The organism is Acidilobus saccharovorans 345-15 (assembly GCF_000144915.1).
Classification (GTDB): Archaea; Thermoproteota; Thermoprotei_A; order Sulfolobales; family Acidilobaceae; genus Acidilobus; species Acidilobus saccharovorans.
In genome coordinates this window covers 1029684-1086075 of record NC_014374.1, presented here as the reverse complement: position 1 = coordinate 1086075, position 56392 = coordinate 1029684, and the positions used below count along the sequence as shown (strand labels likewise).

The window sequence follows — 56392 nt, the reverse complement described above, 5'->3', positions numbered from 1 at the left end:
CACCGAGCTGCCCAAGCTGGGCGACGACCAGCTGAGGGAGCTCGTGGTGACCCTGAGAAAGATGACCAAGCCTATGGTAATAGTTGCTAATAAGGTTGACATACCGGGTTCCGAGAAGAATGTGGAGAGACTTAAACAAACATTCCCTGACGTGCCAGTAGTGCCCACAAGCGCACTGGCTGAACTTCTGCTAAGGAAGTTATCAAAGCAGGGCCTTGTAGAGTACCTACCTGGCGACTCGAACTTCAAAGTCAAGGGGGTTCTGGACCAGAGAACCCAGAGGGCCGTCGATATGATAAGAGAGCTGTTTAGCAGATACGGAGGCACCGGCGTCATACAAGCTATAAACACGGCGCTGTTTGATGTGCTGAAGCTTATAGCAACGTATCCTGTTGAAGATTTTAACAAGTACACTGATAAGAGCGGCAGGGTGCTTCCTGACGTGCTGTTAGTGCCCAAAGGTACTACTGCTAGGGAGCTAGCCTACAGGATACACACAGACTTAGGAGAGACTTTTCTTTACGCAATAAACGCCAAGACAAAGCAAAGGGTGGGCGCCGACTATAGACTCAACGATGATGATGTAATTAAGATAGTAGCGGCCGGAGCTAAAGGCTAATATATGATGGGATATAATTATTAGTTCTCTGTCCTCACATCTCTTAGGCCTCTCAGGACCGAAGCTTCTTCAAGGCCCTCCTTATGGTGCCGCTTGTAGCTAGAGGATATAAAAACACCCTATAGTTATTTATGCTTCTTACAAAGCCCAGGGTAGCCATTAGTTGATCAAAATAGTTAGACCTAACTCTTATGATGCCTCTCCTAAGTTTTGGATCATACATAATAAGCCTAAGCCCTGACAGCGTTAGGCCCTCTAGCCCGAAAATATCCTTAAACTTGTTCTCTATGGCAGCCCTTAGGTCGCTCTCCTGTATCTCGGCCACGGTGGCCACCTCAAACACCACGTATCTTCTCCTTACGCGACCTCCGGACTTCTTGTTTCTCTGAGCAAAGACTACGAGGGTACGCTTAGAGGCTCTAGCAACTACCAGCGAGACGAGCAAGGAAGTTACAGCCGAAAACAGTATGGAAGCTACTATGTCTAAGTTTATTAGTTTTCACCTCTTCTTCGTGAGCTTCCTGGCCTCCCTTTCAGTCTCCCTCAATATTATTATATCCCCCACCCTCACAGAGCCCATGACGTTCCTTGTTATAATCCTACCCTTGTCTTTACCCTCAAGTATTCTAACTCTTACCTGAGTTACCTCGCCAGCAACACCCGTTCTCCCTATTATCTGTATAACCTCGGCTGGGAACCCTATCTCCTCTGTTGTTGCAGAGGCCTGCTGAGCGCCGCCTGCTGAGCTCATAGGTGCTCCCACACAGTAGATTATTCAGGTGATTTTAAGCTCTCATCACTCAGGCTAGCACAGGCTTGGAATCTTTTAAATAAAACTATTATGTTATGCTGAAACATAACCAAGTAGCGTAGGTCATTTCTACTCTATCAAAAGCCCGCAACAATATATTTTTAAAGACTATCGTGAGAAACGAAAGCGTTTTGCTGCGCACCAAGGGTTATAATATAAACCTGGGGTTCCCTAACCCTTGCTTCCAACAAGCGCAGAGGCGCTAGGTTCCGTTATTATGCCTGCCTTGAAGAGCGAGTTAATTATATCAACGAAAATGTCGTCGGCCAAGTCAACATATTTTAGAAGTTGAGGCACGTCAGTTGCTCTCAACACAAGAGGCTCTAGCCCGCTTACTCTACGGTACAAGAGCAGGTAATTGTCTCCCAGGGAATCCCTGGGTACCGTTATCAATAGTGACTTCAGAGCGCTCACGTACGAGAGAAGGTTGGACTGTAACTGCTTAAAGTCATAGGCGCTGACGACGTTAGTTGAAAGGGAGCCCCGTATCTTGGCTGCAGCCGATAGCCTCTCTTCTATCACACCCTGCACATAGGTAGCCCTCAAGATGCTCATCCTCGACCCAGGGAAGATTACCTGCTTAGGACTTATTGAGGTTCAGGCTCCGTGATACTCAGAGGATTTTGATGTTAAGATCAGCTGGGAGGCAATTGCTTAAATAATGATATAACGAGTAACTGCAGCTTATCTCCTGGGAGGCTCGGAGGCGTTACTTAAAGAGCTGCAAGCATCGCGTGCGAGCTCAGAGGCTACCTCGAGTATACTGTTGATATTTATTACCCTCTCTCTGACCTCCTTTATTCTAGCCTGGAGCGCTTTCTGAACCTCGTCGGCAAGCATCCGCTCAGCCATAAGCCTCACCAGTGTGAGCCTTCTCGCCACAACTTTTTCATTTACCATACCGTTACTCCTCAGGTAACTCATGTGGTCCTCTATCGCGCTGGCTATGTCCGCTATCCCTGACCCCATCACTGCGCTCGCCCTCAGGAGTCGTGGCTTCCACCCAGGGTTCTGCTGGCCTAACTCCCCCTTGTCTATAGCGAACGAAAGATATTCGAAAGCCTCCTGGGCGCCCGGCATATCGCTTTTGTTGAGCACATATATGTCGCCTATCTCCATAACTCCGGCCTTTAGCGCCTGTATATCATCTCCAACGCCAGGCATCGTAACTACTACAACGGTATGAACGGTGTTCATGACATCAGTTTCTGACTGGCCGACCCCTACAGTCTCTATAATTATCTTATCATATCCTAAGGCGTCCAAGGCCTCTATCATTGAGAGGGCTGCCAGGCTAAGGCCTCCCTTCAGCCCCCTCGTGGAGACGCTCCTTATGAAGATGCCTGGATCTTCAGCCCTCTCCTGCATCCTAAGTCTATCGCCCAACAGGGCGCCGCCTGTAAGCGGAGAGCTGGGGTCTATTGCTATGACTGCAACCTTGTAGCCCCGTCTCCTGAACTCTATGATAAGCTTCGATATTAGGGTGCTCTTACCGGCCCCTGGTATGCCAGTGATCCCAATGACGTGGGCCTTGCCGGCCATACGGGCTATGGAGTCGAAGATCTCTGACGGCAGCTTGTAGGGGTTCTCCATGAGTGTCAGGAACCTACCTATGCTCCTCAGGTTGCCCTTAGAAGCGCTCTCGAGAAGCTGTTCCAGCGCCTCCCTTTCCACCGCGGCCAAGATTTTGTCACCCCATTAAAGCCTCCAACTGACGCTTCTTAGCTGCGAGCTCCCTTATTATTTCAGCCATCTTGCTTAGGCTCTCGCCCGGCAGGAACACCTCCTTGACGCCTAGCCTCTTAAGCTCGTCTACATCAACTATAGGTATAGTGCCTCCGACCACGACGGGTATATCTTCACCTCCTAGCTCTTTTAGCTTCTCTATGAGCAGCCTGACGTGGTGCACATGAGCCCCGCTGAGTATGCTAACGCCTATTACATCAGCGTCCTCCTCTATGGCTGCCCTTGCGACTTGCTCAGGGGTCTGTCTTATCCCCGTGTAAACCACCTCAAAGCCAGCGTCCTTGAGGGCTCTTGCTATAACCTTGGCCCCTCTGTCGTGGCCGTCGAGGCCAAGCTTAGCCACTATTACTTTGTAAGGCCTCTCCTCAGTATATTGGAGGCTCGACATAGACTCCATACACCTCCTTGAGGGTGTTCATTATCTCGCCTAAGGTTGCATAAGCCTTCACCGCGTTAAGTATATAGGGCATTATGTTCTCACCTTTTTCGGCGGCCTTTCTAAGCTCGTCTAGGGCTCTCGACCACCTTTGCTGGTCCCTCATGGATCTCACCTGCGCTATCCTCTGCTTCTGCTTCTTCTCTATCTCCTGCTGGTCAAACTCCAGGAGCGGCACCTTCCTGACGTCTTCTACCTCGTTCTCTGTAAATATATTAACGCCTACTATGAACCTCCTTCCCTCCTCCACGTCCTTCTGGAACTTATATGCGGCATCAGCTATTTCCCTCTGCGGGAAGCCCTTCTTGACGGCCTCCAGCATGCCTCCCATGCTCTCTATCTTGTCAATATACTTCCAGGCCCTCTCCTCTATTTCATCCGTTAGCCACTCCACATAGTAGCTTCCCGCAAGTGGATCTATAGTATCCGCCACCCCCGTCTCATAGGCTATTATCTGCTGGGTCCTAAGGGCAATCTTCGCCGCGAACTCGCTTGGAACCCTGAACGGCTCGTCGAAACTGTTGGTGTGTAGGCTCTGAGTGCCTCCTAGCACGGCGGCGAGCGCCTCTATGGCCGTCCTTACTATGTTATTCCACGGCTGCTGGGCCGTCAGCGAGACGCCTGCGGTCTGTGTGTGGAACCTGAGCCACCAGCTCCTGGGGTTCTTGGCGCCAAACCAGTCCCTCATAATCTTGGCCCACATTCTCCTTGCCGCGCGGAACTTGGCGATCTCTTCAAAGAAGTTTATGTGCGCGTCAAAGAAGAAGCTGAGCCTAGGCGCAAAGAAGTCAACGTCGAGGCCTCTGTTCTTGAGCTGCCTCACGTACTCTATGCCGTCGGCCAGCGTGAAGGCCAGCTCCTGAACCGCGGTGGCTCCAGCCTCCCTTATATGATAGCCGCTTATGCTTATCGGGTTCCACTTAGGGAGATTCTTGACGCTCCACTCTATTAGGTCCATGGCCACTTTGACCGCGGGCTCTGGAGGGAAGACGTAGCTCTTCTGCGCCATGAATTCCTTCAGGGGGTCATTCTGCGTCGTGCCCCCTATCTGAGAGTAAGGCACGCCCTGCTTCTCTGCAACTGCCACATAAAATGAGAGGAGCACCGGCGCCGGCGGGTTTATAGTCATGTTAGTTGTAACCTTGCCCATGTCTATGCCATCAAAGACCACCTCCATGTCAACTATGGTTGGAACGCTGACACCAACGATGCCCACCTCACCCTCTGCCATAGGATCATCGGGATCTATGCCTACAAGGGTTGGATAATCAAAGGCTAAGCTTAGGCCTGTCTCACCATGCTCTATAAGGAACTTAAGTCTCTTGTTAGTGTCCTCAGGGCTGCCATAGCCGCTGAACATCCTCATCGTCCAAAGGCGCGCCCTGTACATAGTCGCATGTATTCCCCTGGTGAAGGGGTACTCGCCCGGCAGGCCAAGCTTTTCCATATAATCGAAGTTAGGTATGTCGGCTGGAGTGTAGACCTCTTTAATCGGTATGTCGCTCAGTGTAGTAAATTCCTGCTGCCTCTCAGGAAGCCTCTGAAGCCACTGCTGTAAGGTGGTTCTCCGCCACTCTGAGGCCTTATCGCTTATCTTCTTAATTTCGTCATTATTGAACGTTGCACCCAATGCAGAGCACCCAAAGGTATAACCTATTACAAAGTTTTTATAGGTAATCTAAAGGGCTTAACTAAACCTACACGAACATAACTACTGCATTTAAGTTAACCCTATAAACATCTGGGGGCTCAAGAAAAGGGGGGCCATATGGTAAAGTTATTCTCTGAAATCCTGGGAAAAGAGGTTGAGGTGCCAGAGAGGCCATCGAGGATCGTCAGCCTCTCTCCCGCTATAACGGAGACCCTCTACCTACTAGGAGCTGAGGACAGAGTTGTTGGCGTAAGCTTCTTCTGTGATAAGCCGCCAGAGGTCTCCAAGAAGCCCAGGGTCGGTGCCTACCTGAACATAAATTATCAGCTGCTCCAGAAGCTAAGCCCTGACCTAGTGCTCGTGACCACGGGTGCCCAGAGGGATAAGATCTCTGAACTGGAGTCCAAAGGCTACGTAGTGTACCCTATTCCACTTCCAGTCAGCATGTATGGGATACTTGATAATATTATTGTAACAGGCATAGTGGTTGGAGAACTTCCACGGGCCAGGGACCTCGCATCAAGCCTGGTCAGTAAGTTCATAAGCCTTAAAGGCGCTCTAAAGGGCGTAAAGCTCTACTATGAGATAGACCTGGGAGGGCCCGTGAGCGTAGGGGCCCACAGCTATATAGGTGACGCCTTTGACTTCCTCGGGGCTGAACACCCATTTTCAATGAGCAGGATCCCCTACATAGTTAACCCAGACGCCGATGCTATTAAAAGCTTTGACCCTGATGTAGTAGTCTACGAACAGAAGTTGGGAGAGAACGCGACGCCAGAAAAAGTGGCCAGAAGGCTGGCCTCCAGGGGCCTTGACAGTCTTAGGGCTGTTAAGGAGAATCACATAGTTATACTTGACTACGACAGTTTGGCGCACTACGGTCCTAGCTTCTTCTCCGCGCTAAATGATATGGTTGAAAAGGTCCTAAGGGTAATCAAGAGGGGCTAGCCTTTTCCTCCTTACTTATCGTCTGTGAAGTCTTTGCTTGCTCTTCCTTAAAGTAGAACTCGTTAAGGGTCCTGTTTATGTCAACGAACTTATATGACGTCTTTAGTGCGGAGAGGGCCATTGACTTGTACTTCTCGCTCCCATATATGTTTATAGCCTCGTTGAGATACTTGGAGAACTCCTCGTAATCCTTTTCATCAATTTCCTGCGCCTTTGGATCCGTGTAGATGTTTATAAGGTCTCTAAGGTCCTCCCCAAAGAGCCATCCGTTGACTCCATGTTGAACAACCTCCACTACAGCGCCATCCTTGGAAGCTACCACCGGTATGGCATTTGCAAGGGACTTCATGAAGCTGGTGCCGCTCGCCTCCCATCCTGAGAAGGGGGTGAAGGTCTGTATGTCAGCCCCTGCCTGAAGAACCTTAGCTTTAACTACGTCGTAGTCGTATATGTGTACCACGTTTGGGAACTGCTTTGAGAGCCTGTGGAATTCCTTCATGTACATAAGGCCATCCGTGTCCCTTGGATGCGCCTTACCGCCAACCACGAAGAGCACGTCGCTTAAACCGTTCTCTTCTATGAATCTGGCTATGAAGTAGGGCCTCTTGTAGCGCGTGTTCCTTCTAAGCCACACTATAACAGGCTTGTCCAGGTACTTATCGCCTATGTCCTTGTAAGCCTTTATCATGTTAATGAAGTCCTTCTTAGCCTGAGCGTGGGCCTGCCACACGTCATCCTCTGCTAAGTTATCAAGGCCCTTAGATGCTATCAGCTGCTTCAGTGCGGGGTGCTGCCACCTCTCAACGTCGACACCGTTGGTTATATGGGATATCTTCTCGGAGTACTCCTTGAACGTTTTCTTCGTTATCTCCTCATGCTTTGCTGAGACGGCGTAAGTTACCACTGCGCGCTCCATGCCTACCTTGGTTAATATGACGTATGGATCTGGACTGCCAAAGCCGAACTCCTCGCCTAGGACCGCTGTAGGGTACACGGGGTGCCCCCAGGGTCCTGGCGTGTGAGTTATGAAGCGGTACTGCTTAAACTCGGGCAAAGCCAACATGACCAGCACCGTATATGCCTCCTGCAGGTCTATGTTCCTTACATTGTCGAGACCTATGTAGTCCCTGATGTAGGTGGCGGCAGCCTTGGCTAAGAATATGTATTTGTAGATGTTCTCCTCAAAACAGTTTTCTATGTAAGCCTGCTCGCTGTACCTCCTCGCCCATTCAGGGCACACCGCCTCCATGAACACTACTTTAGCTTTACCCCTATCATAGATCCAAGGCCTTGCTATTACGTTGTTTCCCTTCACCTTCACTACAAACTCCTTCTCTGGCCTTAGCAGGGTCTCAAGCTCGATGGGCTGCTCCTGCTCCCTGGGCACAGGAGTGTTGTCCTCCTCAAAGGTATAGTCAATGTACCCATGCCTATAGAGAAGCGTTATTACGTAATATTTAGCGCCTCTCCTTGCCATAGCGTAAAACTTGTCCCCCTCAAGAACTCCTAGACCTCCAGCGTAGCTATACAGCTCGTCCAGCGCTATTTCCGGCGTGACGGAGACTATCACGTCCTTTGCCATATTTTCACCTGCAGGAGCAGGGCTCCTGGCAAATAATATTTATATCGTTAGAGCCGCAATTAGAGAATCTTAATTGGGCGACACTTCACTTAGCTCTGCACAGAACGAATCCGTCCAGATAATTGTTCCTTAAGCCGCCCTCCAGCAGTATTTCCCCACACTCTACTAGCGAGGACAGCTCTACGGCACGGCGAGTTACGTAACCCATTATTGTTTCCCCTCCGTAGGTCCTTTCTACATAAATAGCGTCGGAACCTAAGGGGCTCGCCTTAAAGTAGCCATACCTCAAGGCCTTAGATGCTTTCCGAAGGGCTATGAGCTTCCTAACTAAGTCGAGAAGGTCCTTGTCCCACAGGCTCTCATCCCATGGCATTGGAAGCCTGTTGTCAGGATCCTTGCCTCCCCTGAGCCCAACCTCATCGCCATAGTAGGCGCTGAAGGAACCGTACATGAGGGCCGTTAGAACTAAAGCTCTGGCGACGAGATCCTTAGAGCCTAATATGTCCATTACGCGAGGCGTGTCGTGGCTGCCCAGCAGGTTATAGAGCGCGTTGGCAACATGTAGGGGCAACCTAAGGTACTGCCTATTGAGCTTTTCCGAGAGCTCGAAGGCCGTCATCTCGCCCCTGAAGAAGCTCAGTATAGGGCCCCTGGCCTCGTAGTTCATAGCGGAGTTCGAAATTATTCCCATGGGGAATGCAGAGAGCTCACCCATTATTTCCATTATAACCGGCGACTCAGACCTCCTGTTCACTATGCACTCGTACAGGTATTTCATAGCGTCGTCGGGAAGCCCGTGCGCTACATCTATGCGAAAGCCATCTATGCCTCTTGCCACCCAGTCGCTTACTACCCTGCAGAGCTCGTCCAGGACGGCTCTGTTTTGATGGTTTAGCTTTGGCATTCCCCACAGCTTTGCAAAGGTCTCATAGAACGGGTCCTTAGAGCGAAGTTCCTCAGGGAAGCTCCTACAGCCAGAATCAACGTACCTCTCGAGCAGCTCTGCATCGTGGGCCACCTCATCCTTTGAGTCCACAAGGAATCTGTACCAGTTCCAGTAAACCGAGCTCTTCCACCCCTTCAAAGCGTCAGAAAACTCCTTAGAGCAGGGAGACGTGTGATGTACCACTAGGTCCAAAACCACCTTAATTCCAAGCCTATGGGACTCCTTCACTAAGTCCTCTAAGGCTTCCTCGCCGCCCAGCGATGGATCTACGCGATGTTGGTCTATAACGTCATAGCGATGATAGCTGTTAGAGACATATATGGGAGTTAAGTATATGGCTTCGAACCCGACGGATTTTATGTAACTGAGCTTCTCTGCAAGCCCTTTAAGGTTGCCTCCTATGCGCTCCCTGGGCCTTGTTTTTAGCTTAACAAAATCCTCCCTATAGCCCGCGAAGCTGTCCGGAAACACAAGATAATATGAAGTGCCCAGGTACCATGGTATAGTATCACTGTAGTAGCCGCTTTCTGCCATCCATGGCTCCCTTGATCCCAGACCATCAAACCCGAAAGGCAATTTCTTGCCGTCGACTGAAAGCAAGAAGTAGTATGCCTCGACTCTTCCGGGGACTCTCGCCTCGTAGTAGTCCCTGTAGGAGTCCCTTAAGGCCAGTTCCGCTTCAAAGGGCTTCCATGATCCTTCCACGAGAGCCAGCAGTGTTACGGAGTCCACCTCTTCCCGCACAGTAAAAACCCTCACAGCAGTGATTCCTCCATAGCCCGAGAGGTAACCTGGCCACCTTTCGTCGTGCAGTATAAGGTTACCGTGAAGCCCGCCCTCAGAAATGGCATCCCTGATTTCCTTAAGTCCTGCCTCGGCCACGCTGGCCATCACTCTTCCCATGTTTAGGCCTAGATCCACCTCAGCGGCTCTTGGGTTCTCATAGTCCGTGTAGACTCTGTAAAGGCTGTCGACAAACGCATAATGATAAAGTCCTTCCCTGACGGGTACCCGCGCAACTCCCCTATTGCCTTTCCTCTTCAGCTCAACTCTGCCCGGGAAGTATGACGTGAACTCTGACACCAAGTATATGTGCTTTCCCGCGGCCACCTCAGGCCACGGATAGCTGAAGATAAGGTCTGGCTCACCATACCTGTCCTTGCCTAGCCGTGGCCTGACGCTCATATACATGGCTTCAACACCGGCCTGCGCCTTTAGGCGTTCCATATTTACGTTACGGTCTAGCTTGCTCCATGTAAATAAGGGTAGCTGTGGGCTCTGAGTTAGCATAAAGTTAATTGCTGTCTACTCTTGAGTGTCCGCTGACAGCAGCGCTGACCCTCCTCCCGCCCAAAAGGCAAGGCTTGCCTTTCATTTCGCCAACGACTTTCCGAAACGCTAGAAGGGGTCTCTTCAGAGCTTATTAATTAATCCTGAGACTGGGAGGCGTGGGTGGGCCTGTGAAGCTGTTTGAGTATGAGGCTAAGGAGATCATAAGGAAGTACGGCATCGAAACGCCGAAGGGCGTCGTAGTGCGCGAGGGTGACGATATAAGGAAGGCCATAGAAAGCTCGGGCCTAACCCCTCCACTGGCCGTTAAGGCGCAGGTCCTGGTTGCCGGAAGGGGCAAGGCCGGCGGAATAAAGCTTGTAAATAACGTTGACGAGGCCGTCTCGGTGTCCCAGCAGCTCTTCAAGACTCCAATCAAGGGAATAAAGCCCTCTATCCTGCTTATAGAGCAGGCCATAAAGCATGATGCGGAGCTCTACGCTGGAATAGTGCTTGATAGGGCCGAGAGGAAGCCCCTCGTGCTGGTAAGCAAGTACGGTGGCATGGATCTTGAGGAGGTTGCCAGGGAGCACCCCGAGGCCATAATAAAGTACTACGTGGACCCATACAAGGGACTAAGAAATTATGAGGCCAGAATACTGGGCAAGCAGCTTGGCCTCACAGGCAAAGCACTTTCAAGCTTTGAGAACTTCCTGCAGGCGCTGTACAGGGCATTTATGGACTATGACGCTGAGCTCGCCGAGAGCAACCCGTTGGCGCTTCTGCCAGACAAGGTTCTGCCCCTCGACCTCAGGATAATAATCGACGACAATAGCCTCTTCAGGCACACGGAGTACGCCGCCACCGAGAAGGAGAGGCTCGGAGAGCTCAGCGAGAGGGAGATAGCGGCCAGAGAGAAGGACCTTGCCTACGTGGAACTTGACGGTGATGTCGGGGTTATCGGAAACGGGGCAGGGCTCACTATGACCACCATGGACCTCGTCTACGAGTTTGGAATGAAGCCTGCCGACTTCCTTGACGTAGGAGGGGGAGCTGAGGCTGAGCACATAAGGGATGCCGTTGAGTTCGTTATGAGTGACCCCAAGGTCAAGAAGGTGTTCATAAACATATTCGGAGGCATAACTAGGGCCGACGAAGTTGCCAGGGGCATAGTAATGGCGCTCAAGGACCTGGGCAACAAGGCCAAGCCCCTAGTTGTGAGGTTAACTGGGACCAACGAGGAGCAGGGAAGGGAGATTCTTAAGGAAGTGGGCATAACGCCATACAGTGACCCGCTGGAGGCGCTTCAGGCGCTTAAGAACCTGTGAGGTGATGGGGATGGGCATAATAGTTGACGAGAACACTAAAGTAATCGTACAGGGCATAACTGGCAGGGAGGGTTCATTCCACACAAGGCTAATGCTTCAGTATGGCACCAAGGTAGTCGCCGGCGTGACCCCAGGCAAGGGAGGCACTACTGTTGAAGGCGTGCCGGTTTATGATACCATGGATGAGGCGGTGAAGGCGCACCCTGACGCCAACACGTCAATAATATTCGTGCCAGCTAAGTTTGCCGCTGACGCCGTCTTTGAGGCCATAGATGCCGGCATTAAGACCATAGTAGTCATAACTGAGCACATACCCATACACGACGCCATGGCATTCGTCAATTACGCCAAGGAGAAGGGCTCCATAATAATAGGGCCCAACTGCCCAGGCATAATAAATCCAGGCAAGACCAAGGTTGGCATAATGCCAGCCAACGTCTTCACGCCAGGGCCCGTTGGAGTGATGTCTAGAAGCGGTACCCTCACCTATGAGGTGAGCTACTTCCTCTCCAAGGCCGGCCTAGGGCAGTCAACGGTGATAGGAGTTGGCGGTGACCCCATAACTGGGCTCACGTTCCCAGAGGTAGCCGAGATGTTCGAGAGAGACCCGCAGACTAAGGCTATAGTTATGGTGGGCGAGATAGGCGGCGACGCTGAGGAAAGGGTGGCCAAGATGGTCAAGGAAGGCAAGATAAGGAAGCCCATAGTAGCGTTCATAGCCGGCCGCACAGCGCCCGAGGGCAAGAGAATGGGCCACGCAGGCGCCATAATAATGCTTGGCACTGGGGCCTACAAAGACAAAGTTGCCGCGCTGGAGGACGCTGGGGTAAGGGTGGCCATAACGCCCTATGAGATTCCTAAGCTTGTGAGCGAGGCCCTCAAGAGAGCCTAAATCATTAGTCCCCAACTGCTTCCCTCCTTTTCTTTGATTGCACAACCTCGCTGGTGCCGCTTGCCACAACCTCGTATAGCACTGCAGTCTTGCCAGGCATAGGCCTTAACAGCCTGCCAAGCCTCTGTATGAACTGCCTCCTAGAGCCAGTTCCAGAGACGAGTATCCCAACGTTGGCGTCAGGTATGTCAAGGCCCTCATCGCCTACAGTGGTAACTACGAGCACGCCGCTCTTAAGTTTCTTAAACTCGTCAAGGGCCCTGTCCCTGGCCTCCCTCTCAAGGCCTCCATGTATGAGGAGCGCACCGAGCCTCTGAGCAAGCTCCTCGGCCTGCCTCTTATACTGCGTGAATATTATTATCTTGGAGCCCTTATTCAGCTCCTGCTTTGCAATATCAACTACCTTGTCCAGCTTGCTTCTGCTCTCCTGCACTATAGACTGCATCTGGGCCCTGATCCTCAGGGCCTGTATGGCGTTCTGCTCGCCCTTCTTTGCAGCCTCAAGGACCTCTTGGAAAGTCCTTCCCATAGCGAATGAGGCGTACCGCTTCCTCAGTTCATCGTATAGCTTCTGCTCCTCCGGCGCGAGCTTGACCGTGACTCTCCTTATCACGTAGGGCGCCAGGAAACCCTCCTGCATTAACTCGGACGCGCTCTTCTGATAAACTATGCCTCCTACCAGCGGGAACACCTCCTCCTGTTTGTTATCCTCCCTGACTGCTGTGGCGGAAAGCCCCATGCGATATGGGGCCAACATGTACTCCGCTATTGCCTTAAACTTGTCCGCCGGTAGGTGATGAGCCTCGTCAAAAATTACCAGGGCAAACCTCGGGGACAGCTGCCTCACGTACCTATATGCTGTCTGGTAGGTGGTCACTGTTATGTCGCCTATGGACTTCTCGTCTCCATAGAACGCCCCCAGCAGGCCACCGGCATCTGTGAACCTCCTTATGGCGTCGCTCCATTGCTTCACGTGCTCTTTAGTGTAGGCCACTATGAGGGTCTTCACATTGGCTGCTGCTATGGCAGCTATGGCCACCACCGTTTTGCCCGCGCCTGTCGGCAGGACTATTACCCCCCTGTTGTTGTTCTTTGACCAGGCGTCAAGAGCCTCCTGCTGATAAGGCCTTAGCTGGCCCACGAACTTTACCTGCCTGGGCAGCTTAGCCCTCTCCAGTAGCCCTATCTTATCATCAACTATTATCCCCTTACTGTTCAAGTGCCTGACAAGGTCATAGTATAGGTAAGGCTTGGCTATGTAGCTTCTTAGCTCTTTGCTGTACTTAAGCTGCGCAAGATACTCCTGCAGGTATGGTTTCAGCATGAGCTCGCTGGATATTACGACCTCGCTGCTAGAGTTGAGACCTATCTTAACCGTGCCCTTTCTCCTCAAGTACTCCCTCAATGTTTCCAGGTCCTGTTGGGGAATGGAGTCCTTGAGCTCCTCCAGCTCCCTTAATATGTCAACAGGGCCTAGGCCTGACTCCTTGGCCTTCTCATCGCTCAACTCAAATATGGAGAACCCTCTGTCGCGGCCCACGTATTTAGAGAACTCGAGGATCCTCTGAAAGTCCTCGTCGCTGAGCCAGCCGCGCACCTTAAACCTCGGTGGGATCTCCAACTTGATCATCCTTTAGTAACCTATAGCCCTGCACCTCGCTGGGCTCTCCTACACCTAGCTTTCTCAGGAGGTTCCTTATCTTTATAGGGGGGTCAGGCCTTGATATAAGCTCGACGCAGTCACCCTCCAAGCTGGCTGCGTCCACCTCAGGCAAATTGATGGCGTCTAGGCGAGCTTCATTTTCACAGAGCCTCACCACTACCTTTAGGACCTCGAGGCATGTAAGGGACACGAAGCACCTGGCGTAAATTTCTCTGTTGTCATCAGAGTGAACTAGCACGTCAACGTAGTTTACCTCGCTTGAGACCAGCTGTGAGAACAGCTCGTAGACATCATCTCTGCTAAGGCTCGTAAACAGTTCCTCCAGGCAGAGGGAGCTGGCTCCTGGCGTGGGTTCTAGGTCATCCCCTTCAAAGGGGTCCCCTCTTAAAACCCTCTTCATAGCCAGCCCCCTGAGCTAACGGTGCCTGGAAGTCAAAAGTAGCTAACAGACCTTTGAGCCGGGCTGGACAGGCTCGGCCACGGTAAGTATAACCGGCTTCTCAGAGTCCCCGCACGGAGCCGCCAACAGCATGCCCTGGCTCGTCAGCCCTGCCATCTGCTTAGGCTTAAGGTTAGCTACAACTATTACATACTTACCCACCAGGTCTTCAGGCTTATACCACTTAAGCAGCCCGGCGAGTATCTGCCTCTGCTCTGACCCAAGGTCAACAGTGAGCCTTATCAGCTTCCTGCTATTAGCTACTGGCTCTGCAGACAAAACCTTGCCAACCCTCAGGTCTACCTTTGCGAACTCGGAGTAATCAATAATGTTGTCACCTGCTTGGCCCTGCGGCTGGCCCTCCTGGCTCAAGAGGCTTCACCCCCCTCGCCTCCTCCCGCAACTTGCTGTTTCTCTGTGTACCACTCCTCCTTACCAAGGTAGGGCTGCCTCATGGTTAGGCCTATTCTAACCGCTGCCATTCTCCTAGAGGCCTTGCTGACCTGAGTTATCCTCACCCTGACTATGTCATTAACTCCAACTACCCTGCCGCTCTCGCGGCCCTTGAAGCTCCTGGTCTCCTGTATGAAGTCAGCGTCCTCGTCCATTAGCTGGGTCCTGTGTACAAAGCCGTCGGTAGGCCCGAGGCTCACAAAGGCGCCGAACTCCCTTGCGTCGCTTACTATGCCTTTGTCGACCTCCTGGAGCAGGGGCTCAAAGCTCAGAACCCTGTACCTGACGGGGAAGTAAATCTGGGGGTCGTTAGGCAGAAGCACCCCATCACCCTCTACGTCAGCGTCTATCACAGATATTATAATACCCATTGTCTCATCCACTTGGCCCTCAAGCTCCTCTCGAAGCGACTGAAGCACTGCCTGCTTTATCTCACCGCTGTAGGCTAACTCAGGCCTCACCCCAACCCACTCGTAAAGCGTATACTCGGCGTACAACTGCGCCCACCTGTTCTTAGCTCCTCTCCACTCAGAAATCGGGAGGCCTTTAAGCTCTCACAAGGCTAACAGGTACTGGGGTCTAGATCTGAGCGACTTTAACTTTAACGAGCTCAGGTACATGTCTGTCAAGCTCCTTAGGGCAGCCAGGGCCTTCTTTCAGCTCACTGACCTGTCTAAGATAACGGGCTTATCGTCTCCCATGCTGTCACGTTACATCAATGGCAGTACGCTGCCCTCCGAGGGCAACGCTAAGAAAATCGTGGACTCCCTCCTCTCGAGGGAAGTCATCACAAGCATTGTGGCCAAGGCCATAAAGGTGTATAACGGCTTTTACAACATAACCGGCGTAACGCTCGACCCCATGGCCTTAACACTGGTCTCTGAATACGTTGTAAAGAGGTTTGACAAGACCTTCACGTGCGTGCTGACGCCTGAGGCCGGGGGCATAAGCCTGGCCACCGCCATAGGCCTAGCAGCTAACGTGCCCATAGTGGTCGCCAGAAAGCAGAGGCCGCCCTCGGAGGAACCCATACTTGAGGCCATGTACCTCTCCGGGCCAGCCTCCTACACGGTATTCTACGTGACTAAGAGGGAGCTTCCCAAGGACTCCAGGGTCCTAATAGTTGACGACTTTAGCATACATGGCCACACGCTCAGGGCCCTGGCAGAGCTTGTCAGGAGGGCTGGGGCTAAGCTCGTTGGAACAGTCGTAGTGGTGGCCGTGGGAACTGACTGGAAAGTTGCCGAGAACTCGGAGGCTCTGCTAGAAATAAGGGGTTAAGCTAAGGCTTTGGATAGCTCTTTAGCGACTAGCGGCGCCACGTCAACTTGTTTGACGATGCTGCTCTGAGCCGGCGTGGTGTTAGCAGCATAAACCTGGGTTATGCCTGCAGACCTAAGCCTCTCTTCGGCTCCCTGAGCTAAGACGGCGTGCGCAACCATAACAATGATGCTCCTGGCGCCCTGCTCCTTAAGCATTTCTGCAGCCTTGGCCACCGTGCCCCCTGTGCTAATGATGTCGTCCACTATTATCACGTCCTTGCCAGCTACGTCCAACTGCTTTGGTCTCATGGTGATCTCGCCTGTGACTCTATCCCTTTGCTTTTCAATGTAATCATAAGATGTTCCCAGGTGCTCTGCGAGCGATTTTGCCCTTTCAAGGGCTCCAAGGTCAGGCGACAGGACCACGTAGTTAGGGCCGCTTATCCCAAGTATGTCAGCCATGTAAGAATAGGGCCTCACGTTAAGTGCGACGCCAGGGAACTGCCTTAGGCTTTCGGCTTTATGGACCTCCACTGTAGCTATGTGGGTAAACCCGGCTGACCAGAGGGCTCTCAGCACAGACCTTACGCTGACCGGCTCCCCCTGAAGAAACTGCCTGTCTTGCCTGGCATATGCAAGATAGGGAGCTACCAGTATGACCCTGTTAGCCCCAGAAGCCTTAAGCGAGTCAGCCGCCAGCAGGCTGGCCACCACTGACGAGTCCTGCCTGGGTATCATGGTCTTGACATATATCGCGTCCACGCCCTTAACATCGCATGTAACTCTAATATACTGCTCTCCATCAGGGAACTCCTTGTATTGGGGCTCACACAGGGACCCATTTATCGAGTTAGCCAGCGACTTAGCGAAAGCCCTAGACACCTCATCTGGGCCTGACACTACTGCATACAAGGCCCGCGCCCTTGAGCTTCTTTGAGTCTTAGGAATTTAGCTCTATAAGTTAAAGCGAACCCTCAAGGACGTGTATTACATGTCAGCCTAACGAGAAAGTTAAGCGGGACTTTTTATAAGCTAGCACTTTCCCTAACGTAAAACCATTATGCCTAATGAGCCACTAAAGGTTATATTCGGCAGAGCCTTAGATAATATAAAGTGGTTTGGGGACTGTATATGGGCGCACAGGCCATCGTTATGATAAACACGGACGTCGGCAAGGAGAATGACATATTTAATGAGCTTCTTAAGATAGATGAGGTCAAGAAAGTCTACATGGTGTACGGCATTCACGATCTTGTGGCCTTTGTGGAAGCGGAGAACATGGATAAGCTCAGGTCGCTGATAACTGACAAGATAAGGAAGCTTAACGGAGTAAAGAGCACGCTTACCAGCATAATAGTCGTTGGAAAGGAGAGAAGCTAAAAGGAATGAGTCCTGTTCACCCCATGCCTTCATATAATATTTTGTTAAGCGCTAGTTGTTGGCAGCGACTATACTTAAATCCTGTTGCCTGGGTTTACATCCTTAAAAAGAGTATTTGTCTGCGGAATTAAGGGTCGGCAGTACAAGATCTTGTAAAGAGCGTGACCTCCCTTGAGAAAGCTTACAGGCGACGTAGTGATCGCCGGTTTAGGACTCGCCGGCTCCCTGCTCTCACTAAGGCTTGCCGAAAGAGGCTTTAAGGTGACGGCCTTTGAACCCGTAGAGTCTTCTTACGTTAAGCCATGCGGCGAGCAGCTGACACTCGAGGAGCTGCCATTAAGGCTAGCCAAGGCCTATGATGTCATAAAGACCATAGTAAACTTTGTCCACGTTTTTGTTGAGGGTAAATACATAACCACGACCAACATGAGCGGAAACTCCAGGTGGGCCATAATAGACAAGCCCCGACTTATAATGTCGCTCAGGAGGTCAGCCCTGGATAACGGTGTTGATATAATAAGGAGGCCGTGGAATGGCGAGCGAGGGGCCCTGACCATAGATTCAAGGGGGCCCTACAACCTGCCTCTTTCATCGGAAGTCCTTGCACTAAGGGTTATAGCTAAGGTACCCGCGTGGAGCTCTGAGGAGGCAATCCTTGACTTTAGGCCCTCTTTAGGAGGCCTTTATTGGGTATTCCCTTATGATGACAGCGGCCACTTAATAAACGTAGGCGCTGGCTTTGTCGGGCTTTATGACGCCGTCCACCTAGAGGGCTTGGTCCGAGGTTACATTAAAGAAAAGATAAGCCAGAACTTTGATGTTTTGGAAGTTAAGGGCGCACCCATAAACGTGTTCACTAACCCCTCGCTCAGCACCGGCGACATTATTAACGTAGGCGAGGCCGCAGGCCTTGTAATGGCATGGAGCGGCGAGGGCAACAGGCCCTCCATAGTTTCTGCGGAAGCGTTAGCCGGTGCAATATCAAGTTATGGCATTGAAGACCGTACCTCCATCCTTAAGAAATATTCTGAGGGCATATCCAGTCTTTTAAGTTCAGCTGTGCTATCACGGCTTCTAACTAGGGCCAGTTACAGATCCCCCTTGGCTGAGGGCCTCCTGAGGAATATGCCTAAATGGGCCTGGGACCTTTACGTCAGGCAAGAGTTTGGCCTAGACGACTTTCTGAGGGCTGCCCCTCAAGCCATAGCTTCCATGCTCGCGAGGCGAGAGGATAAAAGATAAGCTTTAAAGTTAGCGCAGGAAGGCTCTACCGTGAGGGCCCGTAGCTCAGCCAGGTAGAGCGCCCGGCTCATAACCGGGTGGTCCGGGGTTCAAACCCCCGCGGGCCCATAGCCCCCTGAGGTTTTAGTAAAGCCCACGGAGCTCTTCTACGTTCAGCCACAGCCTAACCCTTGGCCAACAGATGATCATTATCTCAACGGTAAAGGTTACGTAAGAGTAAAAGAGTGCAAGCCACAGCTCAATAAGTGGCAGCGATGAGGACGGTGGAGCGACTCTGAATAATGATGTGCGACTATCCCCTGAGCTGCCCTTTTAAGTAACTGCGCATATTTAGCTCTTTTCCTACTAGAAAAACTTATAGATAAGTAAAATATATTCAGCTAATGGGTGAATTGAAGACCTTAAAATAGGCTTTTAAGCAGCTGTATACAGCTCTCTCCTTTTGACGGCGGTGCCTATGAAGCTTCCAGAGAAGGTTGACGTGGTATTCATAGGCGGTGGTGGCGCCTCTTATCCTGGGGCATTCGAGCTGGCGGAAGCAGGGCTCTCAGTGCTCATGGTTGACGAGAAGGGCAACCTGGGGGGCGACTGCCTCTACGCAGGCTGCATACCATCAAAGACTGTAAGAACAAAGATCCTGGAGTACACCTCGACCACGAATAGGATAGACCCCGAGCAGATATGGCAGGAGGTCGTGAAGGCCAAGGAGGAGGTCCAGAGGATCAGGTACGAACACCACATGGAGGAAATAAAAGAGCATGAGCCTAACCTATCCTTTGCTAAGGGCTGGGCCACAATACTTGGACCTAACAAGGTTAAGGTGGACACTGAGGAGGGAACCTTTGAGGTCGAAACCAAGAGGCTCGTCATAGGTGCTGGGGCGGAGCACGTGATAATACCAATTCCTGGTAAGGAGCTCGCCATCACTAGCGACGCGCTCTTCGCCTACCAGAAGACGATGGGTCACCTGCCAAAGTCCCTGGCAATAGTAGGTGGCGGCTACATAGGGGTTGAGGTAGCTGACATGCTGAGCAGGCTTGGTACTCACGTATCAATTGTGGAGATGATGGACAGGCTCCTGCCCAACATGCCTCCGGAGCTCTCAGAGGCCGCAATGCAGCGCATGAAGGAGGCAGGCGTTGATGTGTACCTCAGGAGCCCAGCCCAGAGCATCGAGAAGAGGGGAGAATATAAGGTGCTTAAGGCTAAGAGCGCCGACGGCAAGGAGGTTGAAGTTGAAGCGGAAGAGGTACTAATGGCGGTGGGGAGGAGGCCCAGGACCAGGGGCTATGGGCTGGAAGCGCTCGAGAGCCAGGGGCTTAAAGTCGACAAGACCGGCGTGCAGGTGACGCCTGGCCTCAGGACTACCTTGCCTAACGTGTATGCCGCTGGCGACGTCACCGGCAAGGCCATGCTCTTCCACGCCGCAGTTAAGGAGAGCGTCATTGTGGCAAAGAACATACTTACCGGTAAGGAGGTCTACAGGTTTAACTACCACTCGGTGCCATATACTATATTCACATACCCTGAGATTGCCATGGTTGGCTACACGGAGGACGAGCTGAAGGCTCTGGGGATACAGTACGAGGTGGTCAACTACTCGCTTAAGCACGACGCCCAGTCAGAGATCGTGGGCCGCAGGGAGGGCTGGATGAAGATACTGCTCGAAAGGGAGTCCCTCAGGATACTGGGCTTTGAGGCCTACGCCCACGATGCCGCTGAGCTGAGCGCTGTGTTTGCGGCAGCTATAGAGAACAACCTGACCGCCAAGAACCTAGCATGGATGGCAGGGCCTCACCCGCTGACGTTCGAGTCCATAAACTATGCCCTGAGGCCCTACTTCTGACCCTCTTTGATCCCTAAGAACTCTTTTGAGAACCTGTGAGGCAACAGCTCCGAGAGCCTCCAAACCTTTAACTTATTTCCCTCCTTTGAGAACGAGTATATTATTGTGTCGTCATCGCCAAACTCAGCTATCACCTGCAGGCACGCCCCGCAGGGAGGGGCTGGCTCCCCCCTCTCTACCATGACTAGGACTTCCTTCACTTTTCTCTCCCCGCTGCTTACAGCCTTGAATATAGCAACCCTCTCGGCGCACATGCTTAGTCCATAGCTCGCGTTCTCTATGTTAACGCCACTATAAATGGCCCCAGAGCCTGCCCTTACGGCCGAGGCCACCCGATAGCCGGAGTAGGGCGCATAAGCCCTGTCTATCGTCTCTCTGGCCTCCTTTAACAGGTCCTCGGGCGCGCTCATGGACTAAACACCCTTTATAAGTTCCGACCGTTCGCCTAAAGAGCTTCTCAACATCGCTCCCCATAGTTCCTATAGTCTCAATTATTACAACATAGCATATATATTATCTATAGAATTCTATAGAACTCTGCATATAGTATAGAATTGCTTAAATAGGATAAGTAGCACGGGGCTATTCGGTGAGCTGGTGTCCGACGGAAAACAATTAGGCAATAGCGCGAAGGGCTCCCCATTCAGTCTTCTTGACAAAGGAAGGTTTACCATGGGCCTCCTCAAAGTCGTCTTGATCTCCGGAATGGGTTTCTTCACGGATGCCTACGACCTCTTCAATATCAACATAATGCTGCTCTTCCTGACGCCCCTGTGGCACCTCACTAGCGTGCAGGAGTCGCTGCTAGCCTCCTCAGCCATATTCTCAGCAATCGTAGGTCAGCTGCTCTTTGGGAGGCTTCTGGACCTTCTTGGAAGGAAGAAGATATATGGAATAGAGGCAGGCATACTTGCCGCTGGAGCTGTACTCAGCGCTTTCTCAACCAACTTCACAATGTTGTTGGCCACCAGGACCATCATGGGCCTAGGCATAGGCGGCGATTACCCGGCCTCAGCCACCATAGCAAGTGAGTACGCGCCCACTTCTAGCAGGGGCAAGAGCGTTGCACTCGTCTTCTCAATGCAGGGATTTGGCATAGCCACAGCGGTGATCACGGGCCTCCTGGCGGCCGCATACCTGCCTGCAGACATGGCCTGGAGGGTGGTGGCCTTTGTAGGGGCGATACCCCCCGCCTTCGTTGTCTACTTCAGAAGGCACGTGCCCGAGACGCCCAGGTACTCCCTGCTTGTAAAAGGTGACGCCAGCGAAGCCAGGAGGGGCCTCAGGCTAGTCCTAGGCTCTGACGGCGAGGTCGCCAAGGCAAAGGCGCGGCGCACGCCCATCTCTGAGTTCTTCAGGGAGTACTGGCCCCTGCTTATAGGCACCACACTGCCATGGACGTTTATGGACATGGCGCTCTACGGCACCGGCGTGTTCTCGTCCTACGTGACTTCATCGCTGCTGCCTACAAAGAGCTTGACCGCCTCTGTCCTGAGGGCCGGCGTACCCCTGCTAATAGGGATACCTGGCTACTTCGCTGCAGCAGCGCTTGTCGACAGGCTTGGCAGGAAGCCCCTTCAGCTAATTGGGTTCGCCATAGTAACAGCCATCTACATCCCCATGGCGCTCTACTACATGAAGTTCATAAGCGTAAACAGCTACCTACTCTATGCCTTCTTCGGGCTCTCGTTCACCGCACTTAACCTGGGGCCAAACACCACTACATTCATACTGCCAGCGGAGGTCTACCCGGTCAGATATAGATCTACAGGCCATGGGATCTCGGCCGCCGCAGGTAAGGCGGGTGCAGCAATAACGACGTTTGCGTTCCCACTGATAAAGGCCTCCCTGGGCAGCAGCCTAGGGCTAGCGTTCATCTTTGGCCTACTGGCCGTTGTCAGTGTCATAGCTATGATAATAACTGCCGCCTTCATACCCGAGACCAAGATGGTGCCCCTTGAGGAGGCCAGCAAGGAAAAGCTAGTTGTTGAGTCCCCAGTACCCGTGCCGCACCATTCTGGTTAACTTCAGGCCGCCTTAAGCTTACGCCACCTTAATATCTCGTCAACTTCCAGCTTCCCCTTCTCTGCTAATGTAAGGCTGTTGAGAACTTTCAGCGCGCCGTGCCTCGAGAGGTACCTATTATTGTTACCACAGTACGGCGAGTAGACGCAGCGGGGGCACCCATCCTCACAGGTGCACGATGAAACTATGCTCTTTGCTATCTCCTGTATCTTAAGCAGTCTCTCGTAGACTAGCCTGGAGGCGCCGTTACCTCCTACGTGGGAGTCATAGATAACTATGTGGCCTGTGGGGTAACTGACGCCGCTTAAGTCTGTATCACTGGCCCCCACGACAGGCCTTGAGGCTGCTATGAGCACGTGCTCCAACGCGTGATAGGCACTGAGCGACGACTCTAGCGTGTCAAAATCCAGCAGCGGGTACCTCAGGGCCACCCCCTTGGTCCAGTAGTCCCAAGTTATGGGGCTTTCATACTCTACCTCGTTGAGCGTAGCGCCGCTGAGCTCATCCTTAATCACATACCCCGTCACTGAAACTTGAACGTGGACGTCCCCATAGGCGGCAGCCACGGGCCCGTAGTTGGTGGAGCTCTCAGCCCTGACTTCAAGTATATCTATGCTGTACAGGGGTTTCGTGTAAAAGTTGACGTTCTCTGAAAGCTTTACCGTGTAGGCCTTCATAGAGCTGAGGTCGAGCCTTGACGAGAGCAGCGGCTGCCCTGCGTGGTAGTACAGCGCTCCCGGATGTAAGTCGTAAAGCGCCATGGGCATTTCCCTCTCGCCCACTACCTTGTTGTTGAGGACTATCTTTACCATGGGACCCGTGGATCTCAAGCCATGTGATGCCAGAAACTCGCGGGCGGACCTCCACTGGGGCATTATTATGTCTCCCTTTAGGCTTAGAAGTCCCTTGTCGGCAGCCCACGTTATGGGGACCTGGAGTTCCCCGGGCAGGGAGCTCCTTCTCAGGACGCCTTTCTGCATTGCCAGTGCCACGAGGTGTAGCTTCGTCACCTCAGTGTTGCCCGGCTCTATGTAGCCAGGGTCGGGCTCCCTTGAGAAGAACTCCTGAGGCCTCGAGGCGTAGTAGGCCTCTATAGGGTCGTCCCCCATAAGCGTCGCCACGAGCCCTGGCCTTCCCCTCCTGCCCGCCCTGCCGGCGCGCTGAACGTAGCTCGAGTAGCTCTTCGGAAGGGACGCCATGACCACGGCGTCCAGGTCGCCTATGTCTATGCCGAGCTCCAGGGTTGACGTCGCCACGACAGCATTAAGGGAGCCCTCCGCAAACTCACGCTCAACTTTCCTCCTGTGCTCGGCCGGGAGCCCCGCCCTGTGGACCTCCGCGCTGACGTTATAGTTCCTCTTAATGATCCTTGCCACCAGCTCGGCCATCTGTTGCGAGTCAGTAAAGCCCAAAACCTTGAGGCCCTCCGAGGCCAGGGAGGCTATTAAGTAGGCCGCGAAGGACCACCTGCTGAGCCTGCCATAGTCGACGAACGCGTGAACCGCCTCCCCCCTACGCCTCCTGGGGCCTTCGACTACCTCCACGTCCTGCCTAGAGAAGAGCTTAGTCCCCAGGTCACCCGGGTTGCCTATAGTGGCCCCCGCCCCCACCAGCTGCAGCGCGCCAGCTGCCTGAGAAAGCCTGTATATGACCCACTTGACGTGAGAGCCCAGCACGCCCTGGTACACGTGCATCTCATCAAACACGGCCGCGCTTATCCCAGACACAAGTTCCCTGAAGTCTTTGGACTCGGCCAAACCTATGTGTATCATGTCAGGGTTCGTGATTATGAACGATGGGGGGTCCTCGTATATTGCTCTGCGCTCCGCTGAGGGCGTGTCGCCGTCGAGCACAGCATACCTTAAGCCGACGCCCGATAGCAGTGAGGAAAGCCTTCTGGCCTGGTCCCTGGCAAGGGCCTTGGTGGGGTAAACTAACAGGAACCTCTCCCCTCTGCTCTTGAGCGCCCTCTCTATGAGGGGTATCATAAAGGCCTCGGTCTTGCCTGTCCCCGTGCCAGCCACTATTATAGTGTCCTTGCCCTGCCTTATCCTTGATATGGCATCCCACTGGAACCTGTAGAGCCTGGCTATGCCTCGGACTTCCAGGGACCTAACTAGCTCTTCAGGAAGCCCAAGGTCTGCAACTGAGGGGCCCGGTTCAGGTTCGCCCTCAGTCTCATGATATAGGTAAATGACCTTTCCGTTGTTACCTCTAACAGCCTTACTGAGAAGTTCTTCTAGCCTCTCCACGCTTTCCATAGTTCCTGCGCCTCACAAACTTGTCCAGACCTAGAGCCCCCACAGCGGCGTCGACGACCCAGGAGAGCTCCGGGGATCCCCTGGACAGCCTCAGCTTGAACCTCTCATATTTGACTCTAAGCCTCTCGGCGCCGCTCTCGTCATACACTGTGAATGATCCCTTAACTCTCTTTCTGGGCCCCATGATAAGCGAGGCCACCACCGCATACTCACCGTGGCTGAGCTTGACTTCAACGTAACCTGCCTTGCCCCTGCTGTAAGTTCCCTTGCCAGGCCTCTGGGGTTCTGCTATAACACGTTGGTTCTGCCTACTAATCACAACAACTACGGTTCTCTTTACGTGTAAACCCCTGCGGCTCTTAGTGAGCTCAACTGGAAGCTCCAAGCCTCAGCTCCTGGTCGGACAGCTGTGACAAAGGGCTATTAGGGTAGCCTCTCCGACCGCCTTTTAGGGGCCATAATAAGAGGGTGTTTTTGCTTAATGGACGTTCCTGTCCTTTGAAGGATCGGAGGAAGGATCAGAGGCGCTTCCCGTTATAGGGGCTAGGTGGCTTAGGTCGAGACCAACTAGGCTCCTGTTAGCAGTTTCGAAACCGAAGAGCCTCCATATGATGGCGCCGCCGATGCCGAGGAATGCCATGGCTGTCATTATTGAGGCGCCTAGAACGAAGCTGCTACTAACGTACGGCAGTGCGAGGACCCCAGTTATTACGCCCGTGAGTATCCACACGAGGGCCCTGACGGCTGACACGTAGAGGCCCCTCTTGTTGGTTGGGAACAGCTCGGGCTCCAGCAGGGCCCTGGCGGCCCAGGTCAACTCCACCGGTATGAACGTGGCAGCAAACGCGATTAAGAGCGGCAGAGTGAAGGCTAGATGATAGACATAAGCCATAGCAGCCAGCACAATCCACATGGCTAGCTGAAGGCCAAATGAAAGCGTGGCAAAGGTCCTCCTTTCGGCCTTAGGCGTTATCGCAAACGCCGCTATGATGCCAACAATGGTCATTATGAAGCCTCCCAGAAGCGGTACCAGCGTTGTTACGCTCATGCCGGCAAACTGTGAAGATGAGAAGTAAGCATAGGTTATCCCATAGGTTATGTACACGAAGGCCACGTCCTGCGATATGCCTAGGGCCAGGAGAGTTGCAAACCTGAGCCCTATGCCGGTCGTAGGGACTACCGGCGCAGCGGAGCCCCCATCAACGGCCTTCCACGCGCTCTTAAGGTCCAAGGCTCCCTCCTTCGCGGCCTTCCACGGAAGGCTCTCTGAAAGGCCTATCCACGCAATAATGAAAGCCACCACAGGCGCTATGTACATTAGCATGAGGGCCAGCCTCTCGTTCATGGTTGAAGCGGCGTTGCCGTGGAACAGAAGCAGCGGCACGAAGGCCAGCGCCACGCCCAGATTACCGAAGTTGGGGGCTAGTACCAGCAGCTTGCTTCTCCTGGCCGGGTCGTAGCTCTCAGCTATGGCCGTGAGCACAGGACTTTCAAGGCCTATGGCAGCCATGCCCACCAGGGCCATCGAGGCTATCAGCAGCGCCAGGTTGTCCACGTTAAAGAAGTAGACGGGAACGTAAAGCAGCAGCCCAACTATTAATACGGCTGATGTCAGCAGAAACGCTCTTCTCCTTCCTAACCTGTCAAGCGTGATCCCAGCAAATATGGCCCCCAGCCCACCAAATATGTATGGCAAGCTATAGCCAAGCCAGCTGTAGGAGCTGGGCACTACGTTACTTGCCACGCTGACAGGGCCGTAGCTCTCCGCTAGTCCATAAACTATCATGCCTATGGACAGGGCCGCGAAGGCCAGCCACTGTTGCGAGCCCTTTGTGCTCAAGCCGGACACCAAGACTGGCCTGTGAAAGAGTCCTTATAAGCTGCGTGGTTTCTGGCTACTTGAAAATTAACTTAGTTAAGTAAAAATAGTCGACCTAGGGTGTTAAAAGGACCCGTAACTGTTCTGTTGTTATTGCTGCCCTAACATGGCTCAGTTACCTCTGCAGCCTCACTAAGGCGGCCAGCCACTTCTAAGCTAACCTTAATAGGCTTGTTTTGATTTATGTGCCGCCAGCCGTTTCTGGACCTTCGATAGTTGTTATAGCTGTTGAAGTCATATAGACGCGTAACTACGTAGGCTGACGCTTTAACGGGCCTGATTTAAAGGCTCCTTCTTAACCTTTGCTGATCCCATTTAGGAAGGGCTGCGAAGTTGGAGCATCAGCTGCTCAGCGTTGCCATAGACGACACCGATAGCCAGTATGGGGGCTGCACAACGCACCTGACTGGACTGATACTTAAGGAGCTTGGCAACAGGGCGCTCTTGGCCGACTACCCGCTCCTAGTTAGGCTTAACCCAAACATACCGTGGAGGACCAGGGGCAACGCCGCCACGGTGCTCAGGCTTCTTTATGACGGTGACCCTAAGGAGCTCATGGAAACTCTGTGGTCCATAATAGAGGAGTACACGGAGCCCCGCCCTCCCCTTCCTGGTAAGTCGCCAGGCCTAGTGGTGGCCCCCGGGAGTCCCTGGGAGTCGGAGCGACTTAGATGGCTTTACCGCAAGGCCCTCTCTGACGTCGTTACACTTGACGTAGCCACCGAGAGCCTCAGCAAGTATGGAGCGTTATGGCGTGGCGGCAGGGGGGTGATAGGAGCTGCCTCCTCTTTAGCGGCCCTCTCCCCCGGCGAGCCTTACACCTTTGAGCTGACCTTTTACAGAAGGCCGGAGAACTGGGGGAGCAGGAGGTGCGTTTACTCCGACAAAGTGGCTTACCTAGAAGGCCAGAGCAGCGGCACGCTGAACAACTTAGAGCTTGACGAGGGCACTACAAGCGCGGCCCCGGGCGGCCCTGACCCCGTGCTGGCCGGCTTCAGGGGCACGGACCCTGGGGAGCTCTGGAGGTTTGACGAGGCCCTGTGCGAGAGGCCCCACTTCGCAGTACTTTACAGGTCGAACCAGCACACGGGGGTTCACCTGCAGGCCCAGGAGCCTAGGATATATCGCTCCGTGAACATTACAGTAACCGTTAGGTCCCCTCCGCTTAAGCTTCCTGGGGGGCATGTTATAGTTGAAGTCAGCGACGGGGTGAACACATATGACGCTGCCTTCTATGAGGACTCGGGTCCCTTGGCCAGGGCTGCAGAGCTGCTCTATCCAGGGGACGTCATTATCATAGCCGGAGGCGTTAGGCCATACTCGCCCCGGGGAAAACTGACCATCTCTGTCGAGGCTATGAAGGTCGTCGGCGTGGCCCAACGCCGCGTGCAGGTCCCCCCTCGCTGTCCTAGGTGTGGAGCACGAATGGAGAGCCTGGGGAGAGGCAAGGGATATCGGTGCCCCAGGTGTGGCCTGAGATCAAGCGGTCACAAGCAATCACTCGTCGTCGAGAGGGAGCTGCTGCCCGGCAGCTATTATTATAAGATCGGCAGGGCCAGGCACCTATCCCCAGTCGGAGCTAGGTTGCCAACGATGGACAGGCTTCCAGTTACTATTAACGTCAGCGATGTTCTGAGGGTCTACTGATGTGTTAACTCCCCAGTATACACCCCTCTGTTTCCTCTGGAGGCGCCTATGGCACAGTCGCCCCTCAACTTCTATTGCAGCGCGTAGGGGTCGCAGGGCGGAGGTCCTCTGAGTTCTTTGTTGATGAAAAGTATTCGGTTTGTATAATATGTTTTTATAACAATATTTATTAATATTATTTTTATGTTTTTAAATTACATCTAATGCCTCGAGAAGACAAATAGTGAGGGAACGATCCACGAAAGAGGCCGTGTCTCATCTTCACAGGAAACAGAGGGGTGGCCCAGCTAGTCCAAGAGCCCAGGCCTTAAATACACCCCTCCGTTTCCTCTGGAGCCCCCTCCCGCTGGCCGGCTTAGCAACAACGCTAAAAAAGATCAGGAGCCTTTAGTAGCTGGGCGAAAGAATGTATACAGAGCTTAGATTTCATGGCAGGGGAGGGCAGGGCGCAGTAACCGCAGCTACCATACTTGCAAGAGCAGCGCTCTTTGAGGGCAAGTGGGCCCAGGCAATACCCGAGTTCGGGGCCGAGAGGAGGGGCGCCCCTGTCCGCGTCTATGCGAGGATCTCTGATAAGCCTATTCAGGTGCACAGCACCGTCGTAGAACCTGACATAGTGGTAGTCCTTGATTATGAGCTTCTGAAGCTGGTAGACGTTACGGAGGGCCTGAAGCCTGAAGGCATCGTAGTGTTAAACTCCCCGGTTAACACAAGCCCCTTCCCTAAGTTCAGGACCTTCTGTGTCAACGCAACTAGGATTGCTAAGGACCTGAACCTTGTGGTCAGCGGGTGGCCAACGGTTAACACTGCAATGGTGGGCGCTCTGGCCAAGGCCAGCGGCGTTGTTAGCATAGATTCCGTGGTAAAGGCCATAAGCGAGTACTTCAGCTCTCCATCGCTAGCTAAAGCTAACAGCGACGCAGCAGTAAAGGCTTTCGAAGAGATAACGCAATGCTAATTTTAAAAGTGGGCTTAACAAAATAATCTTACCCAGTACATATAAAGCTTATTTACAGTAGAGTTTGGTATTCAGTAATGGGTACATTAGGAAGGGGTGTCTGCGACGGAGGCGCTAGTAGAGAAACCCCGCACGTATTGGGCGGTGCCAATATCATATCCGGCCGAGGGGTCCTCAGGCAAGACAGGCCTCTGGAGGACTGAGCGGCCGGTGGTGCATTTGGATAAGTGCATTAAGTGCCTCTTCTGCTGGCTCTACTGCCCCGAGGACACAATACTAAGGAGGGAGGACGACTATGTTTATGTGGACTATGACTATTGCAAGGGGTGCGGCATCTGCGCTCAGGCATGCCCAACGCACGCGATAGAGATGGTACCTGAACCATCGCTAGGGAGTGAGAGGGCATGACAATGAAAGCTCTGACAGGCAACCATGCGGTCTCTGAAGCTGTGAAGCTGGCTAGGGTCGAGGTAATAGCGGCTTACCCGATAACTCCTCAGACAACCATGGTTGAGAAGCTCGCCGAGATGGTGGACAAAGGCGAGCTTGAGGCTAAGATGATAAGGGTGGAGAGCGAGCACAGCGCCCTAGCAGCCACCCTAGGAGCGGCGGCAGCAGGGGCCAGGGCTTTCACGGCAACTTCAAGTCATGGGCTCCTGTATATGCATGAGGTGCTCTGGTGGACCGCAGGGGCCAGGATACCGGTCGTTATGGCTGTGGCGGCCAGGGCCATAGGGCCGCCGTGGAACATCCACGTTGAGCACAGCGACGTCATGGATCAGAGGGACACCGGGTGGATAATATCTGTGGCCCAGGAGAACCAGGAGGCGTTTGACCTGACGCTGCAGGCCTTCAGGATAAGCGAGGACCCCAGGGTATACCTTCCCATGATCGTCACACTTGACGGCTTCATATTATCCCACACAGTGGCCCCCGTAGACATACCTTCACAGGAGGAGGTCGACAACTGGTTGCCGCCGAGGAGGCAGCCCTACGTGATCACGCCTGAGAGCAACGTGGTAATGGGCAACATAGCGTCGGACGAGGACTACTTCATGATGAGGTACTCCATACAGGCGGCCATGAAGGCGGCCAAGCAGGTTATAAGTGAGGTTGACCTTGAGTATGGAAAGGCCTTTGGAAGGTCTTACGGCGGACTGGTGGAGTGCTACCGCTGCGACGACGCGGATTACGTGATAGTAATAACGGGCAGCTGGGCCGGCGACGCTAAGAAGGCCGCTGATATGTTGAGGGACAAGGGAGTTAGGGCGGGCGTCGCGAGGATCAGGTTTGTCAGGCCATGGCCTGAGGAGGACCTCAGGGATAAGCTATCCAACAAGAAGGGGGTAATAGTGTTTGACAGGAGCGTCTCATTTGGAAGCTATGGGCAGCTCTTCAGCGACACGGCGGCAACGCTGTACGGAACCAAGGTGTCCATGAGAGGCGTCATAGCGGGACTTGGAGGCGTCGACGTGAGGCCTGATGACATAATGTCTGAGGTTATGGATTTCGTAGGCAGGGTTGAGGAGGTGGGCCTCGTGTATGAACCGCAGAGGTGGATGCTGCCTAAGAAGTATGCCCAGGTAGGTAAGGAGGTGGGCCTCTGATGCCCATAAGGCTGGCCGACCTTCCCAGGAGAAGGTACGGGATGCCAGGGAACGCCGCGTGCCCTGGCTGCCCCGAGACCATGGGGCTAAGATATGTTAAGATGGCGCTTGGGGACAACGTGGTGCTAGTGATACCCGCTGGCTGTAGCAGCGTCATCCAGGGAATAGTGCCTAAGAGCGGCATAAACTTCCCAGTGCTCAACATAGTCTTCGCCTCAGCGGCGAGCTCTGCAGCTGGCATGGAAGCTGCTTTCGAGATGATGGGCAAGAACTATAACGTAGTTGTCTGGGCCGGCGACGGTGGAACCGCCGACATAGGATTCCAATCCATGAGCGGGGCCGCCGAGCGCAATGACAACATAATTTACATATGCGTAGACAACGAGGCTTATATGAACACCGGCATTCAGAGGAGCGGTCTAACGCCATATGGTGCATGGACTACCACAACCTACGCAGGAAAGACTGAGAAGAAGAAGCCCCTGCCCTTCATAATGATAGCCCACAACGTGCCTTACGTGGCCACCGCCAGCGTCGGCTACCCGCAGGACTTTATAGAGAAGCTTAGGAAGGCAGCCTCGATAAAGGGCTTCAAGTACATACACCTACACGCGCCATGCCCGATAGGGTGGAGGTTCGACCCAGGGCTTACCGCTAAGATAGCCCAGCTGGCGGTTCAGACAGGGGTCTTCCCCCTGTTCGAGTATGAGAACGGCAAGTTCAGGCTGAGCTCCTACAGCGGCATGTATAGGAACCCACAGAAGAGGGCGCCCCTTGCAGAGTACCTAAAGCTTCAGGGCAGGTTCCAGCCCGTGCTTAAGGACCCGGAGAAGCTCAAGGGCCTGCAGGAAGAGATTGACGCCATGTGGCGCTGGATAGAGATGCTGGAGAAGTACGGCCCTCAGGCGCTGAAGTGAGGCCTCCACCTTTGTTTTAACCCCTTTATGCCACTCCACGTTTTTATTAACGGTCAGCGCCTAGTTAGAAAATTTTGGTATTCAGAAGCCTGCTAGGAGTGCAGGTTTTTCACCTCCAATTACTATCTAGGTAGCTGAGCATAGGTGTTACGTGGGTGTCAACCCAACGGCAGCCTGAGGAGTTAATGAAGCTGGCCTCGCAGTTTCTTACCGAGCTTGAGGCACCATTCGTGGGCAGGCACGAGGAGTCGCTAGTAATAACGCTGGCCCTCATGACGGGCGAGCACGTGGTGCTCATAGGGGAGCCAGGCACGGCTAAGAGCGCCATAGCAAGGAGGTCCGCTGACCTTCTTAATGCCAGGTTCTTCAAGTACCTCCTGACAAAGTTTACAGAGCCCAGTGAGCTCTTCGGACCACTTGACATAAAGTCGCTCAGGCAGGGAGTTTATAGGAGGATAACGGCTGGAAAGCTGCCGGAGGCTGAGATAGCGTTCCTGGACGAGATATTTAATGCCAACAGCGCCGTGCTCAACAGCATACTCAGCATAATGCAGGAAAGAGTCCTATATGACGGCTATACCGAGATAAAGGTACCGCTTTGGACCCTCGTAGGAGCGTCCAACAGGGTTCCCGAGGAGCCCGAACTCGAGGCCCTGTACGACAGGTTCCTCTTCAGGCAGAGCGTCAGGCCGCTGGATGAGGAGTCATGGGACAGCCTCCTTGATGCCGCGTGGAAGCTCGAAATGGGGATCTCGCAGTCAGCCCCTAAAGTTATGACAATGGATGACCTCAGGGCCATCAACAACCTCATGTTTAAGGTTGACCTAAGTCCCGTAAAGAGCAAGCTGATAAGGCTCTTCATGATTATGAATGAGAAGGAGCTTCACATAAGCGACAGGAGAAAGGGCAAGATATTGAAGGCCATAGCGGCCCACGCGATGCTCGAGGGCAGAATGCAGGCCACAGAGTCGGACCTCATAGTGCTCAGGTATACCGTGCCCAAGGACATAGACGATTTTGACAAGGTGAACACCATATTGGTGGAGGAGCTCAAGACCAAGGAGAGGATACTGCGCGAGCTTGACGAGATAGCTAACAACGTTAAGAACGCCGAGAAGTCAATAAAGGAGCTTGAGGCATTCGACCCAAGGCTCCTGGACATATACAAGAACTTAAAGGTAGCAAAAGGCAAGATACAAAGCCTCGTACAGGACGTCGAAGATGAGGAGGTCAGGAAGAAGGCTGAGGAGGTTGACGAGATGATAGAGAATCTGACGCAGGAAATCATGATAAAGTTAAACATGTGAAGAGTGAGGATGATGAGCGAGGACAAGGAGAGGAAAGATCGTGAGAAACGGCCCCCAATGAGCGTCCACCCAGAGGTAGGCTTAATAGATGAGATAAAACTTTACCGTGGGGAGAAGGTCCTCTCTGTAGCTAAGAAAATAGCAGAGAAGGACCTCGATCAGAGGATATCAGCGGCTCTGGCCGTCGACGTCTTTTACACGTACTACTTGCCTGTGCCTCTGATACCAGAGCAGAGCGAGACCGATGATAAGGACATGAGCTTCAGGAGATCTATAGTCTCATCTATGGTGAAGAGTGAGAGCCTTTGGAAGTCCAAGATCTACACTACGGCGGACACCCTAACTAGCATAGTAGCCTCTGCGTCATTCATAGAGAGGCTGAACAGGCTCCTTCCGCCTCCTGAGGGCTCAGGCGGAGGCAACAAGTCGCAGGAGCAGCAGGAACAGCAGGAGCAGGAGGGGCCTGAGTCAGGACCCCCTAACATCCAGGAGGCGGTTCAGAAGGCTGCCGAGGCCGCGATGAAGGACTCCGAGATGGCAAAGAAAATAAAGATGACGGCCGAGAGGCTAGGCGCGGGCAAGGGGAGCGTCTTCTCCCTTGAGAGCTCCGCCGAGCTGGTGTTAAGGCTTGCAAGGGAGACGGACGTCGCTAGGATACTTGAGAAAATTGAGGGCTTCAAGCTGCCCTCAGTAAAGGGCAGGAACACCACCAAGTTCTCTAAGGGCTGGGTCTCAGGGCTTGAGTACGGGGGCGACGTAGAGAGAATTCACTACAGCCAGCTCGCGCTCCCCGCTGACCTCTTTTATGCGGACCTGGCCAACGGCAAGCTGCTACTTTACGAGAAGGAGCTGCCAGCCTCCAGGGGGCCCATCTACGTGCTCCTTGATAAGAGCGGCAGCATGGTAGGCTCTAAGATAGACTGGGCCAGGGCAGTTGCCGTGGCCCTCTTCAAGAAATCCATGGACGAGGGTAGGACGTTTATAGTTAGGTTCTTCGATTCCATACCCTATAGCTCGATGGTAGTGAGAAGTAACTCAAAGCCCAACGACGTGTTAAGGCTGCTCTCTTATCTTGCAAGGGTGAAGGCCGGCGGAGGAACCGACATAACTAGGGCCGTCTCATCAGCGGTTGATGACATTGACAAGATGAAGTTGGGGGGCAAGGACAGGCCAAGCGACATAATATTGATTACTGACGGCGAGGACCGGCTTAGCCCTGAGGTCCTCCAGCGCATGTTAAAGAAGGTCAATGCACACCTCCACTCAGTCATGATACAGGGGCACAACACTTTCCTACAGCAGGTCTCGTACAGGTATCTGACGGTGCGCAAACTCGAGCGTAAGGAAGCCCTAGAAGTTATAGACTTCAGCTAAGGTGGGGAAACGCCATAGCTTTTTACAATATTGTCTATGTTGACCTTATATAGGAACTCCTCCGTGGCCAGGGAGTCCCTTAGCAACCCTACTTCAACCTCTGCAAGCGACCATGGAGTGACAGCACCGTTTAACATAACTCCCGGAAAGTCGCTTTCTACCATAAAGCCCCAGGCTTTCAAGGCGACGGCAGCCCTCAGTACCTCCTTCCTTCCGAAAACGGTGGCAGAGTACCCAAGGGAGGAGGCCGCGGGAATCATATCGGGACGGGCATGATGGAATATTATCTTGCTCGACGGTTTCACGTTGAGCCTCTTTATCACCTCATGTGTCAGGAGTACGGTGTCAGGGCCTATATCCTCCAAGTGAAGGTGAATTACGCAGTCCTCCTCAGAGCCAGCCTTAATGGCCTCCTCCATTAACAGCTCTGACACCAAAAGGCTGAGGGGCATCGCTTTATAATGCTGTCTCCCCACCTCTCCTATTCCATCAAGGAGACCATTCCTACATAGCGTCAACTCGTACTGCAGGACTTCTCTGCCAAGATTCAGGACTTCAGACGGCTTTAGCCCCATGGATAGAAGCTTATCAACGTCGCCAGGGTAGAAGCCGTCTATGCAGGCTACGGAAACTCCCTTAGAGCGCATTTCTGAGCAAGTTTTGACGTGTATATCCACGGACTTTAGATAGGCGTCCCTCAGGCTGGGGGGCATAGCGCCATAGTCCCAAGGCGATACTCCAACAAGGGCCACGAACCATCCATTAGCTTTACGGAAAGCCTCTGCAAACTCATTTGCGCTGAGGCCCCTGACAGCATTGATGTGTGAGTGAGCGTCAGCTATGGGTACCTTGGAGCTCTCGTTGGCACTCATATTCAAGGTACCTAAACTAGGTGCTGCTCCTGAAGTATTATGTTTAATAGCCTGCCCGGTGTAAACTTTTAGCGTGGCTTTAACCTTACATTAACAGCTAGCTCTGAAAATCTTTGGGTGAACTTAAGTGAGCTGCGACCCAAAGGAAGCCGCGGCGGCCGGTGCCGTCGAGGTTGCTAAAGAGTTCATTGCGCGTGCTTCCTTAGTAGGCATTGGCACAGGAACCACTGTTAAGGAGTTTCTCGTGAGAGCCTCCGGCCTGCTTAGGGGCAAGAGGGTGGTGAGCTCCAGCTTATCAACGGCCCTCTCCCTCAGCGGCGAAGGCGTGGACGTCATATATTACCCAGCCGGCGACGCCTTAATAGACGTTTACATAGACGGAGCCGACGAGGTCACGTTAAGCGGCGATATGATAAAGGGCCGGGGAGGGGCGCTGTTGGGAGAGAAAATGCTGGCATTCTTCAGCAGGATCAGCATATTTGTTGTGGGCGAGGACAAGCTTGTTGAAAAGCTGGGCTCCAGGGGACCCCTGCCGTTAGAGGTGGTCCCAGAGGCTTACCCTATGGTTGCCAGCGAGCTCAGGTCAATGGGATTTAAGGTGGTCCCCAGGGAGGGCAGCGGTAAGGTGGGTCCACTAATAAGTGACTGGAGGGGCATGATAGTTGACTTATACACAGGGCCCATAGAGGACCCAGGAGACTTTGACATGAAGCTGCATAATATACCTGGCATAGTCGACACAGGGCTCTTCCTTGGAATGGCAGACTATGTGGTGGTGGGCAGGAGGGACTGCAGGTATGAAGTTCTCAGGGTTACAAGGAAGACCAAGGCCTCCGCTCTACGACGCTGAGCAAGCCATAGAGTCTATGGCGCTGCTTAGGAGTTATCCTAAGTCATGGGAGTCCAGCATAACCGAGGAGGAGACTTCACAAAGGTACGTTAAAATTAGATCCGGAAGACTTGAGCTGTGGGTTTACATGGGTGCTCACGGTGACCACCTCATAGTTCCGGCAGCCCCCAGGGAGCGCACGTCCAGAAGCGCTGATGTGAAGCCGATATACTGCAGCTGTGAGGGATTTCAGAGGAGGTTGCTCAGCGAGGATGAGTTTGGGTGTACACATGTAATAGCGTTCAGTAAGGCTTTGAGGAGGGGCGGTAAGCCTCATAGCTTAGAAGGCCTGCCTATAGATGATATGCTTAAAATAGTGAATGAGGTGCTGACCTTAGGGCAGAGCGTCACCTTAAGGAGGATTTTATATAGCAATGTTCAAAAAAGCACTTCCTGAGGTTAGTGAACTACCATCCTGGCTATGATGACGGCTGCCGCTATTACGGCAGATATGATAACGAGTGAGGTAGGCGAGATCTCAATCTTAGACTTATAGTTCTCGTAGAAGGCCACGAGGCCAGCCGCGGCCAGTGGTCCTGATTCCTTCCTCTTCTTGCTGCTTGAGGCGCTCTTTTTCTTATCAGGCATAGGGCCTCGCGCCCTTAATGTTAGCCAGCGTTATTTAACCTAACTTGGGGCGAGCCCTTGGAGCTTAGGTGTGTTCAGAGGGCCATGAAGGACGAGTATTTCAACAGGGACAGCGAGAGGGGCCTCTTTCCAACTTTTGCGTGGTTTGTAGAAGAGGTTGGGGAGCTTGGCGAGGCCCTGTTGAAGAGGGATAAGTCAGGCATCTCGGAGGAGCTTGCAGATGTCATAGCGTGGGCCATAAGCATAGCTAATCTACTTGACATAGATGTCGAGGAGGCGCTGCGGGGCAAATATGGGCAAGAGCTTGCTAAGGCCGGCTGTTGCGAAGGCGTAAAGAGTTAACCATGTCATACAGCGAGCGCGGATCCTTCTCAACAAGGGTACCATTAACTATGCCATCAGCTCCAGCCTCGGCTATAGCTGCAGCGACCTCGGGCGAGTTAATGCCGCCGCCAACTATCAGGAGACCATCAAAGCCAGCCGAGTTAAGCACGGACTTAACAACCCTAACAGAGCTGGGCGGTATAGGCCGCGGGGCGCCGCTGCCAGCCTCGAGGTAGATTAGCGAGGCCCCCATCATAGCACTAGCCAGAGCGTAGGCGGCCAGTATGTCGCTCCTCTCGTAGGGTATAGGTCTAGCCCTGCCTATGTAGCCTGCGGCGCCGCCATAGCCAACTATTATGTAAGCGGTTGGGATGGGCTCTATGCCCATCCTTAACACTATGGGGGCCGCCTGGGCCTGAACCCCCGTAACATAATATGGGTCATCGCTGTTCATGAGAGTCATGAACAGTACGGCGTCAGCGTGTGGCGTTAAACCGTTGATGTTTCCAGGGAACAGTATTACAGGAAGCCCTGACTTCTTGACAGCCCTGACCACCTCCGAGAGTAGAGGCTCAAAGATACCTAAGGAGCCCCCTATTAGAATCGCCGTGGAGCCCGCGTCCGCCGCTGTCATCGCTATTCTTTCGGCCTCCTCGGGCGAGGTCTTCTCAGGGTCTATGAGGGTCAGGTGTATCTTACCCTTCTCATCCCTCTCTGAGAGCAGCATCCTTAGGACCTTTCCTATCTTCAAAGCTCCCTTCCTCTGAGTCGGCTTGAGAGATTAAGTAGTTCCTAAATTTTAAATGTTATTCCTCCTCTCCCTCCTCGCTACCCTCCTCCTCGCCTTCGCTATCCTCCTCAGATGTTGGACGCGAGCATTCGTCTAGGCGGTTTTCATAGGCTAGGTCAGATATTTTGTTATACACGTCAACCTTGTCAAGAGTTATCGGGACCCTGAGCTCGCAGTACAGGTGGCATGTACCACATCTAGCTATCGCTAGCTTCTCATTAGCTGAGTCCAACTTTTTGAAGTCCACAGTCAGCGTCATAGCGCCGCAGCGAGGGCACTGGAAGTACCTTGAAGGCTTCCTCACTCTTTTGACTTGTTTAATTCTTCTCTTCCTCCTCCTCGCCACCCTAGCCACCCGCCTAGCCTTGCTCTTTGACAAAGTTAAATAGCTCGCTGAAGCTAAACCTCTTCACATGTAAGATAGTTGAACCCCATAAGGTAGTGGATCCCTTCTGGGCTTCAACGACCTGGCGTAAACGGGGTGGTTCTCCTGGCTAAAACAAATGGTGCGGCGGCCGGGACTCGAACCCGGGACCTCCGGCGTGGCAGGCCGGCGTCCTAGTCCAAGCTAGACTACCGCCGCACCAGTTGAGTAACCTATAGCTCCCCTTTTTTAAGCTAGCTTCTATCTTAGTGCGCGGTGAGAGTATTGCCCCTAAAGCCTTTCGAATGGACTTACAGCTGCACAAAGGTGCACTTCGGACCCAGCTCCGAGGAGTCGCTGAGAAGCTACGTTAAAGGCGTCAGGAAGGTCATTATAGTAACAGGTAGGATTGCGGCCAAGGCCAGCGGAGCGCTCGATGACGTCATTGCCATATTGAGGGATAACGGAGTAGAATATTCTATATTTGACAGGGTTGTGGCCAACCCACCTTCATCACTTGCAGATGAGCTGGCGAAGTACGTTAAGGACTTCGGGGCTGAGGCCCTAATAGCGATAGGCGGAGGAAGTACAATAGACACCGCTAAGGTAGCCTCGGCCATAGTTGCTAATGGCGGCACGGCCTTGGATTACCTTTACGGCAAGCGGCGCGCCCAGACATGTTTACCAGTTTACGCGGTGAACCTAACTCACGGAACTGGGTCCGAGGTAAACCGCTACGCCAATATGACTGACGTCACCAGGGGCGACAAGCTTGGCAACGAGGTCTGCTACCCTAAGGCGGCCTTTGACGATCCAAGGTACACCATCTCTATGCCCATGGAGCAGGTGCTTTGTACTACTTTCGACGCGCTCTACCACGCTTATGAGGCTGCCACAACAGTCGGAAGCTCGCCGCTGGTCTGGGCTTTGGCCGAGGAGTCTATAAGGAGGATTGTTGAGAACTTGCCCCTGGCAGTGGCTAACCCTAAGGATGAGTCGCCCAGGTACTGGCTCATGTACTCATCAATGATATCGGGCGTCGCTATAGACCTCAGCCCGACAAACATAGTACACCAGATAGAGAACATATTGAGTGGCCTAGTGCCATCGCTGCCCCACGGGTGCGGCCTGGCGATAATAGGGCCCGCCTTGGCGCCGATAATACATTCCGCCTCCCCTGATATATCTACAAGGCTTCTGAGAATACTGGAGCCCTCTGGGAACATAACGGCGGAAACCGCCGGCAATATACTTGAAAAGTTCGCGGAGTCCGTCGGGTTTAACAGGAGGCTAGGCTACTATGGCATAGGTAGGGACATAGTGAGGGAGGCCGTAAGGAGGGCCTTCAGTAATCCAATAGTAGCTGAGAGGCTTAGGACTAGGCTTGGAAGGGTAAACCTTGACGAGCAAAAGTTGACGGAGCTCCTAACGTCTATGATTTAGCCTTTAACGTAGTCCTTTCCTATGAGCTCCCTCGCCACTATGTACCTCATTATGTTCTGCGTCCCCTCAGCTCCCACGAAGTACGACAGCACGCCCAGGAGGTTCCTGAACACGTTAGCCTCCTCAGTGTAGGCCAGCGCGCCGTAGGTCTTCATTAGGACCTCAGCAGCATTTAGGGCAGTCTCAACGGCCTCTATCTTGGCGGCGGAGGCCCAGTAGTCAAGGTCATGAGGTCTTAGGCCCGCCTCCTTCTTTATGTAAATTCTGTCAGCCACCTGTGCGGCCTTGTAGACGAGTAGCCTGGCAGCCTCCAGCTTTGAGGCCACCTCAGCTATTGGGAAGCTGACGCCCTGGTAGGAGGCTATGGGCTTGTCACCAAAGAGTTTACGCTCCCTGGCATAGCTGATTGCGGTCTCCAAGGCCCACTGGGCAGCACCTATGTTAGCCGCGCTGACGAGAACCCTGGCCAGCGAGAAGCCCTCCATGGCTATGTAGAACCCCCTTCCCTCCTGGCCGATCACGTATCTGCTCTCCACAGGGGTTCCGTTGAACTTGAGAGTACCCGTTGATATGGCGTGCCTTCCTATGGTATTGAGTATCGAGTACTCAAAGCCTTCTGGCCTCTTACCTCTGTAGTTGCCTATGAAGGCAAATCCTGTGAGGGCCCTGTGGCCAGGCTCGGGCGAGGTGCGGGCTATCAGGTACCAGGAGCCCAGGTCTAGCTGTTCTATGGCTTCCCTGACGCCGCTTATGTAAACTTTCTCCCCTGAAACCCTGTAGATGCCATTGGCGTCCTTAACAGCTGACGTTCGCTCCCCTGCAACGTCGCTGCCGCCGGTCGGTTCCGTGGAGGCTATGCCAAAGAACGCCCTGCCTCTGCCCACTAGGGGCAGTATCTCCTGTTTCACCTCCTCGTTACCGTAAAGGTAAAGTATGTATGGCCACGCATTGTTAAGCAGTGTAAAGACAGCCGTGGCCACGGCAGGGTCATTGTAAGCCACCTCCTCAACAGCCAACGCTGCCAGCAGGAAGCTGCCTCCCTGCCCCCCGTACTGCTCCGGCACCGGGATTGCAAAGAGGCCCTGCTCACCCATTCTATGGATAAGGTCCGTAGGTATCATTTTCTTGGCGTCCATGTCGCTCCATATAGGTGCCAGTTCCTTGGAGAGGAACTCGTGGACCGACTGCTTAAACAGCTTCTCATCCTGAGATAGCTCGAAGTCCAACGCATTCACCGGGGTAGCCTAGGAGAGGAAAATATTAAGTGTTGCCAAGTTGGCTGCCTGTAACACATCTACGTAACTGCCCGTTATTTTAACTACCTCTAATCCCCTTAATGCAATCAAGTAGGCCGGTGCCGTGTGCCGTCGTCAGCGGCTTCTGATAAACCGTGAATTTTACGTGCTCTGCTGTTGCCTCTAATGATGTAGAAGGGGGCGCCGCCGTGAAGTCTACGAGCAGTCGCGAGGTGGAGGAAGGCGCCCAGTGAAGCCCCCATGTCCTCGAGGGGAGTGGCAGGTGAGCCGCTCCCGTAGACTGCGCGGGGAGCAGGACAGGAGTGACGAGGCCGAGCGACTAACAGTCATTAAAGGTGACCGTTAGTCACGACGAAGGCCGAACCCTAGTCACCTTCACCGCAGTTAGAAAGTATCGAGGTTATCATGTCGTTGCATTCCTTTACCAGCGCTGCGGCAGTCTCCGATCCATGATTGGAGGCTTCAAGGAGACCCCTAACGGTCTTGCAGAGAAGGTCCTCATATTTAAGGCCAAACTTTTTCAGCGTGATCTCGCTCACTGCCAAGGATGTAGTCCTTATGAAAGGAAGGTAATCATCGCTGACTATCGCCCTAACATAGATGCCTGTAGAGTTAATGATGACTTCACGTCCCTTACCTATATCAATTGATACCTCGTGATCCCCTGGGGGAGGCGCTAGACATAGTATGAGCTCAAGGCCCTCTTTACCGTGGCAGCGGCAGCTCATCATTTATCCAAGTCAGAGCTTCCCTGGTAGACTTTAAAAGTGAGTCAGCACTACCCAGTGCAAGGTGTAAATATTGAGCTCCCCGCTCAGCAAACTTGAAGAGATATCAAGGACGTCCAGGAAAGGGGCCGCGTCACTGCAAGTGTCTTCCATGATATCTGAAATCATGGAGCTTAACAGCGCTGTGGACCAGGTAGCAAGATATGTGGAGTGCCTGGCATCGGCCAAAGGAGGCTGCACTCAGCTCAACGAGGCCTCTCTCTGCTCCGCCAGCTGTGGCGAGACCTTCTACATGAACGACGCTGGCCTGCTTAAGATATGGAAGGTGGGCAGCAACGCTCTATCAATAGTTAGGGGATCCGACACCTTCCTTGTGAGCACAAAGAACTTCAGCGTCCAAATAGATCAGACTTCCTACAGGGCCAGGCTCTGGAGCTCTACAATAAGCGGTCAGCTCACCCAGGAGCAGCTCGCTAAGGACTCCCAGTTAATCCTCCAGGCCATAAGGAAGCTTCTGCCAAAGGTGAAGACCTTAGCGGGTTCCCTAAGTCAATGCGCCCGTTCCCAGGGTATTAAGTGCTAGACCTTGAGGCTTTACTAAGATAAGCCTTTTATTACTATGGGCCGAGGATGCACCGGGTTAATGATGGCTAGGGTAGGCGTCATAGGCCTAGGTGTTATGGGTTATAGGGTAGCGGCTAACCTGGCCAAGGCTGGCCTCCTCGCCGGAGTTTACAACAGGACAAGGGCCAGGGCCGAGGACTTTCGCAGGTCGTATCCCCAGGTCGAGGTATTCGCGACGCCATCAGATCTCGCAGATAGGGTAGACTACATAATTACCGTGCTCTCTGACGATAATGCTGTAAGTGCCGTGGTCGGCAACCTGCTGCCCCACCTCAGAGGCAAGGTGCTCATAGATATGTCAACCATATCCCCCACCACCAGCGTCTCGTTGGCTAAAGAGGTTAGTAACGTCGGAGGGGTGATGTTTGATGCGCCCATGATGGGCACGTCTGTAGACGTCGAGCAGAAGAGGATCACCGTTCTTGTAGGAGGGCCGAAGGATCGCTATGCGGAGGTCGAGCCTATACTGAGCGCCACCAGCGGCAGGGTAGTTTACGTGGGGCCTAACGGCATGGGGCTTTACATGAAGTTGGCCGGAAACATGATATTTGCCATATTTATGAACGGCCTCGCGGAGGCGATAAACTTCGCCTTGAGGGCAGGGCTCTCGCCAGACCAGATAATAGATCTATTTCTTAACATCAGCGGCACCAGGTCGCCCAGCAGCTCGCTTAAGGTGCCTAAAATGCTGAACTCTGATTACAGCGTGCAGTTCGCCCTTAAGCACATGAGGAAGGACACAGAGATTATGATCAGGGAGGCGCAGAAGCTGGGAGTGCCGGTGCCCCTGACATCCCTAGCATCCAATATGTTTAGGATGTCCGAGGGGCTAGGACTAGGGGACTTTGACGTCTCAGCGATAGCCGAGTTCTACAGAAAGCTCTCCCAACAACGTTAGCCGCGGCCCCTTCCTAGCCTTTCATGTGCCTTTGCGAGCTCCCCAGTAACCTGGGAAGCCAGGAGGTTGAGCTCGCCGGCCAAGGCGACGGCCGCGACTATTTCTGCCAGCTTAAGTGCGTTAACTCCTGGGGGGTTCCCGCCGCCGGCCACTCCCAGGAGCTCCAGGGCCTCCCGCTGTGTTGGAAGCCAGGTGCCGCCGCCGACGGTGCCTACCTCAAGGCTGGGAAGGGTAACCGATATGTAGAGGTCGTTGCCCCTGACCTCGGTCCAAGTGTAGGCCATGCTGCTTTCAACGACTTGCGCCACATCTTGGCCTGTGGCTATGAATATCGCCGCTATTATGTTGGCAACATGGCCATTAAAGCTGGGGCTTCCAGCCACCGCGTTGCCAAGAAGGTTCTTTGATTTGTTTATGAAGTCCACGCTCTCCGGCGTAGTCCTCATGAGGTCCCTTAGCACGTCGCCCTTGACTATGGCCTCTGAGACCACGTACTTGCCTCTTCCCAAAAGCCTGTTTATGCTGCTTGGCTTCTTATCACTGCACAGGTTGCCACTGACGCTGAGACAGCGATGCTCACCCTTGTAGTGCTCATCTATATAGCTACAGAGCAAATCGGATGCTATGGTTGCGATGTTCATACCCATGGCGTCACCCGTCCTGAACACGAACCTCGGCCACAGGATGTTACCTACGATGTAAGTCTGCACATCAACGAGCTCGCCATGGCGGGTGACCTTCTTAACCTCCTCCCTTAAGGCGCCTATGTTACCCTTTATCCAGGACGCCAGGGACTGGGCTTCGACTACGCTCGGAGTCCATATTATTGGCGCCCTTGTCATGCCATCATATAAAACCTTCGACCTGGCGCCTCCGCTCATAGTTACTGCCTTGACACCTCTATTAACTCCAGCTACAAGCGCCCCCTCAGTAGTGGCCATAGGTACATAGAATTCCCCTCTTGCATAGTCTCCCTGCACTTTGAGGGGCCCAACAACGCCAAGAGGTATCTGTGCCGCGCCTATGGGGTTCTCTATATTATGCCCAACAACCCCAACGAAGTCTATGACTGTTGACGCTATGGAGGTCAGCCTCACGTTGTACTTTCTTTCAAGGAACAGCCTTCTGACGAGGGCCGCTAAGTTAGGGTTACCAAGAAAGGAGTCAAGCTTGCTGAAGCTGAGCTCCCCGGACTCGAGCTTGGAAAGGGCCTCTTCAACTTTGGAGCTCAGCTCCTCGTTAGACATCAGGTACACCCATGGAGGGCCTGAACTTCAGTGCATAGTATATTAGTCCTGCTTCCCTGTCTACCCTGGTCCTCCTCAACACGGCCTCAACCTCTAGGCCTTTCTTGAGCTTTGAAGGGTCAGTGACGTCGGTTAGCTCAGCCACGACCTTAGCGGCTCCAAGGTCTATTAGCCCCACGTACACCGGCGAGTACTCTTTGGCGCCCTCAGGAATAGCATAGACTGCAGTGTATGAAATTAGCCTGCCCCTCTTTGGCAGGTCCACGAGCTCTAGGTCGCGGCTGCCGCAGTATGGGCATGCCTGCCTTGGAGGGAAGTGCACGCGGCCGCAGGCCTTGCACTTGGCCCCCTGGAGCCTGTAAAGGGAGAGCTTCATCCTCCAGTACCTAGGAACCGAGAGATCCATGGACATCTCACTCCACCCCCTCCACAAGCGCAACATAAGAGTTGGAGCCCACGCCGTTGATTGAGACAGCCAGTCCCTTCCTTGCCCCCCTCACCTGCAGTCCTGGGAACTTGCCGGCGACCTGCAGGGCTACCTCGGCCACCTGGTAGACGCCGGTGGCCCCTATGGGGTGCCCCCTAGCCTTGAGGCCTCCGCTGGGGTTCACCACTGGCCCCTCACCACCCGCGGAGAACCTGCCATTGGCAACTAGCTCTGCAGCCTTGCCGCGGGGCGCTAATCCTATGGTTTCGAGGGTGAGCAGCCCCATTATAGTAAACGAGTCGTGGAGCTCTATAACGTCAACGCCATCAGTTGATGCGATGTTCTGAAGCCTCCTGTAGGCCTCGGCCAGGCTGTCTATTATGAGTGGGTCGTCCGCCAGCTCCAGGGATCCAAGGCCTGAGGCTGACTCAACGGCGGTTATTTTGGCCATTGGGCTCTTGGACGAGTCCTTGCTGGAGAGCAGCAGGGCCGCTGCGCCGTCGCCTAAGGGGTAGCTGTCGAGCAGAGTTATGGGGTCTGCCATAACCTGCGACTTGGACACCCTATCCGGCTTTATGGCGAAGTTAAGCATTGCATAGGGGTTCTCCTTGGCGTTGTTATGCATTAGTGCGGGCCAGTAGGATAACAGGTCGCGGTCGACGTTGTATGTGTCCATGTAAATTCTAGTAAGCATGGCAGCGTCAGCAGCGAAGCCCACGTTATAGAAGGACCTACTGTTGGCGTCAAATACCATTTGCAGATGTCTGTAAGTCTTTGAGCTCTGGAACTCCGTAACCTTTTCAACGCCCACGACTAAAACTTTGTCAGCTACGTTGGACTCTATTAGAGAGTGCGCCACGGCAACTGCAGCTAAACCTGAGGCTTCGCCAGCCTCCACCTTCAGGGCTCTGACGCCCCTGAGCCCTAAACTTAGGGCGATGTAGCCCCCAAGGTCGAGCTGCTCGTCCTGCACACTGCTGAGCGCGTTAGACACAACTATGTAGTCTATTCCCGAGGCGCCTCCAGCCTGGTCAATTGCGTTGAAGGCCGCCTCCGCAGCCAGCTGATAGAGGTCCTTCTCATAATGCCTCTCAACCTTTACCATTCCAACGCCTTCTATGTACGAGGCCATAGTCTCACCCCCTACTTAATTGTAAAGATGATGCCCCTGCTCTTTGAGTAGAAGCCGTAGTCGATCACCACCTTGCGTGCAAGATACTGTTCAACGGTGGGTGCCAGGGCCTTCCTCTCCTCGATGGAGTCCGTGACCACTATAGAATACGCGTCGCTGCCGGCGCCGCTGCCAAAGGGCGCCAGGAGTATCCTGTCCCCTGGCTTAGCTTTATCGAGTACCTTCGCAAGGCCTAGAAGCGCGCTGGCATTGTAAGTGTTCCCTATCATAGGCGTCACCAGGCCTTCCTTGAGCTGATCCATAGTAAAGCCCAGGTCTGTGCCAACCTTAACTGGGAACTTGCCGTTGGGCTGATGGAATATGGCATATTTGAAGTCGTTGGGCCTCAGGCCGGTCCTCTCGAAGAGGGCCTTAACGGCATTCTCTATATGATAGAAGTAGGCCGGTTCGCCTGTGAAACCCTCGCCGTGAAGGGGGTAGGGCTCCTGAGCCCTCCTCCAGAAGTCAGGGGTGTCCGTCACAAAGGTAACGGAGTCCTCAATTATGGCCGCTGAGCCCCTCTCGGGGCCTATAACAAAGGCCGCGGCGCCGCTTGCAGCTGTGAACTCCAACACGTCGCCTGGATTTGCCTGCGCTGTGTCGCTGCCAATCACAAGGCCATACTTTATGAGGCCTGAGGCGACCATCCCTTGCAGGGCTCTCATGCCCTCGCTCGCGGCCCTGCAGGCGAACTCAAGGTCGCTTGCCATAGTATATGGAGTTATACCAAGGGCCTCGGCAATTATGGTGGCGCTGGGCTTGACAGCGTATGGTTTGGACTCCGTTCCAAAGAACACTGACTGTATTTCGCTGGGCTTTATTTGAGCCCTGGCTATGGCGTTCCTGGCCGCCTCATAACCCATTGTAGTGGAGTCCTCGTCGGGGCCAGCAACAGCCTTCTCCTCCACGGCCAGCCCCTTATACTGCTCTGGGTGCCAGCCCCAGATCCTCGCTATCTCACTCATGGGAAGCCTATAGGCTGGGATGTAAGCCCCCCAGCCATGTATGCCCGCTCTAGGTCCTGACACGAATAGCACCGTGGGACCCTTGCCCTACGGGTTAAAAAGCATATAGACACTTGACCGTAGCTCTATAGACAGCTGTCTAAACAGGCTTTCTCATAAAGATTCTTAAGCGGGTCTCCTTGCTCTATGCCTCCTGGCTGTGGGCCCGTAGCTCAGCCAGGTAGAGCGGCGGGCTCTTAACCCGTAGGCCGCGACGCCTAGCCGCGGGCGGAAGTCCCGGGTTCGAATCCCGGCGGGCCCGCCACAGCCCTGAAGGGCTCCTTGACTTCGCAACATCTACTTTAGGCCTCGGCCTGCAGCGTTTCAAAACGCTTTGGAGTAATGAAATTCTCACAAGGGCAGGCGCTTTTTAAGAGAGTTCATAGCAGAGGGGAGGGCTTAGTGTACAGCTACTGGGAGGAGATGGCAATAGCGGCAGCTATGGGAGCGGAGCACGCCGCGGAGCCAGATCACATAGTTGCTATGAGGTTGATGAGATCTCGTAGAGACGTGCTCTACTTTGGTGCGCTTCACGGGATCGGGTTTCTTCTGCTCTCGGTTCCCTTAGCTCTTGCTGTTATAGAGGCTGGCCTGAGGCTGGGCTTCATAAGCGTTATCGAGATAATAGGGTATATGGTTGGTATGATATTTGCGGTGATGTTGCTCTACTCATCATTGATGGGCAAAGAAATGGAGATATCAGCTAGTGGAAGCGGTCTGGCTCAGGGAGCATTAGCGATAACTCCATCGAAGCTGCTGGTGCTAGTTATGGCAATAGCTTCAGGAACTTATGAAGGCGCGTTCATCCTGTTAGCGTTCTCCGCCGCGTCCTCGCTAGTCATGCCAGCCATAGGAACGCTGGCTTCTAAGGTGCCCGCAAATCTAGCCAAGATCTTAGATTCATTGTTGGGCGTTGCAACTCTGTTGTTCTTTTTAGCGCTTCTCATTAAGATTTTCTAGTGGTTTACCGCTCTGGAGCTCAGGCGACTAACGGGCGCATCACGACAGATGGTCCCACTACTATTAAAGGAAACCTTTAATAATACTTTTAAAGTTCTTTAGCATAGCTCCTTAATTTATTTTAAGTTGCTCCAATAACACTTAATAGCTTAGGTTGAAAACAATACAGCACGAGACCAAGGGAGGTGTGTGGTAGATGTCCAAGCTCCCGGCTGTAAAGGTAAAGGATCCAACTACGGGCAAGGAGGTAGAGCTCTCGCCCATAAAGGTCTGGACTCTGGCGCCTAAGACTAGGAAGGGCGTCAAGATAGGCCTCTTCAAGAGCCCTGAGAGCGGCAAGTTCTTCAGGGCTAAGGTCCCTGACGACTACCCAGCTAAGTAACTGGCTGGACGTTAGGGACAAATGCAGAAGTTAATAAAACGTTTTCTTTTGTTTTTGACTCTGTTCGTTAAGCGTCGTTCTGCTGCGTGTTGGCATTTAGAACATTTATTATTACCTGAACAAGGTGTTGTGGCTTTGTATACCACTTATCATAAGTGTACTTCTGTCCCCTGAACGTCAGCTCCACGTTGTCGTCGGCGTCACGGATGCTCATGAGCTCAGAGCCCTCGCGAGTTATCGAGAGGGCGTTCTTACCCTTGTTCTCGACCTTTATGTTGTACTTGCCGGCGTCCTTAGAGAGCATCTCTCTGACCTGAGAGAGGTACTCGCTCATTTAGGTTCACCTAGGGGCTCAGATTTAAGCAGCCTTATAACCTTTTTGTTATATGTGTCCCTAAATTTAACTCATTTAATATTAGGGTTTAAACTATCTATCAGGGACACTTGATGGTCTCAGCGAATGACGTGAAGCAAGTTCTGGTTGTTGGAGCTGGCACGATGGGTCATGGAATAGCTGAAGTCTTTGCCATAGCGGGTTATAATGTTTTCTTAGCGGATGTAAATAGGCAGATACTTGACTCGGCAATGGACAAAATTAGGTGGAGCCTCTCGAAACTGGCCGAGAAGGGGCAGCTGAAGGAAAGCGTAGACTCCGTGATGTCAAGAATAACAGCTGTTATAAGCGTCAACCCTGACGGGAGTTTCAGTAATGACTTGGCTGCCGTCGCCTCGCAGGCAGACATGATGATAGAGGCTATAACCGAGAAGCTTGACGCGAAGCAGGCGTTATTCAGGTTTGTAGATCAACACAGGAAGGGCAAGATTATAATGGCCACCAATACCAGCAGCCTGCCCATAACTGAGATAGCGTCAGCTACATCGTCGCCGGAGCTGGTGGTGGGTATGCACTTCTTCAACCCGCCACCATTGATGCCATTAATAGAGATCATAAAGGGGGAGAGGACCTCTGATGACGTAGTCCAGAGCGTCGTGGACCTTGCTAAGAGGATAGGGAAGCAGCCGGTGGTCGTCAATAAGGACGTGCCGGGCTTTATAGTTAATAGGATACTGGCAAGGTTCCTCAACACCGCCTGCTGGCTAGTGGCCAAGGGCAGGGCCTCGGTGCTGGAGGTCGACTCAACGGTCAGGTTCTCCCTGGGATTCCCAATGGGGGCCTTCGAGCTGGCGGACTACAGTGGCATAGACGTCTTCTACCTGATAGCTGTAGCTATGACCCAGAGGGGGTTCAAGCAGACTCCATGCCCGCTCTTCGAACAGATGTATAAGGCTAACACCCTTGGCATGAAGACCGGCAAGGGCTTCTACGAGTACCCCAAGCCTGGAGCCTACGTGAGGCCCCAGATACCTAAGGACCTAGCAGGCAAGGTGGATCCAGTGACGCTCATAGCCAGCGCTGTGAATGAGGCCGCCTGGCTGCTTGAGAACGGCATAGCTACAAAAGAAGACATAGATAAGGCTGTCAAGCTGGGGCTTGGGTGGCCTAAAGGTGTCTTTGAGCTGGCGGACCAGTACGGCATAGATTCCATAGTTGCCACGCTTAACCAGCTGAAGCAGGACATAGGCCCCGAGTACTCTCCCGAGCCCCTGCTCACGCAGATGGTCTCCCAGGGGACCCTGGGAGTCAAGACCGGCAAGGGCTTCTACGAGTATGGCCACTACGAGGAGGTGGCCAAGAGCACCCTTATAGTAAGGTACGAGAAGCCCATAGCGTGGATAATACTCAACAGGCCAAACAAGCTGAACGCAATTAATGTTGACATGATTAACGAGCTGTCCCAGACGCTCGATGAAATAGAGCAGAACCCAGACGTCAGAGTGGTCATATTAACAGGTTCAGGCAGAGCGTTCAGCGCCGGGGCCGACATAACCGGCTTTGCAGGAATAACTCCCATACAGGCCGCCATATTTTCAAGGAAGTTCCAGGAGCTCACGCTTAAGATGGAATACTACACGAAGCCCATCATTGTAGCCATAAACGGTTACACCCTGGGAGGCGGCCTTGAGATAGCAATGAGCGGGGACATAAGGATAGCCGCGGAGACCGCAATGCTTGGCCAGCCTGAGATAAACTTAGGCTTCATACCTGGCGCGGGCGGAACCCAGAGGCTTCCCAGGCTGGTTGGAAGGAGCTCAGCAAAACTGCTGATATTCACCGGCGACATGGTGTCCGCCAAGGATGCCAAGGAACTGGGATTAGTTGACTACGTGGTGCCACCAGAAAGACTTGAACAGGAGGCCAGGAGCCTCGCGCTTAAGCTTGCGGAGAAGCCCCCGTTAGCTCTGCTGGCCGCTAAGCTAGCCGTAGAAATGGGCCTTGAGTCCAACATATGGGCTGGCCTGGCCCTTGAGTCCCAGCTCTTCGGCCTGCTTTTCAGCACTAAAGACGTCGTTGAGGGGGTTTCGGCGTTTCTGGAAAAGAGGAAGCCATTATTTAAAGGGGAGTGAGCCTTTCCATTAAAACTATGACATAAAAACTATATTTTAATGGCGTTGCTGACTTGAGACAAAGCCTAACTCTCCTTTTAGTGGTCACGCCTTGATACTGGGCCAGCATTTCGTTTAAAAGGAGGCCGCGCATCTATTTAGATGGCCGGGTGAGGCAGCCGGGTCGTCTAGCGGCCCAGGATGCGGGGCCTTGGACCTCAAAGGGAGGACCCCCCGTGACCGGGGTTCGAATCCCCGCCCGGCTACCAACTTTTCATATAAGCTGTACCTTGACGTTCATGGAGTTGAGCTCATCTATTAATGCTTTTCTTACGGATGAGCTAGCTCCCTTCTTTTCTATCAAAGCAGAGCGGGCGCCGTTAGGAAGCGATTTCTCTACTGCCTGTCTCAGGGCTCCAGGGGCCAGCTCGCCTAGGACGTGCTTTGAAAGTATGTGGCCCATGCACACCTCTGACGAGAGCTCAAGCTCCGTGAACCTTGCTGGGTAGTGGGTGGAACCAAGCCCTAGGACTGGGCTACATCCCTGAATAGCGTTAGAGGACTGTAAAACGTCTGCCACAGCGTTAGCCATGGCCTTTAGGGCCAGCTCGTCGTTCCACTCTTTAGCCGTGCTGCCAATTTCTATAAAGGCAAGCGGCTTCCTGTTAGTGGTAGGGCCGTGGTGAGTTGCCTCAAGAGATATGGCGTAAGCCTCCAGCAGGCCCAGCTCCCTGGCATGGTAGTAGTACCTCTGTAGAAGAGGCTTAGCCAGGTGGGCCGGCGCGAAGGAAAGCTCGGCCGGCCTGCCCCCAAACAGGGCCTTAGCTGTCGGGTTTCCCGTGAAATGCACCGTGAGCGACTTCTTACCGCTCTCAGACTCATGCCTTGATAGAACTATTGCAGCGTCTGCGCTGGGCTCAGGCGTCTTGTCAAGGAACTCGAACTCCGTCTGATCGACATCAAAGCCCGCTATCACCGCGTTCTCAGCCTTATAACAAATGGAAGCTGCAGGGCACGCTGCGGGCTTGGCATTGATGAGGTTTATCAAAATTTCCGATGCCCTGACGCCTACAGGGTCCTTTAATGAGAACACAACTGAGAGCATGCGCGGCGCCTTCTTAGATGAGGGAATTGTACAGCATAAAAATAAGGTTTTCCCATAGTCTACTACGTTGGGCGGAACTGCTAATGAGCGCGTCAAAGGTCACTTTTAACATAATATATGAAGAACCAAGTCTAATCATTAGAGGGCTTGAGGCCATAAGGAGGGGCTTAGAGAGAGCCAACTGCATAATGACGGTTGGCCCCTCATGGATTGTGGCCTCATGCAGGGGTACCTTTGTTAAAGTCCTTGCACTCCTTCCTGAGGGCATAGGGGAACCTTTGAGGTCTCATAGCTCCATAACGGTGACTGTAGAAGGTGAGCCTGGCGAGTTAGTCGCGATCTCTGGGTTGATTCTTGAGATAGGCAAGTCAACAGGTGGCGGCGTCCTGCTCTCTCAGGAATAATAAACCTTTAAGGAGGTCCTCACGGGGGTGAAGTGGTTCCTAAGTACACCGCTTTAAATCCTAGCCCTTAATATAGATTGTTCGGTGAACGCTTTGAGTAGAATAGTGATTATAGGTTCTGGGGCCGCCGGAATGTCGGCGGCTTCGAGGGCTAAAAGGCTTAAGCCTTCGAATGACGTGATAGTTATAGACTCTAGCAGGTGGGTAAGTTTTGCGTTCTGCGGGCTGCCTTACCTAGTTGGCGGTGAGGTTAAGGATCTCGATGAGCTACTATATTATCCTCCAAGCGAGTTTACTAAGAGGGGGATAGATCTTAGGCTCAACAAGACAGTTATTGAGGTTGACCCTGACTCTAAGAAGCTTATATATGTGGATAACAGCACTGGAACTAAGGAAAGCCTTGAGTGGGACAAGCTTGTTCTAGCCACAGGCGCTAGGTCCAAGGCGCCTAAGCTTTGGCCTGAGATAAGGGGGGCCAGGAACGTGTTCTATATAGTGCACATGGAGTCAGGCCAACAGATAAGGGACTACGCAAGGTCCCTGGGACCGGGCAAGAGGGCTGTAGTCATAGGTGCTGGCTATCTAGGCCTAGAGATGGCCGACAACTTGGCCAAGCTGGGGCTTAAAGTCACAATAATAGAGGCCCTGGGACAGGTGGCCCCAAGGATGCTCGACCCTGAGCTGGCTAAGATTGTAGAGGACAACATAAGGTCTAAGGGCGTGGAGGTGGTAACTGGCGCGGCCGTTGAAAGATTCAATATAATAAATAACACGGCCACCGAGGTCGTCACAAGTAAGGGCACTTATCAGGGCGATATGTTTGTTGTTGGTGTCGGCATAGAGCCTAACAACGAGCTAGCCAAGCAGCTAGGCCTTAAACTCGGCCAGAGCGGCGGCATCATAATTGATGAGAGAACCCTTACCAGCAATCCTGACGTCTACGCAGCTGGTGACGTAACTGAGCATAAGGACCTTGTAACTGGACAGCTGGTCTGGAGGCCTTTTGCTCAGATAGCTAACAAGATGGGGCACGTCACTGGCAGTAACCTGGGAGGCGTGGACTCGGTATTCCTTGGAAGCGTTGGTACCTCTGCTTTTAAGGTATTTGACGTCGTAGCGGCGAGGACGGGCTTAAGCGCGTCCGAAGCCTCTAAGGTCGGCTTTAAGCCAGTGGAGGTGTCCCTGGAGGCCGGCACAAAGGCCCACTACATACCAGGGGGTAGCAAGATATCACTTAAAGTGGTGGCTGACGAAAAGACTGGGAGACTGCTTGGCGCACAGGCAGTGGGCTTTGACGAGACCGCCTTCTGGAGGATAAATGTAGTGGCCTCGCTGCTGACTAGGGGAGGCACCGTGTGGGATCTGTTCAACGCAGATTATGGTTATCAGCCTCTGCTATCGCCCGTGTGGGATCCCTTGGTAATAGCGGCCAGACTTCTCATGAGGACCTTTGGTGAGAGGCCATGGTAAAGCATTGCGTAGGTTAAGATATTCCTTGGCTGGCAGTAGACTTAACAGAAGCCTTTACTGCCATTGTCTGCTGTAGCTTCTAATGCTGTTCTTTTCTAAATGCCATATTAAAAGGCATTGGTCTAAGAATTTATGATAAAAAGGACTAATGGCGCATTCAGTGTAAGTCTTAGGCGATATAAGGAACCATGTCCGTACGGCGAAGATCCACGCACGGCAGTTAACGTTAACTCGTGATCTTAATAAGGCACTGATCATAAAGTGAATTTGGATCTATTACTCGGGCACTTCTATGGTTACTGTCACCTCTGAACCATCCGTTAGGTTTAGGAGATCTCTAAGTTTAATCTCTGCTACGAGTTCTATAACATCATTCTTATACACAGTTATTTCAGGTCTCACTATGAACACTTTAATCGTGTAGTTTAGGAGCGCAGGATAAGCTAGTACTCTTCCAAGTCTCATGCCAGGGACCAGAGGAGGATCTATCATTATGGGGTCTGCCCTGTTTAATGCGGTAGCGAGCGCGCTTACGTAAGGCTCCTCCACTTTAAGGTTAAGGGTCCCCGGAAAGGGAGAAAAACCCAAAGCCTTCCTTATGTTCTTTGCATATAGGTTGACGAAGAACTCGCCTTCGCCTAGGCCGCTGAACACTTTAGCTTTAATGTCTACCTTCAACTTCTCATCACAGTAAAGAGGGAAGGTCTCAATAATTTTTAAAGTCCCTTGGAACATGCTTCACCTAAGGTGCCATTAGGCATTGAATGCGAGGAGGCTTGCTGCGAAAATTATGGCTCCCTTGATAATTATGCTGTTTGTTGCTGGCATCTTCATAATCTCTTTGCAGCCTCACGCCTTTGCGCAGCTACCTTTTAGCGTGTCCTCCTTGAGCGCCGCTAATGGAACTCTTACTGCGAGTAACCTGTTTTATTATATAGAGCTTAATCTGCACAACGGCTTGAGGGCTTCTTCATGGCTTGTAAATATTACCTCCTCTTCATTACTTCCAATAATTCCCACAGGCAATACGCAAGTACCAAGCCCCTTGATATCGATATCTAGTCCAAACTCAACGGAAGTCCCACTTCCAGGTAACCTGACGTCAACTACGTGGCTGGCCACTGTGGTGCAAAGCACCAACAACTCCGAGACTTTAAAGCTGGTCCCTGCAAGTGACATTACATATCCATTCAATATAGTAGTTTATATGACGTTTAGCAGGCTTGAACCCTATATGAGAGTCCTTATATCAGTCACCAACATGGGGGGCAAGCCTGCATTTGCCTACTTAGCTTACGGCGCAGGTGCTGCCGGCCTGACAGGTACCTGGACTGCAGCAGCGCAGCTTGAAAACGCGTCAAACGGGAGCTTCGAAGTTTTAACTCTCTCCAATAACTCGGAGGTCTCAGGTCTTGTATTAACGGCGTTAGCAGCATATTCTAGCAACTCGTCGCCAACAGCGGCTTTAGGCATAAGCTCTGTAGACCATCCATCCTCAGTGGAATTCCTTGAGGGCAAGTTATTCGGAATAAATGAGTCGCAGGCATATATTATCACTTTCATAAGAACGCCTGTCCTGGAGCCGGGCGACAACTTTAACGTAAGCCTTAATTTATTTGCTGTGGGTTTTAATCCGTTCGAGCTGGCCTCCGTAGGCTCCCTGGAGGCTGCCGAGGCCCTATATCCAGGAATAGAGGGCAAGGTACCTCAGTCAATGAACGTAGATGGGGTGGTTTCCTCGCTTAACACGGAGCTCTCGCTTCTGAATAACAGCGTCAGAAACCTTACGCAAGAGGTCAATAACCTTAGCGCTAAGTTGTATTATTATGGGAAGCAGCTCTCCATAGCAGAGAACGCAGAGGGCTATTACGCTCATTTGGCTAGAAGGGGAGGCATATTGGCGGGTGGCATGTTTGTCGTTGGGGTTGTCATAGGTGTTCTTGGAGGCGCATATCTTCTGAGCCCCGGCGGTATTGGAAGAAGGCAAGTTAAGAGAAAGTGAGGATCCCCTTCACGTTGATTAAGAAAAGTATGTATTTTTAAAGCCAGTACTGCTCACATCTGGTCAGCACGAGAAAGGAGTCTTAAGGCTAGGCTTACATTTGAGCACCTCTCAAAGCTCCAGATGGTCCTTAGGCCAACATCCATGTTACTGTTTGGCACGGAGCTTCCCACTAGAGACTTAAACTTAGACTCAACGCCCTCCTTGCTCAGCGGGTTCTTATAGTGGCCTGGCGGATATATTGAGGTCCCTGTGAAGGTGCGGCCGTCCTTTAACTTCACTGTTATAGAGTTCCTTATGCCCTCAGGATACAGCTTGTCGCTCTCTGGACTTATGGAGACCTTCATTACCTTAAGCACCTTCCTTACGTCATCAGCTAAGTACCTCTCAGGCCTAAAGGTGTCCAGCCAAACCTTGCCATCCAGCAGCGCGGCAGCTATTATATAAGGCATGCTGTGATCTGCAGTCTCCCTGGTCCTTGGGTCCCACTTTTCAGGGTCCTTAACTATTA

Annotated in this window: 59 protein-coding genes and 4 tRNA genes (2 of these 63 only partly in view); 31 read left to right on the top strand and 32 right to left on the bottom strand. The window is 53.0% G+C overall.

What is annotated here, in order from left to right:
* Positions 1-619: the 3' portion of a redox-regulated ATPase YchF gene (locus ASAC_RS05485; RefSeq protein WP_013267000.1), read on the top strand. 605 nt of this gene lie to the left of the window's left edge; only the last 619 of its 1224 coding nucleotides appear in the window; its start codon lies off the left edge, out of view; it ends in the stop codon at positions 617-619.
* A 52-nt stretch (positions 620-671) separates the two neighbouring features.
* Here ASAC_RS05485 and ASAC_RS05480 read toward each other — a convergent pair whose 3' ends face one another.
* The 6 genes from ASAC_RS05480 to ASAC_RS05455 all read right to left on the bottom strand — a co-directional run bounded on the left by ASAC_RS05480 (position 672) and on the right by ASAC_RS05455 (position 5242).
* Complete coding sequence (locus ASAC_RS05480) at positions 672-1064, bottom strand: Rpp14/Pop5 family protein (RefSeq protein ID WP_158303795.1); 393 nt, start codon at positions 1062-1064, stop codon at positions 672-674.
* 54 nt (positions 1065-1118) lie between these two features.
* Complete coding sequence (locus ASAC_RS05475) at positions 1119-1370, bottom strand: 30S ribosomal protein S28e (protein WP_013266998.1); 252 nt, start codon at positions 1368-1370, stop codon at positions 1119-1121.
* Positions 1371-1601: 231 nt separating this feature from the next.
* Positions 1602-1985: a hypothetical protein gene (locus tag ASAC_RS05470; protein WP_148217177.1), complete on the bottom strand. Its 384-nt coding sequence runs from the start codon at positions 1983-1985 to the stop codon at positions 1602-1604.
* 129 nt (positions 1986-2114) lie between these two features.
* A complete protein-coding gene (gene meaB / locus ASAC_RS05465; protein WP_048813013.1) occupies positions 2115-3104 on the bottom strand; it encodes a methylmalonyl Co-A mutase-associated GTPase MeaB in 990 nt (329 codons plus the stop codon).
* Between the two features lie 16 nt (positions 3105-3120).
* Positions 3121-3564 carry a cobalamin B12-binding domain-containing protein gene (locus tag ASAC_RS05460; RefSeq protein WP_013266995.1) on the bottom strand — a complete coding sequence of 148 codons (444 nt, stop codon included), beginning with the start codon at positions 3562-3564 and terminating at the stop codon, positions 3121-3123.
* Positions 3542-5242, bottom strand: a complete 1701-nt coding sequence (locus tag ASAC_RS05455) for a methylmalonyl-CoA mutase family protein (protein WP_013266994.1) — start codon at positions 5240-5242, stop codon at positions 3542-3544. The genes ASAC_RS05460 and ASAC_RS05455 overlap by 23 nt, the downstream gene beginning before the upstream one ends.
* Before the next feature lie 138 nt (positions 5243-5380).
* On the opposite strand from ASAC_RS05455, the gene ASAC_RS05450 reads away from it, so the two are divergent.
* Positions 5381-6211: an ABC transporter substrate-binding protein gene (locus tag ASAC_RS05450; RefSeq protein WP_013266993.1), complete on the top strand. Its 831-nt coding sequence runs from the start codon at positions 5381-5383 to the stop codon at positions 6209-6211.
* Here the strand turns inward: ASAC_RS05450 and ASAC_RS05445 are convergent.
* Positions 6198-7793 carry a glycogen/starch/alpha-glucan phosphorylase gene (locus ASAC_RS05445; RefSeq protein ID WP_013266992.1) on the bottom strand — a complete coding sequence of 532 codons (1596 nt, stop codon included), beginning with the start codon at positions 7791-7793 and terminating at the stop codon, positions 6198-6200. The genes ASAC_RS05450 and ASAC_RS05445 overlap by 14 nt on opposite strands.
* 85 nt (positions 7794-7878) lie before the next feature.
* The gene (locus ASAC_RS05440) at positions 7879-9924 is read right to left on the bottom strand and encodes a glycoside hydrolase family 13 protein (protein ID WP_158303794.1); all 2046 of its coding nucleotides are present in this window, start codon (positions 9922-9924) and stop codon (positions 7879-7881) included.
* Between the two features lie 275 nt (positions 9925-10199).
* Here ASAC_RS05440 and sucC point away from each other — a divergent pair, with 275 nt between their 5' ends.
* Entirely contained in the window at positions 10200-11336 is a 1137-nt protein-coding gene (gene sucC / locus ASAC_RS05435) for an ADP-forming succinate--CoA ligase subunit beta (RefSeq protein ID WP_048812840.1), read from the top strand.
* Positions 11337-11346: 10 nt separating this feature from the next.
* Positions 11347-12228, top strand: a complete 882-nt coding sequence (gene sucD, locus ASAC_RS05430; protein ID WP_013266989.1) for a succinate--CoA ligase subunit alpha — start codon at positions 11347-11349, stop codon at positions 12226-12228.
* A gap of 4 nt (positions 12229-12232) precedes the next feature.
* Here sucD and ASAC_RS05425 read toward each other — a convergent pair whose 3' ends face one another.
* The 4 genes from ASAC_RS05425 to ASAC_RS05410 are packed head-to-tail and all read right to left on the bottom strand — an operon-like array spanning position 12233 to position 15280.
* Positions 12233-13858, bottom strand: coding sequence for a DEAD/DEAH box helicase (locus ASAC_RS05425; RefSeq protein ID WP_013266988.1), 1626 nt, complete (start codon positions 13856-13858; stop codon positions 12233-12235).
* The gene (locus ASAC_RS05420; protein WP_013266987.1) at positions 13827-14291 is read right to left on the bottom strand and encodes an RNA-binding protein; all 465 of its coding nucleotides are present in this window, start codon (positions 14289-14291) and stop codon (positions 13827-13829) included. The genes ASAC_RS05425 and ASAC_RS05420 overlap by 32 nt, the downstream gene beginning before the upstream one ends.
* A gap of 42 nt (positions 14292-14333) precedes the next feature.
* A complete protein-coding gene (gene metG / locus ASAC_RS05415) occupies positions 14334-14702 on the bottom strand; it encodes a methionine--tRNA ligase subunit beta (RefSeq protein WP_013266986.1) in 369 nt (122 codons plus the stop codon).
* Entirely contained in the window at positions 14699-15280 is a 582-nt protein-coding gene (locus tag ASAC_RS05410; RefSeq protein ID WP_013266985.1) for a DNA-directed RNA polymerase, read from the bottom strand. The genes metG and ASAC_RS05410 overlap by 4 nt, the downstream gene beginning before the upstream one ends.
* Before the next feature lie 121 nt (positions 15281-15401).
* Between ASAC_RS05410 and ASAC_RS05405 the strand changes: the two genes are divergently transcribed.
* On the top strand, positions 15402-16064 hold the full coding sequence (locus tag ASAC_RS05405) for a phosphoribosyltransferase family protein (RefSeq protein WP_013266984.1): 663 nt from the start codon (positions 15402-15404) through the stop codon (positions 16062-16064).
* Here the strand turns inward: ASAC_RS05405 and prs are convergent.
* Positions 16061-16957, bottom strand: a complete 897-nt coding sequence (gene prs, locus ASAC_RS05400; RefSeq protein WP_148217175.1) for a ribose-phosphate diphosphokinase — start codon at positions 16955-16957, stop codon at positions 16061-16063. The two genes, ASAC_RS05405 and prs, sit on opposite strands and share 4 nt — an antisense overlap.
* A gap of 219 nt (positions 16958-17176) precedes the next feature.
* Here prs and ASAC_RS05395 point away from each other — a divergent pair, with 219 nt between their 5' ends.
* From ASAC_RS05395 to ASAC_RS05380, 4 genes are all read left to right on the top strand, one after another.
* Positions 17177-17425 (top strand): Lrp/AsnC ligand binding domain-containing protein, encoded by a 249-nt coding sequence (locus ASAC_RS05395; RefSeq protein ID WP_013266982.1) that lies wholly within the window; start codon positions 17177-17179, stop codon positions 17423-17425.
* Positions 17426-17596: 171 nt separating this feature from the next.
* Positions 17597-18667 carry a geranylgeranyl reductase family protein gene (locus tag ASAC_RS05390; RefSeq protein WP_013266981.1) on the top strand — a complete coding sequence of 357 codons (1071 nt, stop codon included), beginning with the start codon at positions 17597-17599 and terminating at the stop codon, positions 18665-18667.
* A gap of 34 nt (positions 18668-18701) precedes the next feature.
* Positions 18702-18775 (top strand) — tRNA-Ile (locus ASAC_RS05385).
* Between the two features lie 349 nt (positions 18776-19124).
* Entirely contained in the window at positions 19125-20513 is a 1389-nt protein-coding gene (locus ASAC_RS05380; RefSeq protein ID WP_013266980.1) for a dihydrolipoyl dehydrogenase, read from the top strand.
* Here ASAC_RS05380 and cdd read toward each other — a convergent pair.
* Complete coding sequence (gene cdd, locus ASAC_RS05375) at positions 20504-20923, bottom strand: cytidine deaminase (RefSeq protein ID WP_013266979.1); 420 nt, start codon at positions 20921-20923, stop codon at positions 20504-20506. The two genes, ASAC_RS05380 and cdd, sit on opposite strands and share 10 nt — an antisense overlap.
* 262 nt (positions 20924-21185) lie before the next feature.
* On the opposite strand from cdd, the gene ASAC_RS05370 reads away from it, so the two are divergent.
* Positions 21186-22538, top strand: a complete 1353-nt coding sequence (locus ASAC_RS05370) for an MFS transporter (protein ID WP_048812839.1) — start codon at positions 21186-21188, stop codon at positions 22536-22538.
* A gap of 2 nt (positions 22539-22540) precedes the next feature.
* Here ASAC_RS05370 and ASAC_RS05365 read toward each other — a convergent pair whose 3' ends face one another.
* The 3 genes from ASAC_RS05365 to ASAC_RS05355 form a co-directional block, all read right to left on the bottom strand.
* The gene (locus tag ASAC_RS05365; RefSeq protein ID WP_013266977.1) at positions 22541-24799 is read right to left on the bottom strand and encodes a DEAD/DEAH box helicase; all 2259 of its coding nucleotides are present in this window, start codon (positions 24797-24799) and stop codon (positions 22541-22543) included.
* Positions 24762-25184: a hypothetical protein gene (locus tag ASAC_RS05360; RefSeq protein ID WP_013266976.1), complete on the bottom strand. Its 423-nt coding sequence runs from the start codon at positions 25182-25184 to the stop codon at positions 24762-24764. Before ASAC_RS05360 ends, ASAC_RS05365 begins: the two co-directional genes overlap by 38 nt.
* 93 nt (positions 25185-25277) lie before the next feature.
* Positions 25278-26648: an MFS transporter gene (locus ASAC_RS05355; protein WP_013266975.1), complete on the bottom strand. Its 1371-nt coding sequence runs from the start codon at positions 26646-26648 to the stop codon at positions 25278-25280.
* A gap of 363 nt (positions 26649-27011) precedes the next feature.
* Here ASAC_RS05355 and ASAC_RS05350 point away from each other — a divergent pair, with 363 nt between their 5' ends.
* The 7 genes from ASAC_RS05350 to ASAC_RS05320 all read left to right on the top strand — a co-directional run bounded on the left by ASAC_RS05350 (position 27012) and on the right by ASAC_RS05320 (position 34488).
* On the top strand, positions 27012-28325 hold the full coding sequence (locus ASAC_RS05350) for a tRNA(Ile)(2)-agmatinylcytidine synthase (protein WP_013266974.1): 1314 nt from the start codon (positions 27012-27014) through the stop codon (positions 28323-28325).
* A 406-nt stretch (positions 28326-28731) separates the two neighbouring features.
* Positions 28732-29283, top strand: coding sequence for a 2-oxoacid:acceptor oxidoreductase family protein (locus tag ASAC_RS05345; RefSeq protein WP_013266973.1), 552 nt, complete (start codon positions 28732-28734; stop codon positions 29281-29283).
* Between the two features lie 144 nt (positions 29284-29427).
* Positions 29428-29691, top strand: coding sequence for a 4Fe-4S binding protein (locus ASAC_RS07950; RefSeq protein WP_013266972.1), 264 nt, complete (start codon positions 29428-29430; stop codon positions 29689-29691).
* Entirely contained in the window at positions 29688-30890 is a 1203-nt protein-coding gene (locus tag ASAC_RS05335) for a transketolase C-terminal domain-containing protein (protein WP_013266971.1), read from the top strand. Before ASAC_RS07950 ends, ASAC_RS05335 begins: the two co-directional genes overlap by 4 nt.
* Entirely contained in the window at positions 30890-31807 is a 918-nt protein-coding gene (porB, locus tag ASAC_RS05330; protein ID WP_013266970.1) for a pyruvate synthase subunit PorB, read from the top strand. The genes ASAC_RS05335 and porB overlap by 1 nt, the downstream gene beginning before the upstream one ends.
* A 185-nt stretch (positions 31808-31992) precedes the next feature.
* The gene (locus ASAC_RS05325) at positions 31993-33114 is read left to right on the top strand and encodes an AAA family ATPase (protein WP_048812837.1); all 1122 of its coding nucleotides are present in this window, start codon (positions 31993-31995) and stop codon (positions 33112-33114) included.
* Positions 33115-33126: 12 nt separating this feature from the next.
* Positions 33127-34488, top strand: coding sequence for a vWA domain-containing protein (locus ASAC_RS05320; RefSeq protein WP_048813012.1), 1362 nt, complete (start codon positions 33127-33129; stop codon positions 34486-34488).
* On the opposite strand, the gene ASAC_RS05315 is transcribed toward ASAC_RS05320, so the two are convergent.
* Positions 34485-35360 carry a TatD family hydrolase gene (locus ASAC_RS05315; protein WP_013266967.1) on the bottom strand — a complete coding sequence of 292 codons (876 nt, stop codon included), beginning with the start codon at positions 35358-35360 and terminating at the stop codon, positions 34485-34487. The two genes, ASAC_RS05320 and ASAC_RS05315, sit on opposite strands and share 4 nt — an antisense overlap.
* A 127-nt stretch (positions 35361-35487) precedes the next feature.
* Between ASAC_RS05315 and rpiA the strand changes: the two genes are divergently transcribed.
* Both rpiA and ASAC_RS05305 read left to right on the top strand, forming a co-directional pair.
* Positions 35488-36210 (top strand): ribose 5-phosphate isomerase A, encoded by a 723-nt coding sequence (rpiA, locus tag ASAC_RS05310; RefSeq protein ID WP_013266966.1) that lies wholly within the window; start codon positions 35488-35490, stop codon positions 36208-36210.
* On the top strand, positions 36158-36646 hold the full coding sequence (locus tag ASAC_RS05305; protein WP_148217174.1) for a hypothetical protein: 489 nt from the start codon (positions 36158-36160) through the stop codon (positions 36644-36646). The genes rpiA and ASAC_RS05305 overlap by 53 nt, the downstream gene beginning before the upstream one ends.
* A 2-nt stretch (positions 36647-36648) precedes the next feature.
* Here the strand turns inward: ASAC_RS05305 and ASAC_RS05300 are convergent, their stop codons facing one another.
* The gene (locus ASAC_RS05300) at positions 36649-36837 is read right to left on the bottom strand and encodes a preprotein translocase subunit Sec61beta (RefSeq protein WP_013266964.1); all 189 of its coding nucleotides are present in this window, start codon (positions 36835-36837) and stop codon (positions 36649-36651) included.
* 57 nt (positions 36838-36894) lie between these two features.
* On the opposite strand from ASAC_RS05300, the gene ASAC_RS05295 reads away from it, so the two are divergent.
* The gene (locus ASAC_RS05295; RefSeq protein WP_013266963.1) at positions 36895-37179 is read left to right on the top strand and encodes a MazG nucleotide pyrophosphohydrolase domain-containing protein; all 285 of its coding nucleotides are present in this window, start codon (positions 36895-36897) and stop codon (positions 37177-37179) included.
* Here ASAC_RS05295 and ASAC_RS05290 read toward each other — a convergent pair.
* The 3 genes from ASAC_RS05290 to ASAC_RS05280 form a co-directional block, all read right to left on the bottom strand.
* On the bottom strand, positions 37145-37912 hold the full coding sequence (locus ASAC_RS05290) for a phosphoglycerol geranylgeranyltransferase (RefSeq protein WP_013266962.1): 768 nt from the start codon (positions 37910-37912) through the stop codon (positions 37145-37147). The genes ASAC_RS05295 and ASAC_RS05290 overlap by 35 nt on opposite strands.
* A gap of 55 nt (positions 37913-37967) precedes the next feature.
* Positions 37968-38297, bottom strand: a complete 330-nt coding sequence (locus ASAC_RS05285) for a Zn ribbon-containing protein (protein ID WP_048813010.1) — start codon at positions 38295-38297, stop codon at positions 37968-37970.
* Positions 38298-38455: 158 nt separating this feature from the next.
* Positions 38456-38534: transfer RNA gene (locus ASAC_RS05280), tRNA-Gly, on the bottom strand.
* 57 nt (positions 38535-38591) lie between these two features.
* On the opposite strand from ASAC_RS05280, the gene ASAC_RS05275 reads away from it, so the two are divergent.
* Positions 38592-39758, top strand: a complete 1167-nt coding sequence (locus ASAC_RS05275) for an iron-containing alcohol dehydrogenase (RefSeq protein ID WP_013266960.1) — start codon at positions 38592-38594, stop codon at positions 39756-39758.
* Here ASAC_RS05275 and ASAC_RS05270 read toward each other — a convergent pair.
* Positions 39755-40993, bottom strand: a complete 1239-nt coding sequence (locus ASAC_RS05270; protein ID WP_148217172.1) for an acyl-CoA dehydrogenase family protein — start codon at positions 40991-40993, stop codon at positions 39755-39757. The two genes, ASAC_RS05275 and ASAC_RS05270, sit on opposite strands and share 4 nt — an antisense overlap.
* A 386-nt stretch (positions 40994-41379) precedes the next feature.
* Positions 41380-41742: a hypothetical protein gene (locus ASAC_RS05265; RefSeq protein ID WP_148217171.1), complete on the bottom strand. Its 363-nt coding sequence runs from the start codon at positions 41740-41742 to the stop codon at positions 41380-41382.
* 73 nt (positions 41743-41815) lie between these two features.
* Here ASAC_RS05265 and ASAC_RS05260 point away from each other — a divergent pair, with 73 nt between their 5' ends.
* Together ASAC_RS05260 and ASAC_RS05255 are read left to right on the top strand one after the other, a co-directional pair.
* On the top strand, positions 41816-42325 hold the full coding sequence (locus ASAC_RS05260) for a hypothetical protein (protein ID WP_013266957.1): 510 nt from the start codon (positions 41816-41818) through the stop codon (positions 42323-42325).
* Between the two features lie 60 nt (positions 42326-42385).
* Positions 42386-43264: an NAD(P)-dependent oxidoreductase gene (locus tag ASAC_RS05255; protein ID WP_013266956.1), complete on the top strand. Its 879-nt coding sequence runs from the start codon at positions 42386-42388 to the stop codon at positions 43262-43264.
* Here ASAC_RS05255 and hmgA read toward each other — a convergent pair.
* From hmgA to ASAC_RS05235, 4 genes are read right to left on the bottom strand one after another with little or no spacing between them, the layout of a single operon-like run.
* Positions 43261-44511: a hydroxymethylglutaryl-CoA reductase (NADPH) gene (gene hmgA / locus ASAC_RS05250; RefSeq protein WP_048813009.1), complete on the bottom strand. Its 1251-nt coding sequence runs from the start codon at positions 44509-44511 to the stop codon at positions 43261-43263. The genes ASAC_RS05255 and hmgA overlap by 4 nt on opposite strands.
* A complete protein-coding gene (locus ASAC_RS05245) occupies positions 44504-44923 on the bottom strand; it encodes a Zn-ribbon domain-containing OB-fold protein (RefSeq protein ID WP_013266954.1) in 420 nt (139 codons plus the stop codon). The genes hmgA and ASAC_RS05245 overlap by 8 nt, the downstream gene beginning before the upstream one ends.
* Before the next feature lies 1 nt (position 44924).
* Positions 44925-46070 carry a thiolase family protein gene (locus ASAC_RS05240; RefSeq protein ID WP_013266953.1) on the bottom strand — a complete coding sequence of 382 codons (1146 nt, stop codon included), beginning with the start codon at positions 46068-46070 and terminating at the stop codon, positions 44925-44927.
* Between the two features lie 11 nt (positions 46071-46081).
* On the bottom strand, positions 46082-47137 hold the full coding sequence (locus ASAC_RS05235; protein ID WP_013266952.1) for a hydroxymethylglutaryl-CoA synthase: 1056 nt from the start codon (positions 47135-47137) through the stop codon (positions 46082-46084).
* Between the two features lie 138 nt (positions 47138-47275).
* Here ASAC_RS05235 and ASAC_RS05230 point away from each other — a divergent pair.
* The 3 genes from ASAC_RS05230 to ASAC_RS05220 all read left to right on the top strand — a co-directional run bounded on the left by ASAC_RS05230 (position 47276) and on the right by ASAC_RS05220 (position 48455).
* Positions 47276-47378, top strand: a tRNA-Lys gene (locus ASAC_RS05230).
* A gap of 137 nt (positions 47379-47515) precedes the next feature.
* Positions 47516-48073 (top strand): hypothetical protein, encoded by a 558-nt coding sequence (locus ASAC_RS05225; protein WP_148217169.1) that lies wholly within the window; start codon positions 47516-47518, stop codon positions 48071-48073.
* Between the two features lie 196 nt (positions 48074-48269).
* Positions 48270-48455: a chromatin protein Cren7 gene (locus ASAC_RS05220; RefSeq protein ID WP_013266950.1), complete on the top strand. Its 186-nt coding sequence runs from the start codon at positions 48270-48272 to the stop codon at positions 48453-48455.
* A 67-nt stretch (positions 48456-48522) separates the two neighbouring features.
* On the opposite strand, the gene ASAC_RS05215 is transcribed toward ASAC_RS05220, so the two are convergent.
* Entirely contained in the window at positions 48523-48789 is a 267-nt protein-coding gene (locus tag ASAC_RS05215) for a hypothetical protein (protein ID WP_013266949.1), read from the bottom strand.
* A gap of 113 nt (positions 48790-48902) precedes the next feature.
* Between ASAC_RS05215 and ASAC_RS05210 the strand changes: the two genes are divergently transcribed.
* Positions 48903-50921 carry a 3-hydroxyacyl-CoA dehydrogenase/enoyl-CoA hydratase family protein gene (locus tag ASAC_RS05210; RefSeq protein WP_013266948.1) on the top strand — a complete coding sequence of 673 codons (2019 nt, stop codon included), beginning with the start codon at positions 48903-48905 and terminating at the stop codon, positions 50919-50921.
* Positions 50922-51077: 156 nt separating this feature from the next.
* Positions 51078-51169: transfer RNA gene (locus ASAC_RS05205), tRNA-Gln, on the top strand.
* Between the two features lie 5 nt (positions 51170-51174).
* Here the strand turns inward: ASAC_RS05205 and ASAC_RS05200 are convergent.
* Positions 51175-52005, bottom strand: coding sequence for a D-aminoacyl-tRNA deacylase (locus tag ASAC_RS05200; RefSeq protein WP_013266947.1), 831 nt, complete (start codon positions 52003-52005; stop codon positions 51175-51177).
* A 26-nt stretch (positions 52006-52031) separates the two neighbouring features.
* Here ASAC_RS05200 and ASAC_RS05195 point away from each other — a divergent pair, with 26 nt between their 5' ends.
* Both ASAC_RS05195 and ASAC_RS05190 read left to right on the top strand, forming a co-directional pair.
* Positions 52032-52409 carry a hypothetical protein gene (locus ASAC_RS05195; RefSeq protein WP_158303793.1) on the top strand — a complete coding sequence of 126 codons (378 nt, stop codon included), beginning with the start codon at positions 52032-52034 and terminating at the stop codon, positions 52407-52409.
* Between the two features lie 84 nt (positions 52410-52493).
* A complete protein-coding gene (locus ASAC_RS05190) occupies positions 52494-53879 on the top strand; it encodes an FAD-dependent oxidoreductase (protein WP_013266945.1) in 1386 nt (461 codons plus the stop codon).
* Between the two features lie 276 nt (positions 53880-54155).
* Here ASAC_RS05190 and ASAC_RS05185 read toward each other — a convergent pair whose 3' ends face one another.
* The gene (locus tag ASAC_RS05185; protein WP_013266944.1) at positions 54156-54614 is read right to left on the bottom strand and encodes a DUF120 domain-containing protein; all 459 of its coding nucleotides are present in this window, start codon (positions 54612-54614) and stop codon (positions 54156-54158) included.
* Positions 54615-54639: 25 nt separating this feature from the next.
* Between ASAC_RS05185 and ASAC_RS07805 the strand changes: the two genes are divergently transcribed.
* Complete coding sequence (locus ASAC_RS07805) at positions 54640-55881, top strand: hypothetical protein (RefSeq protein ID WP_148217167.1); 1242 nt, start codon at positions 54640-54642, stop codon at positions 55879-55881.
* Between the two features lie 53 nt (positions 55882-55934).
* Here the strand turns inward: ASAC_RS07805 and ASAC_RS05175 are convergent, their stop codons facing one another.
* Positions 55935-56392: the 3' end of an MmgE/PrpD family protein gene (locus ASAC_RS05175; RefSeq protein ID WP_013266942.1), read on the bottom strand. 931 nt of this gene lie beyond the right edge of the window; only the last 458 of its 1389 coding nucleotides appear in the window; its start codon lies off the right edge, out of view; the stop codon is at positions 55935-55937.

Coding starts and splice junctions, on each gene's coding strand:
- cdd (WP_013266979.1), bottom strand. CDS start 20,923: ATGAGCGCGCCCGAGGACCTGTTAAAGGAGGCCAGAGAGACGATAGAC.
- ASAC_RS05245 (WP_013266954.1), bottom strand. CDS start 44,923: ATGTCCATGGATCTCTCGGTTCCTAGGTACTGGAGGATGAAGCTCTCC.
- ASAC_RS05240 (WP_013266953.1), bottom strand. CDS start 46,070: ATGGCCTCGTACATAGAAGGCGTTGGAATGGTAAAGGTTGAGAGGCAT.
- ASAC_RS05395 (WP_013266982.1), top strand. CDS start 17,177: ATGGGCGCACAGGCCATCGTTATGATAAACACGGACGTCGGCAAGGAG.
- ASAC_RS05220 (WP_013266950.1), top strand. CDS start 48,270: ATGTCCAAGCTCCCGGCTGTAAAGGTAAAGGATCCAACTACGGGCAAG.
- ASAC_RS05445 (WP_013266992.1), bottom strand. CDS start 7,793: ATGGCAAAGGACGTGATAGTCTCCGTCACGCCGGAAATAGCGCTGGAC.
- ASAC_RS05365 (WP_013266977.1), bottom strand. CDS start 24,799: ATGGAAAGCGTGGAGAGGCTAGAAGAACTTCTCAGTAAGGCTGTTAGA.
- ASAC_RS05300 (WP_013266964.1), bottom strand. CDS start 36,837: ATGCCTGATAAGAAAAAGAGCGCCTCAAGCAGCAAGAAGAGGAAGGAA.
- ASAC_RS05305 (WP_148217174.1), top strand. CDS start 36,158: ATGAAGTTCTCAGGGTTACAAGGAAGACCAAGGCCTCCGCTCTACGAC.
- ASAC_RS05200 (WP_013266947.1), bottom strand. CDS start 52,005: ATGCTCTCAGTTGTGTTCTCATTAAAGGACCCTGTAGGCGTCAGGGCA.
- ASAC_RS05255 (WP_013266956.1), top strand. CDS start 42,386: ATGATGGCTAGGGTAGGCGTCATAGGCCTAGGTGTTATGGGTTATAGG.
- ASAC_RS05450 (WP_013266993.1), top strand. CDS start 5,381: ATGGTAAAGTTATTCTCTGAAATCCTGGGAAAAGAGGTTGAGGTGCCA.
- ASAC_RS05370 (WP_048812839.1), top strand. CDS start 21,186: ATGGGCCTCCTCAAAGTCGTCTTGATCTCCGGAATGGGTTTCTTCACG.
- ASAC_RS05405 (WP_013266984.1), top strand. CDS start 15,402: ATGTCTGTCAAGCTCCTTAGGGCAGCCAGGGCCTTCTTTCAGCTCACT.
- ASAC_RS05475 (WP_013266998.1), bottom strand. CDS start 1,370: ATGAGCTCAGCAGGCGGCGCTCAGCAGGCCTCTGCAACAACAGAGGAG.
- ASAC_RS05425 (WP_013266988.1), bottom strand. CDS start 13,858: ATGATCAAGTTGGAGATCCCACCGAGGTTTAAGGTGCGCGGCTGGCTC.
- ASAC_RS05265 (WP_148217171.1), bottom strand. CDS start 41,742: ATGAGCTGCCGCTGCCACGGTAAAGAGGGCCTTGAGCTCATACTATGT.
- ASAC_RS05325 (WP_048812837.1), top strand. CDS start 31,993: ATGAAGCTGGCCTCGCAGTTTCTTACCGAGCTTGAGGCACCATTCGTG.
- ASAC_RS05315 (WP_013266967.1), bottom strand. CDS start 35,360: ATGAGTGCCAACGAGAGCTCCAAGGTACCCATAGCTGACGCTCACTCA.
- ASAC_RS05460 (WP_013266995.1), bottom strand. CDS start 3,564: ATGTCGAGCCTCCAATATACTGAGGAGAGGCCTTACAAAGTAATAGTG.
- porB (WP_013266970.1), top strand. CDS start 30,890: ATGCCCATAAGGCTGGCCGACCTTCCCAGGAGAAGGTACGGGATGCCA.
- ASAC_RS05420 (WP_013266987.1), bottom strand. CDS start 14,291: ATGAAGAGGGTTTTAAGAGGGGACCCCTTTGAAGGGGATGACCTAGAA.
- ASAC_RS05440 (WP_158303794.1), bottom strand. CDS start 9,924: ATGAGCGTCAGGCCACGGCTAGGCAAGGACAGGTATGGTGAGCCAGAC.
- hmgA (WP_048813009.1), bottom strand. CDS start 44,511: ATGTCTAACGAGGAGCTGAGCTCCAAAGTTGAAGAGGCCCTTTCCAAG.
- ASAC_RS05210 (WP_013266948.1), top strand. CDS start 48,903: ATGGTCTCAGCGAATGACGTGAAGCAAGTTCTGGTTGTTGGAGCTGGC.
- sucD (WP_013266989.1), top strand. CDS start 11,347: ATGGGCATAATAGTTGACGAGAACACTAAAGTAATCGTACAGGGCATA.
- ASAC_RS05470 (WP_148217177.1), bottom strand. CDS start 1,985: ATGAGCATCTTGAGGGCTACCTATGTGCAGGGTGTGATAGAAGAGAGG.
- ASAC_RS05320 (WP_048813012.1), top strand. CDS start 33,127: ATGAGCGAGGACAAGGAGAGGAAAGATCGTGAGAAACGGCCCCCAATG.
- ASAC_RS05185 (WP_013266944.1), bottom strand. CDS start 54,614: ATGTTCCAAGGGACTTTAAAAATTATTGAGACCTTCCCTCTTTACTGT.
- ASAC_RS05380 (WP_013266980.1), top strand. CDS start 19,125: ATGAAGCTTCCAGAGAAGGTTGACGTGGTATTCATAGGCGGTGGTGGC.
- ASAC_RS05215 (WP_013266949.1), bottom strand. CDS start 48,789: ATGAGCGAGTACCTCTCTCAGGTCAGAGAGATGCTCTCTAAGGACGCC.
- ASAC_RS05335 (WP_013266971.1), top strand. CDS start 29,688: ATGACAATGAAAGCTCTGACAGGCAACCATGCGGTCTCTGAAGCTGTG.
- ASAC_RS05345 (WP_013266973.1), top strand. CDS start 28,732: ATGTATACAGAGCTTAGATTTCATGGCAGGGGAGGGCAGGGCGCAGTA.